The following is a 57,349-nucleotide window of genomic DNA, read 5'->3' as shown; positions in this document are numbered from 1 at the left end:
GTCGTGGAGCGCCTCGGGTCGGAGGTCGCTGGCCTGGAAGCGGGCGACCGGGTCGTCCTCTCGTTCGCGCACTGCGGCCGCTGCGGGCAGTGCCGGTCCGGCCACCCGGCCTACTGCGCGCTGGCGACCACCCTCAACAACTCGGGCCGCCGCGCGGACGGCACACCGACGATCCACGTCGACGGTGTGCCGGTGTTCGGCTCCTTCTTCGGCCAGTCGTCCTTCGCCACGGCCGCGCTCGTCGACGCCCGTTCCTGTGTGCCGGTCGGCGACGTACCGCCGTGGGGCGCCGCCCCGCTGGGCTGCGGATTCCTGACCGGGGCGGGCGCGGTGCTCAACGTCCTGCGACCGGGGCCAGGTGACCGGCTCCTGGTGGTCGGTGCGGGCGCGGTCGGCAGCGCGGCCGTGCTGACCGCGCTGTCCGACGGGGTGGAGGTCGTGGTGGCGGAGCCGGTCGCCGCGCGCCGCGACCTGGCGACCCGCCTCGGGGCCTCGGCAGTCGCCTCCCTGGACGACCCGCTCCCTTCGGTGACCCACGCGCTCGACACCACCGGGCGCCCGGAGCTGCTGACCCGCGCTCTCGCCCTGCTCCAGCCGCGCGGCACGCTGGCCGTCGTCGGCCTCGGTCCCGCCAGGGCCGAGATCGACGTACGGGACCTGATGCTGCGGGGGCTCCAACTCCGGGGCTGCGTCGAGGGGGACGCGCAACCGTCGCAGCTCGTGCCGGAGCTGATCGGGCGTTACGAGAAGGGGCGGCTGCCGCTGGACGAGCTGGTGACGACGTACGGGCTCGGGGAGTTCGACCGGGCGGTGGCGGAGCAGAGGGCGGGGAGGACGCTGAAGGCGGTGCTGCTGCCCGGCAGTTGATGGGCCGTCAGGTTACTCGGAGTTGGTGGGTCGTCAGGGTGGTTCAGGCGCGGTGGTCCACCGGGACGTGTCCCCGGGCGCGCCCGTCGTCGTCCAGCAGGCGCCCCATCCGCTTGGCGGTCAGCAGGGTGACGTCACGGCGCAGGATTCGGGCACCGGGAAGCCGGGAGCCGAGCCGGACCTCGAAGGCGGCGGCGTCACTCAGTGAGCGCGCCCAGGTCGACACCAGCAGATTGGCCTCGCCGGTCACCGCCATGCACAGCCGGACACCGGGCAGCGCGGCCACCAGATGCCCCGCCGCGTCCAGTTCGGCGGAGGGCACGGCGACCCGGTACGTGCTGATGACCGGCCGGCCCGCCGCCAGGTGGGACACGTCGCAGCGGATCCTGACCTGGCCCGAAGCCAGCATCCGGGCCAGCCGGCGGCGGACCGTCGCCTCGCTCGTGCCGGTGTCCCGGGCGAGATCGCTGTAGGGGCGGCGGGCGTCGCAGGACAGGGCGCGGAGCAGCGCACGGTCGGCGTCGCCGTGCTGCGGCGCCGCCGCTTGACCCGCCACGGCGGACGTCAGACGGGAGCGCTGGCCCCGGTCGAGCGCGTGCACCTTCCAGTCCGCGCCTTCCCGGTAACTGTGCAGCACCACGGAGAGTTGGACGTCGCGCACGCCCGGCAGCCCGGCGAGCGGGCCGTCGGCGAAGCGTGTCAGGGCGGCCGTACCGGAGCAGGACACGGTGAGGAAGAGGGCGCCGTCGCTGCCGGTGGCGCCGCCGCCGGTGGTGCGTTCGACACTGGCCACACGCGGGTCGGCGCACGCCGCCTCCGTGGCGGCGGCCAGGCTGCCGGGGGCCACGGCCACGTCGGCGAAGGCCATGCACAGGCGCTGCCCCCGCCCGTGCCGCTCCCACGCCTCGTACGCGGTGCTCCAGGCGAGCCCGGAGGCGCGCAGCCGGTCCCACCGGCGGGCGGCGGTGGTGGCGTCGATCCCGAGGACCCCGCCGATCCGCGACCAGGGGGCACGGGGGCTGGTCTGCAAGGCGTCGACGAGCGCCATGTCCGTCTCGTCGAGGTCATGTGCGTCAGCGGTGGCCGAGTCGCACATGTCGGGAGTCGGGGAGACGGAATCCTGCGTCTCAGGGACGGTGGATTCCGGCATCGGTGCGGGAGCGGGCGGCATGGCGACCATTGTGGGGCCACTCGCACCCGCCCGTGCGGCGGCCCCCACACAGGGGCGGACGCCCGCCGTACGGATGTGCGCGTCTGCCCGGACGTGGACCCGTCCGCGGATACAGGCGTGCGCGCCCACCCCTGGGGCCCGTTGCTCGGATCAGGCCGGGCCCGCAGGGTGACCCCAGTCGCGACACACACCGTGGAGCCGCCGTGAGCGCCACCGATACACCCACTGACGCGCCCGACACGCAGTCCCCGCCCGCCGAGGGCAAGGTGCGGCTCGACCGGGCCGCGAAGATGACCGTCGGCCTGCTGTTCCTGGCCTGGATCGTCGACTACATCGACCGGCTCGTGATCAACCTCGCGCTGCCGCACATCGGCGCCGAGTTCGGCATCGACCGCACCCAGCAGGGCATGGTCCTCTCCGCGTTCTTCCTGGCCTACGCCGCCTGCCAGATCCCCGGCGGACTGCTCGCCGACCGGTTCGGATCCAAGCGGGTCCTGCTGTGGGCGATGCTCATCTGGTCGGTGTTCACGGCGCTGACCGGCACCGCCTGGTCGTTCGCCGCGCTCGTCGTGATCCGCGTGCTGTTCGGTGCGGGCCAGGGCATCTTCCCCGCCGCCGCGATGAAGGCCGTCGCCGAACGCACCGGATCCCGCGAGCGGATGACGGCGAGCGGCTGGATCTCCTCGTCCAACTCCTTCGGTGCGGTCGTCGCGCCACTCATCGCGGGACCCGTCATCGCCCTGTGGGGCTGGCGCATGTCGTTCTACGCCGTCGCGGGACTCGGCGTCGCGACCTTCGTCCTCGTCCAACTCCTGCTGCCCCCGGCGCGGCCGACCGCACAGGGGGAGTCCGCCGGGGGCGGCGGCGGAACGCGTGCGCTGCTCGCCACCCCGGCGATGTGGCTGTACGTGGGGATGCTGTTCGGCTACGGCATGCTCGCCTGGGGCCTCAACTCCTGGGTGCCGTCGTATCTCCAGACCGAACGCGGGCTCTCGCTGGAGAGCTCGGGCCTGCTCACCGCGCTGCCCGCGCTGTTCGGCGGCGTCGCGATGATCCTCAGCGGCTGGTGCGCGGACAAGCTGAAGGGCCGCCCCGCGCTGCTCGTCGCGCCCTCCATGACCGTCGCCGGGGTGTCGGTGCTCGCGATGACGCAGGCCGAGAGCCTGGTCGCGTTCGAGACCCTGCTGTGTCTCGCCTTCGCCGCCTGCACGTTCTGCTTCACCCCGATCTTCGCCGTGCCGATGCGGACGCTGTCGACCCGGCTCAGCGGCGCCGCCTCCGGAATGATCAACTTCGGCGGCCAGTCCGCGGGCATCCTGGTCCCGATGCTGATGGGCTATCTCGCGGACACCTACTCGTTCACCGTCGCCTTCGCCGTCCTCGCCCTCGGGGCGGCGCTCACCGCGGGCCTCGCCCTGATCACCCCGCAGACCTCCGAGGCACTGCGCTCCCGGCTCGGCCCCGCCGTCCGGAACTGACCACCCGCCCCCGTTCAGCGAAGGAGCTTCGCCGCATGACCACCTCCACGCCCGCCGCCTGCCCCGTCGACCCCGCCCGGCTCACCCTGCCCGCCGGCACCCCCGCCGACGAGGGGCTGCCGCAACTGCTGCCCGCCCTGGGCGAGCTCTACCGGGACCTGCACGCCCACCCCGAGCTGTCGATGCACGAGACCCGCACCGCCGCGATCATCGCGGCCGTGCTGCGCGCCCAGGGCTGGGAGGTCACCGAGCACGTCGGTGTCACCGGCGTCGTCGGCACACTCACCAACGGCGAGGGCCCCACGGTCCTGCTCCGCGCCGACACCGACGGGCTGCCGCTGGCCGAGGACACGGGCCTGCCCTACGCCTCGGTCGACACCGCGACAGGCCCCGACGGCCACGAGGTACCGGTGATGCACGGCTGCGGCCACGACCACCACGTCACCGCGCTGCTCGGCGCGACCGCCCTGTACGCGGCGGACCGCACGTCCTGGCGCGGCACACTGCTCGCGGTCTTCCAGCCCGGCGAGGAGATCGCGGCGGGTGCGCAGGCCATGGTCGACGACGGCTTCGCCGACCGCTTCCCGCGCCCCGACGTCTGCCTAGGCCAGCACGTCAGCCCGCTGCCCACCGGCACGGTCGCGCTGCGCCCCGGCACGACCATGGCGGCCGCGGACAGCTTCCGCGTCCGCCTGTTCGGTTCCGGGGGACACGGCTCCCAGCCCGAGCTGACCGTCGACCCGATCGTGCTCGGCGCGCACGTGGTGACCAGGCTGCAGACGGTGGTCTCCCGGGAGATCGCCGCCCAGGACGCGGCGGTGGTGACGGTCGGCTCGTTCCGGGCGGGCCACAAGGAGAACATCATCCCGGACAGCGCCGAACTCAAGGTCAACGTCCGGACCTTCGACCCCGACGTACGGGAGCGGGTCCTCGCCGCGATCGAGCGGATCGTCCGCGGCGAGGCGCAGACCGCGGGAGCCCCGCGCGAGCCGGAGTTCGAGCCGCTCAACGCCTTCCCGCTCACCGTCAACGACGACGACGCCACCGAGCGCGCCCGCGCCGCCCTGCTGTCCGTATACGGAGACGAAGGCGTCCAGCACATGGCGCGCCCGCTCTCCGGCAGCGAGGACTTCGGCCTCTTCGGTACGGCTCTCGACTGCCCGTCGGTGTTCTGGATGTGGGGCGGCTTCGATCCCAAGCTCTACGAGGGCGAGGACCCGACGCAGCCGCGTCCTGGCATCCCCGGCAACCACTCGCCGCGCTTCGCCCCGCAGGCGGAGCCGGTCATCGAGTACGGGGTACGCGGGCTGCTCGCGGTGGCCGCCGAGTTCAACGGCCCGCGGGCCTGACCACGACCGGCCGGGCGCGTCACGGCTGGATCTTCTCCAGGTCGTCGAGCAGCCCCGGGTGGGTCGGCTGCCAGCCGAGAGCGGCGCGGGTGTGCGCGCTGCTCGACGGCTGGTCGGTCGCGAAGACCGGCCCGAGCGGACCGAAGTTCTCCTCCGGCACCGACTCCGCCGGGACCCCGAGCCGCCGTCCGATGACCGCGGCGATGTCACCCACGGCGTCACCCTCGTCGGCGACGGCGTGCCACGCGCTTCCGGCCGGACCCTTCTCCAGGGCGAGCCGGAACAGGACGGCGGCGTCGAGCGCGTGGACGGCGGGCCAGCGCTGCGTGCCGTCTCCCGGATAGCCGGCGACGCCGGTTCGGCGGGCGATCTGGGTGAGCAGCCCGGCGAACCCGCCGTCGCCCTCGTTGTGGACGGTGCGCGGCAGCCGGATCGCCGAGCTGCGCACACCGCGCGAGGCGAGGCCGAGGGCGCGCTGCACCGACACGCCGCGCCCGCCGACGGGCCCGTCCGTGGGCAGCGGGTCCTCCTCGGTCGAGGCCCGCCCCGCCACCCACGGCGTACCCGACACGGTGACGAGCGGCCGGTCGCTGTCGACGAGGGCGTCACCCAGCGTCTTGAGTGCGGCGCCCTCCTCGGCCACCGCACGGGCGAGCGCTTCCGGTGAGCTGAAGTCGTTGCTGAAGGCGAGGTGGACGACGCCGTCCGCCTGCTCCGCGCCGGTGCGCAGCACGTCGAGATCGGTGAGGCCACCGCGGAGCACGTCCGCGCCGGCCGCCGTGGCCTTCTCGGCTGAGGCGTCGGAGCGGGCGAGGGCGGTGACTGTATGACCCGCGGCGAGCAGTTCGGCGACGACGGCCGAGCCGATCAGGCCCGTACCGCCGGTGATGAAGACGCGCATGGTCGACTCCAAGGGTGCGAAAAGTGCGAGGAAAGTGATGCGACACATGTCGCATCACCGGCCACGGTACACCCGCTGATGCGACATGTGTCGCATCACCTAGGATGACCGTATGCCGAGATGGAAGCCGGATGCCCGGCAGCGCCTGGTCGTGGCGGCGCTGAACCTGTTCGCCGAGCAGGGCTACGACGACACGACCGTCGCCCAGATCGCCGAGCGCGCGGGCCTCACACGCAGCACGTTCCACCGGCACTTCGCCGACAAGCGGGAGATCCTCACCGCGGGCCAGAAGACCCTCAGCCGCCTGCTCGTCGAGGGCATCGCCGACGCCCCCGACGACACGCCCCCGGTCGCGGCCGTCGCGGCAGGCCTTGAGCGCGCATCGGGCGAGATGACCTCGTTCAACCGCGAGCTGGGCCCGATGCTGCACGCGGCGATCGAGGCCAACGCGGAGCTGCAGGAACGCAACGCGCTGAAGAGCATCGGCATGGCCGCCGCCATGGTCGAGGCGCTACGCCTGCGCGATGTCCCGGAACCCACGGCGCAGGTCGCCGCGGAACTCGGCGTACTCGCCTTCAAGCTCGGCTTCGCCCAATGGGTCGACCCGGCCCGCGACGAATCCCCCGGCGAGCTGGCACCCCTCGTACTGGCCGCCCTCGAAGAGCTGCGCACTGCGGCTGTGGAACTGCGCTGACGGCTCCACGGTTTCCCCGTTCACGGCTAGTAAAGTTCCTGGCCGTACGCCCAGTTGACCGGACGTCACAGCTGAGAGGGAGCCCGTGAGGATCGAACTTCCGCCGGAGCCGGTGCACTTCGTCAACCGACACACCGAGCGGGAGCGGGCCCTGCGCGCGGTGGAGGACTGGCGGGGCCGGTCCCGGCCGCTGGTCATGTCGTTGAGCGGCCCCGCCGGACTCGGCAAGTCGGAACTCGCGTACGTCATCGCCCGCACGGTGCGCGACCGGTACCCCGACGGCGTCCTCTCGGTGGACCTCGACGACCTCCGGCTCGACGGTGTGCTCGACCCCGGTGACGTGCTCGCGCAGCTGCTGCGGTCCCTGAACGTCGAAGCGGACCTGGTCGCCCGCCCGTTCAAGGCGCGCTGCAAGCAGTACTGGAGCATGACGGCGGACCTGAAGCTGGTGCTGATCGTCGACAACGTCCGGTACGCCTCCGAACTCGTCCCCCTGCTCCCGGCATCCGGCGCGAGCCTCGTGATCGTCGCGAGTCATGGGCCCCTGTACGACCTGGAGGACGGCGCCGCGATCGGTATGCCGTTGCAGCCGCTCACGGAACAGGCGGCGACCGAACTCCTCGACCTGATCGTGAGCGACGACCGCCTCGCCACCGACCCGGAGGCCGTACGCGCGCTCATCGGCCTGTGCGAAGGACTCCCGACCGCCCTGCACGTCGCCGGGCGCTGGATCCGCTCGCGCCGGCTGCGGCCGCTGCCCCGGCTGATCGACGAACTGCGCGGCGAGTGGGGCGAGAAGGGAGTGCCCGGCGTCGAGCGGGTCTGGGACACGGCGTACAGCGCGCTGCCCGACGCGGCCGCGCGCCTCTACCGGCTGCTGCCGCACCACCCCGGTGCCACCTTCACACCGGAGTCGGCCACGGCCCTGCTCGGCCTCGGCCCCGACGCCTGCGAGGAAGCCCTCGAAGAGCTCGACCGGGCCGGAGTCCTCGACCTGCGCGCGGGCGACGGACACATGCGGCTCCCCGGCCCCCTGCACGCGCACGCCCTGCGCAGATCGCGCCACGACGCGGCGGCGGTCGAGGCGGAGGAGGCCCGGATCCGGGTGCTGCGCTGGTACGTACGCCAGGCCCAGCGGGCCGACCTGCTCGCGGCGGGCACCCGCCTGGTGGTGACGGACCGCATCGCACCCCTGCCCGACGCGCCGGACGTACCCCTGCCGGACGCCGCCGCGCAGGGCGCCAAGTGGCTCTTCGCCGAACGGCACACCTTGTTCGCCTGCGTACGCCTCGCCCACGCACTCGGCATGGACGCCGAAACCGTCGCCCTGTCGGAGCCCCTGTGGACGTACGCCCTCGACCACCCGGGACGCCCCGAGGTCATCGACGCGCTGAGACTCACGCGTGACGCGGCGGTCCGGCATGGTGGGAGCGCCGCGTGGCTGGTGCGTACGCGATGCCAACTCGCCCGGCAGCTGTGGGAATCGGGCGAGAACGAGACGGCCGCGGACGAGCTCGACGCCGCGGCGTCGGCGGCACGCCTGCTCGGCGGAACGGAGACGGAGCGCAAACTCGCCGCCTCGGTCGTGGAGTTCCAGGGCATGCTGAAGAGCGCGCAAGGCAACTGGGCTGCATCGGTACCGCACTTCGAGGCATCCCGCGACATCCATCGCGCGATCCCCAACCCGTACGGCGTCATGCTCCAGACCTACCGCATGGGCGAGGCGCAGGCGCGACTGGGCGACACGGATGCCGCGCGGCGCCTGCTCACCGAAGCACACGACGCCGCACGCGAGCAGCGCCGCGAACGCATGACGCGCCGCACGGGCTTCGCGCTGGCCGGTGTGCTGGCCGGGCTCGGCCGCCGGTCCGAGGCACGGCGCCTGTACGAGGAGTCCCTGGAGGGTGCGCGATCCCGGGGTTCCGGCTTCGACGAGGCCCGTGTGCGTGACGCCCTCGCGGACCTGGCGGAGGCGGACGGCCGCACCGTGGACGCGGCCGACCACCGGCAGGCCGCACACGAGATCCGGCGACGCAACGGCCTGACCTAGACCTCCTGTTGGGCCTCTTCGGGCGTGGCGGGGCGCAGGTGAACGGGGAACGCGCGCTCACCGATCACGCACGACGTCAGCGACGTGCCGGTCGCGGTACTGGTCAGCCACGCGTGCGCGGCCGACACCGCGGCCGCCGGGTCCACGCGGGCGACGCGACCGTTCCCGGCGACGGTCCCGACGTCGAGGACGTACGGCCGGTCGTGCCCGCGGAAGCGCAGCAGGCAGCGTCCCGCGGGCAGGACGACGGCGGCCGTCCGGCACCCCAAATAGTCGTCCAGTGTCCGCCGCGCCCACCCTTCGAAGGTCCAGCCGAGGCTGGCCGTGTGGGCGGAGTCGACCAGCGGTCGCCGGTACAAGAGCCCTGCGGAGCGGGCGAGTTGCTCACTCGCCGCCCCGTGCTCCACGGCGAGGTGATGGCCCGGTGTGACCGTCCCGGCGGGGTGACGCGCGACGCTGATGGAGTCCTCGGTGAACTCGACGTGCACATCGAAGGCGGAGGGCGTACGGCGTGGCGCGGCCGGGAGCGGCAGTGGTGTCGCTGCGGGGGAGGGGAGGTCCGGAGGGGCGAGGCCGAGCAGGGCGTAGAGCTCGTCGCGCAGCCGCCGCAGGGCGTCGTGCCGGTGGGCGAAGGCGGACCGGGCGGCTTCGGCGGCGCGGCCCGGCTGATACGCACGCAGGGCCTTCTGCAGGTCTTGCGACGGGCCCAACTCCGGTACAGCGCCCAGGAGTACGTCCATGGGGCTGCCGGGGAGCAGTTCGTCGCCGCCCCGGCAGGCGGCGACGACGGGCCGGTCGCCGGCGGCGGCGTAGTACAAGGCGGCGGAACCGTGGTCGGTGACCAGGGCGTCGGCCGCGACCAGGACCGAAGCCCACTCGTCGCGGGGATGCGGCAGCAGCATCCCGGCCGCGAGCGCGGGTGCGAGCCGCTGCCCGAGCTCGAAGGCGCCGAGCCGGCTCCAGTCGTTGGGGTGCACGACGAGCGCCAACTGGTACTCGTCGTAAGGGAGTCGGGCGGCGAGTCGCGCCGGAAGGTCCGGTCGACGCCGGAGCAGTGACTCGGGCCCCCAGGTGGACGCGAGCGCGACGAGTGTGCGCGGACCCGTGCCCAGCGCGGCCCGGAAACGGTCGCGGTGTGCGCGCGAGGCGAGCACGCGCTCCAGCGTGGGATCGCCGACGACCTTCGCGCGGCGTGCCGCCTGTGGGGCCACGGTCGTGAGGCGGGTGAGCTGAGAGGGGTGGGCCAGGGCGTGCAGGGCTATGGGCGCGGCACTCTCGGCACGGCTCAGATACATCGGGTCGAGGCCGGAAGCGGAGTCGGCCGACCCCTCGTACGGGATGGTCTTGTTGAACCCGGCTCCGTGCGGCAGCAGGACGTGCGGGCCCCGCAGCTGCCCCAGTTCGCCCTTGGGACTCGCGGCGATGACCAGGTCGTACGTCCGGGACACCGCCTCGCTCCACGGCACGGTGCGGGCGCCCATGTCCTCGATGGCTGCCAGCGCGTCGGCGCCGAAGTCCGAGCCGGGAACGAGGGTGAAGCAGCGGGTGACGCGGTCGTCACCGGCGAGCGCGGGAAGCACGTCGAGGAGCCGGTAGAGCGCTACGGCCGACCGCGCGGCGAGAAGAACGGTCCGCGGTCTGTCGCCTGTCGCCTGTCGCCCGTCGCCCGTCGCCCGTCGCCCGTCGCCCGGAAATTGTCCAGTCTAGTGGGGGCGGGGTGTCCGCGGTGTCGTTTCCGCAGATGGGGGCGGGTTCTTGTGCGTCGTCCGGCGACATGATCCGATCCTACCGTCGGGTGTTCGAGGGGAACCGCGCGCGGCGTGGGAGACGGGGAAGGTGTGGCGGGGGATGAGTGACTGGGGAGTGGCGTTGATCGCCGCGGGCTCCGCGATCGCGGGCAGTGTCGTCACGGGCTGGTACGGCCGCTCCGCCGGCATCCGCCAGGCCGAGGCGGCCCGGCACTCCGGTGACCGTCAGGCGGACGCGCTGCTCACATCGGTCCGCATGACACTTGGCGCCGACGAGCAGCGCGCCGCCCGCGAGGCGCGGCGCGGCACGTACGCGGAGTTCCTGGCGGCCGCGGAGAGCGCCATCGTCGCCGAACGCACGGGCCTCGGCACCGCCGAGGACGAACCGCGCCTGTACCGGGCGCTGAGCGCGCTGACCCTGGAGGCACCGCCGGCGGTCGCGGACGCGGCGAGCCATGTCGTCGACTCGTTGCGCCGACACGCCCCGCAGGACGACCTGCGGGGCGCGAAGGAGACGTTCGTCGCGACGGCGCGCGAGGACCTGAACCGGACGGACGGCTGAGACCGGGGGGCGTGGGGCGGTCAGCCCGGCACGTCTTCCTCGCCCTCCACCCACACCCGCAGCGCGGACGGCCGCACGGCGTCCATGTGCACCCGGTTGACGGCGATCGTGCTGCGCCGCGCGGCCGCCTCGGATTCGCCCGTGTTGGTGTTGACGTCGAAGCGGGGGAAGTTGCTGGAGGAGACGTCCAGCCGGATGCGGTGGCCTGCGGCGAAGCGGTTCGCCGTGTCGGGTGCCGTCACCTCGATCTCGTACACCTCACCGGGGGCCAGCGGCTCGGGCCGTTCGAAGGAGCGGTGGAAGCGGCAGCGGAAGATTCCGTCGGTGAGGTTCATGGCGAAGCCGTGCGGATGGTCGGGGTTGGGCGGGTACTGGTCGATGAGCTTGACGGTGAAGTCGGTGTCGGGCGCGGAGGACGACACGTACAGCTTCACCGAGACCGGACCCGCGACCACCACGTCCCGGTCCAGCGGTGGTGTGAGGACGCTGATGACATCGGGGCGGGCATCAAGCGGCAGATAGGGCTCGGCGGCCCCGAATGTCCGGGCGTCCGGCGCGTTTTGGTCGTACGCGCCGCCCGTCATGACCGGTTCGCCCGAAGTCACCTGCCCGCCCATGGTCGGCACCGGGTTCCGCGGGTCGAAGTCGTACGCCACCGATGCCTCGGAGGCGGTGGGCGGGGCGGGGGAGAGGGCGCCGTCGGTGTGCAGGTACAGGGACACCGGGCGGGTTCCGGACGGCGGCCAGGTCGTGTCCTTGCGCCACTCGCCGCCGTGACGCATTCGCCCCGCCGCGTCCCGGCGGCCGTCCCCGCCACCCATCAGGAAGTACTGCACGGCCGGGAAGGTGTCGGGGTGTGACACCTCGGAGACCTCGGATACTTCGGACACCTCGGGCACCGCTCGCCCGAGCGCCTGGTCGAACCACCGGCTGCGGAACGCGAGATACGACTCGGCCAGGTTCCCCGAGAGTGTCGCCGCCGGTCCGAAGTCGACGTCTCCGGAGAACGTCTCGCAGCGGTGGCCGTGGGTCCACGGACCCATCACCAGGTACGCGGGCGCCTTCTTGCGCGCCTGCAGCTCCGTGAAGTTCTCGATGGTCGACCGGACATAAGGGTCGTACCAACTGCCCATGTGGAGGCTCGGGACGTCGGGGAAGCGGTCGTAGGAACCGCGGCCGTAGAGCGCGGGGTTGCGGTAGTAGTCGCCGAAGGTGTCCTGGTGCCACTGCTCCAGCAGGAACGCTTCGTACGCCGGAAGATGCCGCAGCGGTGACGAACCCGGCCGCCACGGCAGCGCGGTGAACCAGCCCGCCACGTCCAGGCGGCGCATCTCCTCCGCCAGGACCGGATCGGCTGCCGCCTCGGGGCTGTTCGCCCCGTGCCGCAACGCCCACGTGGCCTGCTTCAGCTCGAAGGCGCCGCCCATCCGCATGCCCGCCTCGTATGCCGAGGCGAAGCCGCCCGAGTCCTGGAACATCGCCGCGAGACCGGCCGGAGCCTCCGCCGCAGCGGCTGCCTGGACGTGCGCGGAGTAGGACACCCCGGTCATCACCACCCGGCCGTCGCACCACGGCTGCGCCCGTATCCACTCCACGGTGTCGGCACCGTCCGGGCCCTCCCCGAGGTACTTCACGAACGTCCCCTCCGACTCCCCGCGCCCACGGCAGTCCTGCCGTACGACGTGGTACCCGGCGTCCGTGAAGTGCCGTGCGATGTCCTCGGGCCGTGGCACCGGGGCGTCGTGCCGGTCCTGGTCCGAGCCGCGCTGCTCGCGCTTGCCATACGGGGTCCGCTCCAACAGCACCGGAAGCGGCGCGGGTTCGGGCTCGGAGCCGGCGGTGTAGAGGTCCGCGGCGAGGCGGGCCCCGTCGCGCATGGGGACGGTCAGGGGCCTGCGCCACGGTGTGCCGTCGGCGTGCAGCGGACGGGGGGTGCGGGCGGCTTTGAGGGTGTCTTGCGAGGTCACGGCCGCAACCGTAGGTCGCGGTCGACGCGCGGTGGATCACTTGCCGCAATCACGTCAACTGTTCCGTCAGGCCGTGACGCCGTGCGTATCCGCTTCGTACTGTGTGCCCGCCGCCCTGCCGCTTTCAGCGATCAGCGACGGGCGATCAGCGCAGCCGTGACCTGTGCGCCCGCCCGGCGTGGCCCCCTTCGATCCCAGGAGAATCCATGAGCGCGACCGCTCGCCGTGAGGTGCGACCCGAACGCCCGCCCACCGGGGGCGGCGGCTCGCGGCTGCTCGATTTCATCGAGCGGGCGGGCAACGCGCTGCCGCATCCGTTCTGGCTCTTCTGGATCATGGCGGGTGTCGTCGCGGTCGTCAGCTGGGTACTCGCGGCGGCCGGGGTGCAGGTCGCCGACCCGTCCAAGGACGGCACCATCGCCGTGCGCAGCGCGATATCGGGCGATGCCGTCCGCGACCTCGTCAACGGCGCGGTGGACAACTTCGTCACCTTCGGCCCGCTCGGCACGGTGCTCGTCGTGATGCTGGGCGTCGCCGTCGCCGAACGGGCCGGCCTGTTCGAGGCGTTGGCGCGGCGGATGCTGTCCAATGTCTCCCCGCGCTGGGTCACGCTCGGTGTCGCCCTGTGCGGTGTGCTGTGCAAGTTCCTGTCTGACTCCGCGTACGTCGTGCTGATTCCGCTCGGCGCCATGGCGTTCCGAGCGGTCGGCCGCTCGCCCATGCTCGGCATGATCGTGGCCTTCGTGTCGATCAACGCCGCGGGCGACGCCAACCCGCTGATCACCTCTAGCGACGTGCTCTACGCCTCTGTCGCCACCGAGGCCGCACACCTGGTGGACGCCGACTTCGTCGTCCGGGCCACCGACAACGTGTACTTCTCCACGACGTCGGCGTTCATCCTGGCCTGCACCGTCGCCTTCGTCACCGAGAAGGTGCTCACCAAGCGCGAGCATCTGCTCGTGCCGGACGCGGATCTGGAGGAGAAGGCCCGGCAGACCGTCATCACCGCCGGAATCGACGACGCCACCGAACTCCGCGCCCTCAAGCGCACCGGCCTGGCCGCTCTCGGCTACGCCGTCCTCCTCATCGCCGCGATGCTTCCGGTCGACTCACCGCTGCGCGGCAAGGGCGGCTCCATCGTCGAGTCGACGCTCCTCAACAGCGTGTCCGTCTTCGTCGCCGTGTTCTTCGTCCTCATCGGCTACGTGTTCGGCAGGGCGACCGGCCGTATCGAGAGCAGTCGCGACGCGCCCGCCCTCATGGCCGAGGGGGTCCGGGGCATCGCCCCGCTGCTCGTCCTCTTCCTGGCCGTCTCGCAGTTCCTCGCGCTGTTCCAATGGACGAACATCGCCACCGTGCTCGCCGTGAAGGGTGCCGATTTCATCGAGCACCTGGGCGTGCCCACGCTCGTCCTCTTCCTCCTGCTGCTGATCGCGATCTCCCTGATCAACCTGCTGATCACCAGCGGTTCCGCCCTCTGGTCACTGGTCGCCCCGGCCCTCATCCCGATGATGATGCTGCTCGGTACCAGCCCCGCCACCACCATGGCGCTGTACCGGATCGCCGACTCGTGCACCAACTCCATCAGCCCGATGGGCACCACCTTCGCCCTCGCCGTCGGCTATCTGCAGACGCTGCGGCGCAAGGCGGGCATCGGCACGCTGGTCTCCTTCACGCTGCCCGTCGCGATGGCGATGCTCGTGGTGTGGGTCGTCCTCTTCTTCGCCTGGTACCTGCTCGGTATCCCGCTGGGGCCGGGGGCAGCGGTCCGATGACACGGGAGTGCCTTCGTACCCTGGTGCGGTGAGCATCATCATCGACGTCGGAGGGCTCGGCCCCGCGGACATCGCGGCCGGGCCCTCCGCGCTGTCCGAACTCATGGCGAGCCTGCACATCCTCGCCGAACCCGAGCACCACCCGGAGGCCGCCGACTGGACCGCCCGCGCCGCCGCGGTGGACCCGGTGCTCCGTGACGAACTCGCGGTCTTCGCCCCGTTGTGGGCCCGCTTCCGATGCCGCCTCTTCTACCCTCGTACGCTCCCCGTCGCGGCGGGACTACCGGAGGAGCTCGCGGCCGTCGAGGACCTCCCCCGCACGGAATTCCTCGGCCTCGTCGCACCCGGCGTGCTCGGTGCCACCTCCCGACCCGCGCCGGCCGCCCACGAACTGCGCCCCGGCACCGAGGCCGCCGAGGAGTACGTACGCCAGTGCCGTCGGCGCTCGCACTCCAGAGGCGACCTGGCCGCCGAACTGGTCGCGGACCCGGCGGCGTTCCGCGCCCGGCTTCTCGCGGTGCTGCGCGCCGCCGACTCCGCGTTCTTCGCGGACGACTGGCACACCCTGCGCCCCGCGCTCGACGAGCACACCCGCGAGGTCCGGCGCCGGCTCGCCAGGTCCCGCCCACCCGTCGACGTGCTCACCGAACTGCTCCCCACCGCGTCGCGCGTCGGGCCGGGAGCCCGGATCCGCCTAGACAAACTGCAGATCGACGAGGTGGTCGTCGGCCGGCGTCCGCTCGTCCTTGTCCCCTCGGTCCGCGTCTGGCCGCACCTCGTCGTCAAGGACGAGGACCCGTCCTGTGTCGTCGTCCAGTACGCGGTCGTCGCCGCGGCGCCCTCCGGGCCCGGCCAACTCTCCCTGCGCGCCCTGCATGACCGGCTCACGGCACTCGCCTCACCCGGCCGCATGGAACTGTGCCGGCACCTCCTCGGCGAACCGATCACCACCTCCGAACTGGCTGCCCGCCTGGGCTCCACCGAGCCTCAGGTCTCCCGCACCCTGCGCCAACTCCGCGAGGCGGGCCTGGTCCGCTCGACCCGCGACGGCAAACTCGTGCGCCACCGACTGGCGACGGACGTCGTACGAGCCTTGGGGGACGACGTACTGGCGACGGTGATGCGCTGAGGCCACAGCGCCCCGAGGCCGCCCTTCACGATGCGGCGATCTCCTGCCGGAGCCGCTGGGTGAAGCGGCGCAGGAGGGCCACCGTCTCGTGGTACTCGGCCCTGCGGACGTCCGAGCCGGCAGTGGGCCTGATGCCCCAGACCCGGCGGACGAGAGTGTCGGCGAGCTCGACGGTGTCGTCGGCGCACAGCAGGTAGAGCGTCGACCGGGCCTCCTGCAGCTGGTTCGCCAACTCGTTGGCGCCCGGGCCGTCGTCGCCCAGCCGTGATTCCTTGAGGTGGTCGATCAGCTGCACCACGGCCGTGTTGAAACCGGCTCCGGCCTTGAGTTAGCCCACCGAGAGCATGCTCTCCACGGTCAACTCCCCCCCGATGCGCAACCGGCGTTCAGGCTACAGAGATCGGGGGAGGGCGACTCGCTGATGGAGCACGGTCACCGGTCCGTGACGGCCCCGAGCACGAGCTGCGTGAACTCCTTCGTCGACGCCGTCCCGCCCAGGTCGGCGGTCCGCGCGTCCGTCGTCGCGAGGACGGACGCGAACGCGTCGAAGACCTCGGTCGCCGCCTCCGGGTGGCCCAGGTGGTCGAGCATCATCGAGGCGCACCAGATCGCGCCGAGCGGGTTGGCGATGCCACGGCCGGCGATGTCGGGGGCCGATCCGTGGACGGGCTCGAACATCGAGGGGTACTCGCGCTCGGGGTTGAGGTTGGCCGCGGGCGCGATGCCGATGCTGCCCGCGACGGCGGCCGCGAGGTCGGAGAGGATGTCGCCGAAGAGGTTGGAGCCGACGATCACGTCGTAGTGGGACGGATCGAGGACGATCTTCGCGACGAGCGCGTCGATGTGTTCCTGCCGCCACTCCACGTCAGGGAACCGCTCACCGGCCTCGCGTACCAGCTCGTCCCAGAACGGCATGGTGTGCACGATGCCGTTGGACTTCGTCGCCGACACCAGGTGCCCGTCGCGGCGCTGTGCGGTGGTGAACGCGTAGTCGAGGATGCGTTCCACGCCGGGGCGGGTGAACACCGCTTCCTGGACGGCCATTTCGTTGGGGAACCCGCGGTTGAGACGCCCGCCGATCTCCGAGTACTCGCCCTCGACGTTCTCGCGTACGACGACGAAGTCCACGTCCGCGCCCGCCTTCGCCACCGGGCTCGGGACGCCCTCCAGCACCTTGATGGGGCGCAGGTTCACGTACTGGCGGAACTGGCGCCGGATGGGGATGAGTAGTCCCCAGAGGGACACGTGGTCGGGCACCCCCGGCCAGCCGACCGCGCCGAGGAGGACCGCGTCGTGGTGCCGGATCCGGTCCAGACCGTCCGCCGGCATCATCGCGCCCTCGGCGAGGTAGCGCTCGCAGGACCAGTCGAACGAGTCGTAGGAGAAGGTGAGTCCGTGGCGCTTGCCGACGGCGTCGAGGACGGCGCAGGCGGGCGGCAGCACCTCGGTGCCGATGCCGTCACCAGGGACGAGAGCGATGCGGTGGCGAGTGGTCGTCATGGTGACCATGGAATGCCGTGGTGTCCCGGACTGTCCAAGACGCGTTTGCAGCCTGTTCGATAACACTCGCCTATCGGTCGACGGCTGCCGTCTTCTACGCCTCGGTACGGAACTTCTCGATCACGTCGATGAACGCCGCGGCCGCCGGGCTCAGCCGGTGTCTGCGCCACACAAGCCCTACGTCGAGGGTGTCCTCGATGGCGAGCCTGCGCACCCGCAGCCCGACCGTGTCCGCGAGCGGACGCCACGAGTCGGCGACGACGGCCACCCCCACGCCGGCCATGACCAGCGGGAGCAGCCCCTCGCGATGCTCGATCTCGACCGCGATACGGGAGTCGGTCGCGGCGACGATGGCGTCGGCGACGCGCCGCATGCCCGTCCCCGGCTGGCCCGCGATGAGCCGCAACCCCGGCAACTCCTCGACGGGGAGCGGGTGTTCACCCTCGGGCAGGTCGGCGTCGTCGCGCGCCACGAGCACGAACGACTGCGTCTCGATGGGAACCCGGTCCAGATCCGCGTACGCCTCGTGCGCCCCGGCGGCGGCCAGCACACCCACCTCCGCGACACCCCTGCCGAGCGCGTCGCGCACATCGTCCGGCCGCGCCGCGGCCACCACCGCCACCTGCACCCGCGGATACGCCTCGGCGTACGCGGCGATCAGCCCCGTCAGCGGACTGACGACCTGGGACGGCATGGACGCGATCCGCAACTGCCCGCCCCGCAGCCCGTCCACGGCCATGACCGTCTCCCGGGCCACGTCGAGCGAGCGCACCACTTCCCGGGCGGGAGCGACCAGCGCCGCGCCCGAGGGACTCAGCACCAGGCCGCGCCCCTGACGCAGAAACAGGCTGGTCCCGAGCGCGGCCTCCAGTCGGCGGATGGTCTGGGTCACCGACGGCTGCGCCACGAAGAGGTGCTCGGCGGCCCGGTGCACGCTGCCGTGGTCCACGACGGCCAGGAAGTGGCGCAACTGCCGTACGTCCATGGTCTTCCTGTTCTGCTCCGGTGGAAGTTCTGCGGTGACAGTCCTTCGATAGGCCGACGTTATCGGTCGGGCTGCAAATGAGTCTTGGACGCGAGGGGTGACCGTCGTCACGATGTACGGCAGTTCGCAACGGCGCGAGAACGAGAGCGGAGCCTGCCCGTGTCCCACGAAGCCCTGTTGTTCCTGAGTACGGCGGTCGCCATCGGCGGCATCGTCGTCGCGATCACGTGGCTGAAGCTCCCGCCGGTGCTCGCGCTGCTCTTCGGCACCCTCTTCCTCGGCCTGACCACCTCCGTAGGGGCGAAGGGCACACCGGACGCGGTGGCGGACGGCTTCGCCGATGTCATGGGGGAGATCGGCATCCTCGTGTCGCTTGGTGTCATGCTCGGCGCGCTGCTCACGGCGGCCGACACGATGCAGAGGCTCGTCGAGACGACCCTCAAGGCGTTCGGCCGGCGCAGTATTCCGTACGTCTTCGCCGCGACGCTGAGTTCGCTGTTCACGGCGATCTACTCCGATGTGCTGCTCGTGCTCTCGGCGCCTCTCGCGCGCCGCCTCGCGCCGAAGCTCGGCGAGCGGGGCCGCGCCCTGATGGGTGGCGCGCTCACCGCGGGTATCGAGGTGGGCCTGGTGTTCGTGGCGCCGGGCGTCGCGGCCGTGGCCATCGCGGGCATCCTGGACGTCCCGCTGGGGCAGATGTTCCTGCTCGGCCTCGTCGTCGCGCTGCCGACGGCGTTGCTGACCGTGCTCGTCTTCTCGGTCGCCCTGCGCTGGATGACGTGGGACCCGGCGACCGACGAGATCGCGGACGGCGAGATGGTTGACGCAGGTGACGAGCCGGACGCGCCCGCGTCCGTCCCCGCCGCACGGGCCGCCGACCCCGCCCCGCCCGTGACCCCAACGCCCGCCGGACAAGCGGCCGTTGGAACCGTCACGGACGCCCCGGCCGAGCCGTCGCAGCCGCCGACGCCGGAGCGTCACCCGCTGCCCCTCGCCCTGGCCGTCTCCCCGGTCCTGCTCGTCCTCGCCCTCATCGCGGGCGGCGCCCTCGCCGACGGCCTCTCCCTGGACGCGGCGCCGGTCGGATTCCTCACCGACCCGGTGGTGGCACTGCTCCTCGGCACCACCGTGGCCTACGTGCTGGCGCGCCGGGTCCGGTCCAGGGAGGAGATCGGTGACGTCATCGGGAAGTCGCTGGCGCAGTGCGGTTCCATCCTGGTGCTCAGCGGGATCAGCGGTTCGCTCGGAGCCATCATCGAGCGCTCGGGCATGGGCAGGACGCTCGGCGACCTCTTCTCCTCCGGCGTCCTCCCGCCGCTGCTGCTGGTCTGGATCATGGCCGCGGTGCTGCACATCGCGCTCGGCTCCATCTCCGTGGCGGGCATCACCGCCGCGGGCATCCTCGCCCCCATCGCGGGCCACTTGGACACCCCGCTGGTCCTGGTGGCGCTGGCGGCCGGCTCGGGCGCCCTCTTCGTGCCCCACGTGTCCAGCAACTTCTTCTGGATGTTCCAGTCGCTGCTCGGCTTCTCCACGCGGGGCACCATCAAGACCCACACCGTCCCGATGACACTGGCCTCGCTGATCTCGCTGCCGATCATCCTGACGGTGGCGGTGTTCGTCTGACCAGGTCCTGATCAAAACGATGGGCACTAGATCCGCAACCCGTCGAACTCCGCGATCCCCCGCGCTCCGCTCCCACCGTTCGCCGCGCTCATGAACGCCCCCACGTCCTGTCCACCGGCCGCCGCCCCCGCCGGGGTCGCCGTGCCGACCGTCGTCCAGGTGGTGCCGTCCGTGCTGAACTCGCCCTTGTACGAGGCGCCTTGGCGGGTCAGGCGCAAGTGCACGGGGGCCGTCACCGAGCCGCCCGCCGTCTTGACGGAGTCGAGGCGACCGTTGCCGTCGGTGTCCCAGGACAGGGCGCACCCGTTGGACGGGGTGATCGCGAGGTTGACGTATCCCGAACTGCCCTTCCTCGTCAGGTCGTTGCGTACGATCAGACCCGCGCGAGCCCAGCCGCCCGTGCGGTCCTGGGCGGCCACGCGGACCGAAGCCGAGTTGCCGTCGGCGAAAGCCCCCGGGTGGTAGATCGCGCCGAACTCGTCCGTGCCGCCCCACAGATCGGCGCCGCCGCCCTCGATGGCGAAGGCTTCGCCGGACTGGCCGAACACCGCGTCGTTGAACGACACCGTGCGGTACGGGTCCTGGACCCCGGTGCCGGCCAGGAGCCGGACCGTGTCGACCGCCGCGCCGCTCGCGGTGCCCATCCGGTACGCGGCGTCGGCGCGCACCCGGAGCACGAGCCCGTCCGCCGCGCCCGTCAGTGACACCGTGAAGCGTCCCGTGAAGGTCTCGCCGGGAGCCACCTCGGCCGCGACCGCCGGCCCCTCCGCGCGGGCGGTCAGGCCCTTGGGCAGGTCGAGCGAGAGGGTCACGCCGCGCGCTGTCGCGAGGCCGTTGCGGTTGGTGAACGTGACCTCGACCGTGACGGGCTCGTCCGCGGAGACGGCGGTGTGCGCGGCGGAGGCGGTCAGCGTGGCCTGGTGTGCGGCGCCCGCGAGGGTGTCGTGGATCCGGCGCGCGAGCCGCTCGATCGACCCCGACGGGCGCGCCGGATACGTGTCGTGCCCGTGCGCCCACGCGTCGTCCATCGCGAACCAGTCGATCTCGGCGGGCTCCCGCTCCTCGGCGAGCGCGTCCGACAGTTCGGCGAAGTACCTGCGCCAGCGAGGGAGATAGAGGCCCGAGACGAGACCCGACCACTCCCGGTTGGCGTAGTCGCGCAGCCCTTCCTCGCTGCCGGCCCGGCCGCCCCAGGTCGTGAGGATCGACCGGGCGTCGTACTCCAGCCGGTCCTGTTCCGCGCGGTCGGCTCCCCAGGCGCGGGCGTCCGCGAGCCACCGGCCCAGCAGATGCTGCTCCGAGGTGGCCAGCGCGTCGTCGAGGAGTTTCATCCAGTCGAGCCAGGTCCGGGTCAGTTGCCCGAACAGTGCCGTGTCACGCACCTCGTACGCCGCCCTGATCTGCGGCAGCAGTACTCGGCTGCGGTTGGCGAGCACCTGCCGGGCGACGTCGAGCAGATCGTGCCGATAGGCCGAGCTGTCCCGCAACTTCGCTCCAACAGCCAGGAGTTCGGTGAGAGCCCGGTCGAAGGCGGCGGTGTCGTAGCGCTCCGACTTCGGGCTCCACGAGGCGGTCGACCGCGCGTTCAGCGCGGGGCGGGCCCCGAACAGGCCGTCGGGTGCCTCGCTCCAGGAGTCGGTGCGGCGCATCCCGTACGCCGTCCCGCGCAGCACCCGCCAGGCCGCTGCCGCGTGCCGGTCGGTGCCGCCGTACCGGGAGGCCGCCCACCGCCCGAACCAGTCGTCCAGGTCGACGCTGCCCGCCGTCCACGCGAGGTCGCCGAGGAGCGCGAGCGCCGCGGGGTTGTTGTCGGCGCCCTCGGGCATCGCGGCGATCCCGGACAGCCTGCTGCCGTCCTTGTCGCGCCAGCGCGGGTAACTCTCCACCCAGTCAGGGGTGTTGGCGCCGAGCGCGGTGTGCCCGCCGAAGTTCCAGATGCTGCCGTACGTGTACGGGGTGTCGTTCCAGTCGCCCTCCCGGTCGGTCACCGTGGCGTACCGGTCGGAGAGCCCGTCGACGATGAGCATCCGGTCGCGGTCGACGGCGTCGAGGATCTCGCGGCGCGGATTGGTCTGCCAGCCGAGGATCGCCCACACGGCCTCGGGGTGGGCCGTGCGCAGGGCCGTCTCGACGGCGCGCGCGGCCTCGCCGACCGGTACGTCGCCGGGCCGGCCGCCCTCGTGCAGCAGGTCCATCTTGTACATGGAGGTGCCGCCGAGCCGTGCGTCGAGCCGGGCGTAGAACTCGGCGCCCACGTCGGCGAAGGCGCCGGTGCGGGGGTCGAGCCAGTCGGGGCGCTGGAACCCGCTCCAGGTGCCTTGCGGGACGACCTCCGCCCCTTCGACCCGTTCGGGGAAGCCGTCGGGCACGGTGCCGAACCAGCCCGGCAGCACCGGCGTCATGCCCAACTCCCGCACTCGGTCGGCGATTTTGCGCCCGAGATCGGCGCGCCGCTCCAGCAGGCGCCGGCTGACAGGGCCGCCGAACCCGGACATGTTCTGCAACAGCCACCACGGCTGGTGCGCCGGAGCCGGGATCCACGCCAGCAACTCGGCCTCGGAGTACCCGAACCGGCCGAACGTGTCGAAGTACGCGGCCTCCACGCCGGTCGTCACCAGCACCTCGTTGAAGCCGTGCAGCGCGAGCACGTCCAACTCCCGCTGCCAGGCGTCCCAGTCGCGGTAGGGGCCGGTGTAGCCGTCGTTGGTGTCGTTGAGGGCGAACCGGTGGGACACGTTCGCCGAGGCGGTCAACTCCGCCTTTGGAGCTGGTAGTTGCTTCGGGAGGTTCAGCTGCTCGCCGTTCCAGGTGACGGAGGCGTGCGCGACGTCGCGCAGGTAGCGGTGCAGGCCGGCGAGGAGGACCGCCGGGGTCGACCCCTCGACGACGATGTGTCCGCGGGAGCCGGAGACCCGGAACTGGTCGGCCGCGCCTCTGCCGCTCGTCTGGCGGAAGGTGACCTGGCCGTGATGGCGGGGCAGTAGCCGGCGCAGCGCCGCCTCGGCGGGCCCGGTGTCGAAGCCTCCGGTGCCCGCGCTGGCGGCGAAGGCGGCCGCGCCCGGTGTGGGCAGGGCGGTGGCACCCAGCACGATCGCCGTACTCGAAAGCAGCCGCCTGCGGCTCAGGCGGGGCCGGTTCGGCTGCTTCGGTGAGGGTCGGGTCACGAGGTCAACTCCCGAATGACGGCCGCGTGGGCCTGCTCGATATCGGTGACGTTCGTGCAAGAGCATGCTTGATCCGCCCCATGTTTGAGCGCGAAACGTCAATATGTCAACGAGAATGCACTCGACTGTCGCCCCGATCGGGCGCACCCGACGCCCGCGTCACGCCAGATCGTCGGCGCCGGCCCACGACATTCGCCGGACCACGACATTCGCTGGACCGATCGCAGGGCGGGGCCGCACGCTGATCTTGTGAGCGAGAATCCTGACGCCCCCCGTGACCCGCTGCCCTGGACCGCACGGCCCGGCGCCCGAGCCTGGCGCTGCGCGCCCGCACCCGCCGACGTGCGCGACTTCCACACCGCGCTGCCCGACTACGCACCGACTCCGCTGACGGAACTCCCGGAACTGGCGCATGAGTTGGGGGTCGGCCGGATCTTCGTCAAGGACGAGTCGAGCCGTCTCGGGCTGCCCGCCTTCAAGGCGCTGGGCGCGTCCTGGGCCGTCCACCGCGCGCTCGCCGGGGTGCGGGGCACCCTCACCCTCGTGACCGCCACCGACGGCAACCACGGCCGGGCCGTCGCCCGCACGGCCCGGCTGCTCGGGCACCGCGCCCACGTGCTCGTTCCGCGGGGCGTGCACCCGGAGGCCGTGGCGGCCATCGCCGCGGAAGGCGCGGAGGTGACCGAGGTGCAGGGGACGTTCGACGCGTCGGTGCGCCGCGCCGCCGAGGTGGCCGAGGCGCCGGACGCGGTCCTGGTGCAGGACACCGCGTGGCCCGGCTACGAGCGGATTCCGGGGTGGATCGTCGAGGGCTACTCCACGCTCTGCGCCGAGGTGGACGAACAGCTGGCGGACCGGGCGGGCGTCGAGGGACCGGACCTCGTCGTCGTGCCCGCGGGCGTCGGATCGCTGACCCAGGCCGTCGTGACCTACTACCGCAGCCGCCCCACGGGCCACGCCCCCGCGCTGCTCACCGTGGAGCCGGAGTCCGCGGCCTGCGTCCTCGAAAGCCTCACCCGCGGCGAACCCGTCAGCGTCACCACCGGCGACACCATCATGGCCGGCCTGAACTGCGGCACACCCTCCACGCTCGCCTGGCCGTACCTGTCCGCGGGCCTGGACGCGGCGGTCGCCGTCCGCGACACCGACAGCGCCCGCGCGGCCACCCGCCTCACGGACCTCGGTGTGTCCTCCGGCCCCTGCGGCGCCGCACCCCTCGCCGGCCTGCGCGCGGCACTCACCGGCACGGGCGCCGACGGACGGCGCGCGGCACTGGGCCTCGGCCCGGCATCGGTCGTCGTACTGCTGAGCACGGAGGGCAGTGCCGCGAACCCGCAGACGGGACGTACGTTGTAGGGGGCGGGCGTGCGCCTCCAGTGACGTACGCCCGTCGTGCGAGACACCGGACTTGAGTCACCACGTAAGGACACACGAGTCATGAGCACCACTCCCGAGGTCACCCTCAACAACGGCGTGACCATGCCGCAGCTCGGCTTCGGCGTTTTCCAGGTCCCCGACGACGAGGCGCACGCCGCGGTCACGAGCGCGCTGGAGGCCGGCTACCGCAGCATCGACACGGCGGCCCTGTACGGGAACGAGAAGGGCACCGGCAGCGCCATCGCCGACTCCGGCCTGGCCCGCGAGGACGTCTTCGTCACCACGAAGCTGTGGAACACCGAGCAGGGCCGGGACACGGCACTGCGCGCCTTCGACACCTCGCTGGACCTGCTCGGCATGGACTACGTCGACCTGTACCTGATCCACTGGCCGGTGCCGTCGCGCGACAAGTACGTCGAGACGTGGCAGGCGTTCGAGGAGATCCTCGCCAGTGGCCGGGCCCGCGCCATCGGTGTGTCCAACTTCCTGCCCGAGCACCTGGACCGGCTCGCCGCCGAGACCTCCGTCGTCCCGGCCCTCAACCAGATCGAGCTGCACCCGCGCCTCCAGCAGAGCGAGCTGCGCGCGTACGACGCGGATCACGGCATCGCGACGGAGGCCTGGTCCCCGCTGGGCCGCGGCAACGGCGTCCTGGACGACGAGATCGTCATCGCGCTCGCCCGCAAGTACGACCGCAGCCCCGCGCAGATCGTGCTGCGCTGGCACCTCCAGCTCGGCAACGTCGTCATCCCGAAGTCGGTGACCCCGTCCCGCATCCGGGAGAACATCGCTGTCTTCGACTTCGAGCTGGCCGCTGACGACATGGCCGCGCTCGCGGGCCTGGAGACCGGCGAGCGCGTGGGTCCCGACCCGGCCGTCCTCGGCTCCTGAGAGAGCGGGGCCCGGCGGGGCTCACCGGCCGAGCGGCCGGCCCTCCCACAACTGGAGCTCCCAGCCCTCCTCCGGCGAACCGGTGAGGGTGACGATGCCGGTGTTGGGCAGCGGGTGGGCGGCGACGAAGGCGACGTCCACGTTGCCCGCCCGCGCGGCCGTCCACGTCCGGATCACGGCGCCGTGGCTGACCATGGCCACGGTGTCCGCGCCCGCCCGGGCCGCCTCGGCGACCACATCGTCGAAGCGGCCGAGCGTCTCCTCGCCGGACTCGCCGCCGGGCATCCGGAGCGCGGTGTCGCCGGAGGACCAGGAGAACGCGGTGTTGAGGTACTTCTGGGCGGACTCGTCGTCGCCGCGCATCTCCAGGTCGCCGGCCGCGATCTCACGGATCCCGTCCCGGATCACGACGTCGAGGCCGGTCGCCCGGGACAGCGGCTCGGCGGTGAGCTGCGTACGGACGAGGGTGGAGGCGTACAGGGCGTCGATCCGCTCATCGGCCAGCGTCCCGGGCAGCGCCGCCGCCTGCTCAAGGCCGAGCGGCGTCAGGCCGGGGCCGGGCGCCGCGGAGTCCAGGAGCCGCTTGAGGTTGGACGGGGTCTGGCCGTGACGTATGAGCAGCAGACGCATGCGGGGGGAACCTCCACGAGACGAACGGAACACTTGTGTCCACTGTGACATCCGTGGGGGACATCGGTGGTCAGGCCAGCTTTTCCAGCAGCTCGGCCGCGAGCGGGGCGGCTGAGGCCGGGTTCTGCCCAGTGACCAGGTTGCGGTCGACGACCACGTGCGGTGCCCACGGCTCGCCGACCCGGACGTTCACACCGGCCTCGGTCAGCCGGTCCTGGAGCAGCCACTTCGCCTTGTCGGCGAAGCCGGCCTGGGCCTCCTCGACGTTGGTGAACGCGGCGACGTCGTAGCCTGCGAACGTGTTCCCGCCGTCGGCCTTCGTGGCCGCCAGCATCGCCGCGGGCGCGTGACAGACGACGCCGAGCGGCTTGCCGGACTCCAGGGCGCGGGTGAGGAGGCTGCCGGAGTCCGCGTTCACGGACAGGTCCTCCATCGGGCCGTGGCCGCCGGGGTAGAACACGGCGGCGTAGTCGTCCAGGTCCACCTCCTCCAGCTTGACGGGCGAGCGCAGCTCGGCGTTCGAGGACACGGCGGCGGCCATGCGGGCCGCGTTCTCCTGGCCGTCGTTGAACTCGGGCGCGAGGCTGCCCGCGTCGACGGTCGGGACGACGCCGCCCGGCGTCGCCACGACGATCTCGTGCCCCGCCGCCTTGAACGCGTCGTACGGGGCGATGGCCTCCTCGGCCCAGAAGCCGGTGGGGTGGTGGGTGCCGTCGGCCAGGGTCCAGTGGTCGGCGCCGGTCAGCACGAAAAGGATCTTCGACATGGGGTGCTCATCTCCGCGGGAATCGTCGGGAAACGTCGGGAAACGTCGGTCCGGTGATGTCTTGACGTCTACGAAGGTAGGCCCGCGGGCCGCGCCCGACCAACGGTGGGCTACCGTGCCCCGCGTGGCAGAGCGGATCCAGTCGGTGGAGCGGGCGGCGCTGGTCCTGCGGCTGCTCGCGTCCGGGCCCCGGCCGTTCGGGGTGACCGAGCTGGCCCGCGCGATGGGCCTGCCCCAGGAGTCCCTGCACGGAATCCTCGGCACCTTGGTCGCGGCGGGCCTGGTGGAACGGGACCCGGCCACCGGCAAGTACCGGATCGGGGCCTCGCTGCTCCACCTGAGCAACGGCGACCTCGACACGAACGAACTGCGCGCCCGCTCCCTCCACAGCGCCGACACCCTCGCCGCGCGCAGCGGCGAATCGGTCTGGATCGCCACCCCGCACGAGGGCGGAGCCCTCGTCGTCCACCACGTCTTCCGCCCCGACGACAGCGCCCAAGTCCTGCGCATGGGCACGTACTTGCCGCTGCACGCCTCGGCCGTCGGCAAGACACTGCTCGCCTTCGACCACGACCTGGACGTACCCGGGAAACTCCCCGCCTTCACCGACCGCAGCCTCACCGAACGCGCCGCCCTGGCCGCCGAGTTGTACGAGATACGCCGCCGGGGATGGGCCGCGTCCGTCGACGAACACGCGGACGGCAAGGCCGCCATCGGCGCCCCGCTCCGCGACGCGTCGGGCCGAACGGTCGGAGCCATCAGCATCGCGGGCCCCACCCACCGCCTGACCGAAGCCGGCCGCGCGCGGGCGGACCTCGCGGCGCAGGTCACGGATGCGGCCGGGGAGATCGGCAGAGCGCTGGCGCGCTGACCCGGCCAGCATCCCCACATCCCCACATCCCCACATCCCCACATCCCCACAGCCCTACGGCACGAGTACGATCCGGCCGAAGGCCTCACCGGAGTCCATCAACTGGTGCGCCCGCACGGCCTCGTCCAGGGGAAGCACCGCGTGCACCACCGGGTCCAGGGCGACCTCTCCCGCGAACAGCGCGGTGCGAACGGCGCGTTGGTCGGCCTCGGGCACGATGTCGGCGCTGAAGGTGGCGAACGACATCGACTTCCGGAACGCCGCCGTCATGTGTGCGGCGAGATCCGCGGGCGGCGGGCCCGCGACCATGCCGATCGCCACCAGGCGGCCGCCCGGGTTGAGCCGGTCGAGGAACGTGGGCATGTCGGGGCCGGCGATGATGTCGATGATGACGTCGTAGCCCTCGGGGGCGCCGTCGTCGGTGGAGGCGCCGGCGCGGTCCAGTACGTGGGTCGCGCCCAGCTCGCGCAGGCGTTCGCCGCGCTCGGCCGACGATGTCGTGACCGCCACCGCGTTCGCTCCGCCGCGTGCCGCGAGCTGCACCGTCGGGATCCCGAGACTGCCGGCCGCGCCGCGCACCAGCACGGACTCGCCGGGGGCGAAGTGGGCGTGGCGCAGGGCGAAGTGTGCGACCACGCCGGAGGTGCCGAGCGTCACCGCGTCGGCGGCGGACACGTCCGCGGGCAGGGGGAGGACCGCGTCCGCAGGGGCGGCGGCCTGCTCGACGTAGCCACCGCCCGTGCCGGTGAACGCCCATACGCGCCGGCCGACCCACGAGGCGTCCACGCCGGCGCCGACCGCGGTCACGGTGCCCGCCACCTCGCTGCCGGGCACATGGCCCTCCTGGAACAAGCCGTACGCGGCGAGCGCGCCGCTGCGGATCAGGGCGTCGACCCCGCCGACGCCGATCGCCTCGGTGGCGATCAGTACCTGCCCGGCGGCGGGGGCCGGGGCAGGGAGGTCGACGACCGCCATGCCCTCGGGGCGTCCGAATTCCTGGATCGCGATGGCCTTCACGGTGACTCCTCGGATGTCTCGGGGGTGAGGCTTCCGGACGTTAACGGACGCCCCCGTCCGTTTGAGTAAAGTGAGAGAGGTGACCGAACGTTTGCCTCAGACACTGCGCTCCGACGCCTTCGACAACCGCGAGCGCGTCCTCGACGCGGCCCGCGCCGTGTTCGCCTCCGACGGCCTGAACGCACCGATGCGGGAGATCGCCCGCCGCGCAGGAGTCGGCCCCGCCACCCTCTACCGCCGCTTCCCGACCAAGCAGGATCTCGTCACGGAGGCCTTCGCGGAGGAGATGCGGGTGTGCCGCAGGCTCGTGGACGAAGGGCTCGCCGACCCGGATCCATGGCACGGGTTCTGCCACGTGATCGAGGAGACCTGTGAGATGCACGCCGGTGACCGCGGCTTCACCGAGGCGTTCATGTCGGCCTTCCCCGAGGCCCTGGACTTCGCCGAGAACCGTGCGTACGCGCTGCGGGCCATCGCCGAGATCGCCCGCCGCGCCAAGGACGCAGGACACCTGCGCCCGGACTTTGTCCTGGACGACCTGATCCTGATGCTCATGGCCAACAGAGGCATCCAGGCCGATTCGAAGGCCGCCCGCGTCGCGGCTTCCCGTCGCTTCGCCGCCTTCGTGATCCAGGCCTTCTCGGCGTCCCCGGAGCGCGGCGAGCTGCCGCCGGTGGCGCGGTTGTCACCGCTGCTGTCGGTGTAGGCGGCCGACGGTCCGGTCAGCCCGCGGGCCGCGCGAACTCGGGCTGGTCGAGGAAGCGCAGCCAACTGCCGTCCGGCTGGCGGCGGACGACCTGGGCGCGGGCCCCGGTGCCGTCCTTCGGTGGCGTCGACGTCAGGGCGATGTCACCGCTGACGAGCGTCGGCAGCGGCTGTTCCGGTTCGAAGCGGGGGCGGTTCGCCAGCACCTTCTCCCACAGCTCGCGGATCGCCTCCCGCCCCACCGTCTCCTGGCCGGGCGGGTAGGCCATCACGGCGTCCTCTTCGTAGAGCGCGGCGACGCCCGCCGCGTCGCCCGCGTTGGAGCGCTCGACGAACAGGCGGGTGATGTCCTCGGGGCGCATGGCCTTCTCGTACTCGGGCTCCGGCATGGGTTCCTCCTGGGTCGCTGTCGTGATTCCAGCGTCGCCGTCCGCCGGGCAGAAGTCCAACAGATGGTTTCGCTAGAAACTAGAATCAGGGCTCATGGAAGGAGGTGTCATGGACCTGAGGCAGCTCGCATACTTCGTCGCGGTCGCCGAGGAGCAGAACTTCACGCGCGCCGCCGAGCGGGTGCACATCAGCCAGTCCGGCGTCAGCGCGCAGATCCGGCAGCTGGAGCGTGAGCTCGGCGCGGAGCTGTTCGACCGCACGTCCCGCACGGTCACGCTCACCGTCGCGGGCAAGGCCGCGCTCGAACACGCCCGCGCCACCCTCGCCGCGGCCGGGACGATCGGCCGGGCGGTGGCCGAGGTGTCCGAACTGATCAGGGGGCGGCTCACCGTCGGCATGGTCATCGGCTGCACCGTCACCCCGCTGTTCGACGCCCTCGCCGCGTTCCACGACGTACACCCGGGCGTCGAGCTCTCACTGCTTGAGGACGGCTCCGACCGGCTCGTCGACGGGGTGCGTTCGGGAGACATCGACCTGGCGCTCATCGGTGCCGCGCACGCCACCCCCGACGGCCTCGACGCCCTGACCATCGTCGACGAGCGGCTCGTCGTGGCGGTCCCGGCCGGGCACCCGTTGGCGACACGGCGGCGCGTCGAGCTCAGTGACCTGATGGCCCACCCGATCGTCTGCATGCCGCCCGGCACCGGCCTGCGCACGGTCTTCGACCGGGCCTGCGCCGCGCAGGGGCTGCACCCCACGATCGCGCTGCAGGCCAGCGCCGCGGACTCCATCGCGGCGCTGGCCGACCGCGGCCTCGGCGTCGCCGTCCTGAGCGAGTCGATGGCCGCGAGCTACCGGGACAGGCTCACCGCCCGCACCATCGATGACGTCGACACACCGGCACTGCTCGCCCTGGTCTGGAAGCGGGCGCACAACCCGGCGCTGCGCGAGCTGCTTGAGCACGCTCGGCGGGCGTTCGCACGACCGTGACGCCCCGCCCGCCCGCGCGTCACAGCTCGCCGTACTCGCCGACCCGCTTCCCCGCGACCCACGTCTGGAGCACCTTCGTCTGCCACACCGCCCGGCCGGACGGCAGGTCGAACGGGTCGGTGTCGGTGAGGATGAAGTCGCCCCACTTGCCCGGCTCCAGCGTGCCGAGGACGTGTTCCTGGTGCGCGGCGTGCGCGGGTTCGAGCGTGAACGAGCGCAGCGCCTCCACCGGCGTCATCGCCTGCTCCGGGTGCCAGCCCCCGCCCGGCTTCCCGTCCCGGTCGGTGCGGGTGACGGCGGCGTGCAGCCCGTCGAAGGGGTTCTCGAACGACACGGGGAAGTCCGAACCGGACGGCAGGTGTGTGCCCTGGTCCATCAACGTGCGCCAGGCGTACGCGCCCTTGATGCGCTCGGACCCGATCCGGTCCTCGGCCATGTTCATGTCGTCGGTGGCGTGCACCGGCTGCATCGACGCGATGATCCCGAGCTTGCGCAGCCGCGGGATGTCCTCGGGCGAGAGCACCTGTACGTGCTCGATACGGTGCCGCATCCCGGCGTCACCCACGCGCCGGAACGTCTGCTCGTACGCGTCCAGGACGACGCGGTTGCCGCGGTCGCCGATGGCGTGCACCGCCGACTGGTAGCCGCCGCGCACCACTTGCTCGACGCGGCGCCGCAACTCCTCCGGCTCCACCTGGAGCAGCCCGCTGGTGTCCGGATCGTCGGCGTACGGCTCCAGGAGCGCGGCGCCGTGGCTGCCGAGCGCGCCGTCGATGTACTGCTTGACGGTGCGGATGCGGACCATGTCATCGGCGTAGGAGTCGGTGCGGGCGTCCGCGCCGATGTCGGTGAACGCCTTGTAGGACAGGAAGGCGTTCACGCGGATCGTCAGTGCGCCCTCGTCGGCGAGTTGACGCAGCACGACGACGCCGCTCGCGTCCGTTCCGGCCTCCGACACGGACGTCATGCCGACGCTGCCGAGCTGCTTCTGCGCGGCGAGCGCACGGGCCCGCACATCCTCCAGGGTGGGCTCGGGCAGCTTGTCCTCCACCAGCGACTGCGCGGCGTCGATGAGGACTCCGGTCGGGTTGCCCGCGCCGTCGCGCACGATGCGGCCGCCGTCGGGGTCCGGGGTGTCCGCGGTGATGCCGACGGCCTTCAGCGCCGCCGAGTTGGCGACACCGGCATGCCCGTCCACCCGCCCGAGCCACACCGGCCGGTCATCGACGACCGCGTCGACATCGGCGGCGTTGGGCAGCCGGCCGAGCCCCCACACGACCTCGTTCCAGCCGCGGCCGAGGATCCACGCGTCGTCGGGGTGCGCGGTGTCGTACGCGGCGAGCCGGTCCATCGCCTCCTTCAGGGAACGGGTCCCGACGAGGTTCAGCTCGACGGCGAGGGCGCCCAGCCCCCACAAGTGCCCGTGCGCGTCGTGCAGTCCGGGCAGCAGCACACGGCCCCGGCCGTCGAGGCGGCGTATGCCCTTGGGGGCCGCGCCGATGTCGAGCGCGGCGACACGCCCCTCGGGGGTGAGCAGCATCCGGGAGAATCTGCGCAGCTTGCCGCGCGAGAGCGTGTAGCCGCGCACGTTGTCGACGAGCAGAGGACCCGGCCTTGCGTCCTTCGCAGGCCGGGAAGCGGCGGCGGCGGTCCCGGTGAACGCGCCGGACACGGCCACCGCGGCGGCCCCGGCGCCGGCCAGCTGGAGGAACTGCGCGCGGCTCATACGCGGCGTGCGCGGCGTGGGACAGCAGGACTCACACATTCGATGTCTCCCTACAAAAAGGTTTGCGGCCGGGGGAGTTGGCCACAAGATGATCGAATCGGATCACTGACCGAAGCTAAGCAGTCACCGCCTGCCGGTCAAGATCCCCTACGCTCCCGATCGGGACCCGGTTCACCAGGGCCGGATCGGGCGCACCCCGACACGGCTGCCGTCCTCGGCCAGCAGATGGCCCATGCGCTTGACCGTGTGCAGGCCGACGATGCGGTCGGTGACCTCCAGCGTCGGCAGGCGAGCGCACAGGGCGGTCTCGCGGCGTTGGATGTCGCCGAGGTCGCGGACCCACAAGGTGGCGAAGATGTTCGTCCGGCCGGTGACCGCTGCGACGAGGCGGCACTCCGGCAGCGCGGCGAACGCGCGGTGGACGGCGGCGATGTCACGGGCCGGGACACTGCCGAGCAGTGACACCGGGAGCGGGCGTCCCGCGAGCGCGTCCGCCATGTCGCAGCGGAAGGTGAGGACCCCCGAGTAGGTGAGCCGGTGCAGGCGGCGGCGGACGGTGGCGGGACTGGTGCCGGTGTGTGCGGCGAGCTCCGCGAGACCGAGGCGCCCTTCGCCGACCAGGGCGTCGAGCAACCCCCGGTCCACCGCGTCGAGTTCGACCGTCGCGGCCGCGGGCTCGGACGAGCGCGCACCCGCCCGGCCCAGCGCGCTGAGCTGCGCCGGGTCCAGGGAACGGAGCCGCCAGCGGCTGCCCTCCACGTAGAGGGACGTGGCGAAGAGGCAGTCGACGGCGATGACACCGGGCAGCGGTTCGAGGTGTGTCGTCACGAACCGGGTGAGCGCGGGCAGGTCCGGGGCGAGGACGTCGATGAGCAGGTCGGCACTGCCGGGTCCCGTGAGTTCGATGGTCACCGCCTCGGCCCGCTCGCACAGCTCTTGAGCGAGACGTGCGCGGGTGCCGGGCCGGCAGCGCACCAGGACGAACGCCGTGCACCGCGTGCGGGAGAACTCCCGTCCCGGCGCCGCGTACACCCAGGCGAGTCCCTTTTCGGTCAGCCGCTCCCAGCGGCGGGCGAGGGTGCTCGCGGTGACGCCCAGCGGCGGCGCGAGTTCGGTCCAGGAGGCGCGAGGGCGCAGCTGGAGAGCGTTGACGAGTGCGAGGTCCAGCTCGCTCACCGTGACCGTTTCTCGCATATGGCATCCACTCATTGCTCGTTTCCGACGAATCCGCGGACCGCCACGACCGCAGCCAGCACAGTAGCCACCGCATTCGATTCCGGCCAGAAGGGACGTCCCCGGTGGGCGCAGACATGGGCACAGGTGGATCGGCGGTGGGCACAGGCCGCGGCATGCTCGGCGCGATGGCGGTCGTCGTCGTGTTCAGCGGCGTCGTACAGGGCTATCTCACCCCGCTGCTCCCGGAGTTGGGCCAGCGGCTCGGCATCGACGGAGTGGCCCAGAACAATCTCTATCTGCTGTCGCAGTGCGCGTTCGCCGTGCTCACACCACTGCTCTCGCGCCTCGGCGATCTGTACGGTCACCGTCGGCTGCTGCGGGTGACGCTCACGATGGTCGCCGCCGGCTCGCTGCTGATGGCGGTGTGGCCGACCGTGGTGACACTCGCCGTCGGGATGGTCCTGCAAGGCGCGGTCGTCGGGTTCTTCCCGCTGCTCGCCGGAATTCTGCGCTCCCGCGCCCCCGAACGCGGCCGCACCGGGATGTCACTCCTGGTCGGCGCCCTGCTCATCGCCGTCGGTGTGGGCGGCCTCGTGGCGGGTGTCCTCAGCGAGCGGCACGCCGAGGCCGGGCTCTGGGCGGCGGTGCCGGTGGCGGTGCTCGCCCTGGCCGCGGGCCTGGTACTGCCGGACAGCGAAGGCGAGTTCGGCGGCCGGTTCCACTACGGCGCCGCGGCGCTGCTGACCATCGGCCTCGTCGCGCTGGTCCTGGTGCTCGCGCAGGGCGGTACGTGGGGGTGGACCTCGGCGCGCTCCCTGGGCACGGGCGCCCTCGCGGTGGTGGTGTTCTTCGCCTGGGTGACCGTGGAGCGCCGCGCGGCGCAACCCTTGGTCAGTGTCCGCATGCTCCGGGACAGGCGGCTCGCGGCGGTCAGCGCGCACACCTTCTGCGCCGCCTTCGGCACGATCGGGTTCCTCGGCGCCAACGCCCTGTTCCTCGGGGCCGAACCGGCCGCCGTCGGCTACGGAATGGGGCTCGGCCCGCAGTCCATCGCGACGGTGTCCCTGGCCATGGTGGTGTGCGGCTTCGCCGGCTCCACGGCCACACCGCGCCTGGCCCGCCGCATCGGCGACCGCGCCGTCCTGGTCACCGGCGGAGCCCTCATCGCGCTCGGCTTCCTCGGCATGATCCTCTTCCACGCCACACTCCCGCAGTACGTCGCGTCGGCGCTGGTCGTCGGCCTGGCCACCGGTGTCTTCGAGTCGATCACGCGGACCCTGTCGGCGGAGATCGTGCCCGAGCGGCAGACCGCGCTGGCCGTGGGAATCAACGAACTCGCGCTGTCGCTGGGCTCGGCGATCGGCGCCGCCGTGATCGGCGGCCTCTTCTCCGCACACCGACTCGGCGGCCACATCGCGCTCACCGGCTACCTGTGGAGCTGGGGCGCCTGCGCCGCGGTCGCGCTCATCGGCGGGGCCCTCGCGCTGCTGTACGCGGGCGGGACCACGGCCGATCCCGCCGCACACACCACCGCGAAGGAGGCCCTCGCGTGATGTCATCGGATGCCCTGCGCGACGAGGTGACCCGGGCGGTCCAGGCCTGGCGCGAGCAGCTCATCGTGCTCAGCCACAGCCTGCACGCCGAACCCGAGACCGCCCTTGAGGAACACCGCTCGGCCACGAAGATCGCGGAGCTGCTCGACGCCGCCGGTTTCACGGTCACCCGCCCCCTCGACTCGCTGCCCACCGCGCTCGACGCGACCTACGGCAGCGGCGAGCTGGTGCTCGCCTTCTGCGCCGAGTACGACGCGCTGCCCGGCGTCGGCCACGCCTGCGGGCACAACGTGAACGGCGCGGCGGCGGTCGGCGCGGCGCTCGGCCTCGCCGCCGTCGCGGACCGGATCGGCGTCACCGTACGGCTCATCGGCACGCCGGCCGAGGAGGACATCGGCGGCAAGGTGCTGCTCATCGAGGCAGGCGTCTTCGACGACGTGGCCGCGGCACTGATGGCGCACGCCGCACCGGAGGACACCGTCGGGGCCTCCTCCCTCGCGATCGGCGCCTGGGACATCACCTACCGGGGCCGGCCGGCACACGCCGCCCTCGCACCGTGGGAGGGCGTGAACGCGCTCGACGCGCTGACCGTCGCCCAGACCGCGATCGGCGTACTGCGCCAGCAACTGCCACCGGGCTCCCTGGTCCACGGCATCGTCACCGACGGGGGCCGGGCGCCGAACGTCATCCCCGACACCGCCGCCGCCCGCTACGAGGTACGGGCTCCCACCGTCGAACAGCTCACGGCGGTCCAACGCCGGGTCCGCGCCTGCTTCGAGGCGGGCGCCCTCGCGACCGGAGCCCACCTCGAACTCGTCCCGCACGGACGGGACTTCGCGGATCTGCGCCAGGACCCGTTCCTGACCGAGGCCTACGTGGCCGCCGCCCGCTCCCTCGGCCGCACCCCGCTGCCCCGGCACGGCGCCACCACCGCCTCCACCGACATGGGCAACGTGTCCCGCCTCCTTCCCGCGATCCACCCCACCATCGGCTACGACACCGCGGGCGCGAGCCAGCACACCGTCGAGTTCGCGGCGCACGGCACCACGCCCGGCGCGGACCGCGCGGTGGCCGACGGGGCGTCGGCGCTCGCCCTCGCCGCGGCGGCCGCGGCGACGGACACGGAGCAGCGCGGCCGGCTGCTGAGCGGCGTCGAGGGCCGTCGTGCCCAGCGGCAGGAGGCCGCCGGCTCCGCCTGAGCGGGCCGACGACCGCCCACAAGCCGCGCTCGAATGCCGTCCGGCATTCGAGCGCGGCTTGACGAAACGGCCCCATGGACGGCTCAATTGGTCCATGACTGCCCTGCGCTTGGTCTCGCGTGACTACATCGACTTCGGTCGGGTGTGCTCCGCGGCGTGTTGCGCCTAAAGCGGCAGCGGGCCCTCTGACCGGCCCTTTTTCCTCTCGGTGACTTCGGTTGCTTCGGCTGCCTTGGTGACTTCCCCGGCGGTTCCTTCCGCGACCCGCCCGGCCCGAGATCTGACGCTTCCCGCGCGCTGCCACTACCCCGCATCCCACGACGCCCCGCGTCGTCACGCCCGTAACGACCCGTCCCTGTGACGCGTCGTCAACTCCGCCTGCGCGCAAGGCTGTTCCGGCATGCCCGCGGGCGGATCTCGCCGCCTCCGAAAGGCCCACCCCATGCCCGTGGAATTCCTCGGCATCGCCGCCACCAACGACGGCTCCGAAACCACTCCCCGCTCCGGCGCCGCCTTCGACAAGGAGTACACACTCCGTCTCGCCCGCGCCCATGAGGACCACGACTGGGACCGGGTGCTGTTCGCGTACGGCTCCGGATCGCCGGACCCGGCGCCGGCCGCCGCCTACATCGCGAGCCACCTCGACCGCCTGCGGATCCTGCTCGCCCACCGGCCCAACGTCTCGTACCCCACCTTCGCCGCCAAGACCTTCGCCACCCTCGACCAGATCAGCGACGGCCGGCTCACCGTCCACTTCATCACTGGCGGCAACGACCACGAACAGGGCCGCGAGGGCGACACACTCACCAAGGACGAGCGCTACAGCCGCACCCGCGAGTACATCCAGCTCGTCAAGAAGATCTGGACCACCCACGAACCCTTCGACCACGAGGGCGAGCACTACCGCTTCCACGACTTCGTCAGCGATGTCTTCCCCGTCCAACAGCCGCGCCCCGGCGTCTCGTTCGGAGGTTCATCGGCCGCCGCGTACGCGGCCGGGGGCGCGGAAGCCGACATCTACTGCCTGTGGGGCGAGCCGCTGGCGAAGACCGCCGAGCAGATCGAGACGGTGAAGGCCGCCGCGAAGGCCGCGGGACGCACCGACACCCCGCGCATCCAGGTCGCCTTCCGCCCGATCATCGCGCCGACCGAGGAACTGGCCTGGGAGAAGGCGCACCGCACGGTCGGCGCGATCAAGGCCCGCAAGGAGCGGGGCGAGCGCATCGGCAAGCGCCACCACGGACAGTCCGAGCCCCAGGCTGCAACTCCTCAAAACGTCGGCTCCCAGCGGCTCATCGCCATCGCCGAGGCGGGGGAGCGCTACGACCGCGCCCTGTGGACCCCGACCGCCGCCGCGACCGGCGGCGCGGGCAACTCCAACGCCCTCGTCGGCACCCCGGAGACCGTGGCCCAGGCGCTCCTCGACTATTACGACCTCGGCGTCGACGTCCTCTCCGCGCGCGGCTACGACCTGCTGGACGACGCGATCGACTTCGGCCGGTACGTGATCCCGATCGTGCGCGAGGAGGTCGCCAAGCGCGACGCCGAGCGCGCGGCCCGCGGGACCGAGGCGCCGGCGGCGGTGGGCGCATGACCTCCCTGGCCCAACCACCGGCCCCATCAGAAGACTTGACGGTCATTCATGTCCCCGTGTCCGACCCTCGGGTCCAGCCCCTGCTGCGCGAGCTCGGCGACGAGTACTCGACCCGGTACGGCAAGGACGCCCACGCCGAGATCGCCCGCTACCCCGACGAGGAGTTCACGCCCGCCCGCGGCGGGCTGCTGCTCCTCATCCTGGAGAACGGTGAACCCGTCGCGGGCGGCGCCTTCCGCCGCTACGACGCCGACACCGCCGAACTGAAGCGGATCTGGACCCACTCCGCCCACCGGCGGCGCGGGCTCGCCCGCCGCGTGGTCGACGAGCTGGAGCGCGAGGCGGGCGAGCACGGCTACCGCCGGGTCTACCTCACCACGGGCCCGCGCCAGCCCGAGGCCCGCGGCCTCTACCTGGCCACCGGATACACACCGCTCTTCGACAGCGAGGCCGACCCCGAGTCTATCGGCCCGCTGCCGTTCGAGAAGCACCTCCCCGGCGCAGCGCCCCCCGCGCAGCCGGACGACCCGGCCTCGCTCACAGTCGTCCCCATCCGCCACTACGCCCGCTGGGTGGCGGCCGCCGCCGTGCTCGTCATCGTCGCCCAGTTCGCACACGGCCTGCTGACCAACCCCGTTTGGGAATGGAACGTCTTCCGCGACTACGTCCTGTCCGAGACGATCGTGCAGGCCGTCTGGGTGACACTCCAACTCACCGCCTACGCGACGGTATTGGGTTTTCTCCTCGGTACCGTCCTGGCCTTCATGCGGCTCTCGCAGAGCCCGGTGCTACAGACCGTGGCCTGGACGTACATCTGGATATTCCGGTCCATCCCGATGATCGTCCAGCTCGTCTTCTGGTTCAATCTCAGCGCGCTCTACAAGGAGTTGGGACTCGGCATCCCCTTCGGCCCGGTGTTCTGGTCCGTCGACAGCAACAGCCTCATCGGCACCATCGGCGCCGCCATCATCGGACTCACCCTGCACCAGGCCGCGTACGCCGCGGAGATCGTCCGCGGTGGTGTCATCTCCGTCGACCGGGGCCAGCTGGAGGCCGCCGCCGCCCTCGGCATCCCCCGCCTGCGGCAGGTGCGCCGGATCGTACTGCCGCAGGCCATGCGCGCCATCCTCCCCACGGCGGGCAACGAAGTCATCGGCCTGCTCAAGGGCACCTCTGTGGTGTACGTGATGTCCATCGGCGAGCTCTTCTACCAGGCCCAGGTCATCTACGGCCGCAACGGCCGGGTGATCCCGCTGCTCCTCGTCGCCACCGCCTGGTACGTGGTCCTGACCTCGCTCCTCTCCATCGCCCAGCACTACGTGGAACGCCGGTACGCCCGGGGCGCCGCCCCGAAGCCCCTGCGAGTGCGAACCCTCCGAGTCCGAGCCCTGGGAGGCCGACGATGAGCAAGCCCATGGTGGACATCCAGGCCGTCCACAAGAGTTTCGGCGCGCTGGAGGTGCTGCGCGGCGTCGACCTGCGCGTGCACGCCGGAGAGGTCACCGTGATCCTCGGCCCGTCAGGATCGGGGAAGTCCACGCTGCTGCGCACCATCAACCACCTGGAGAAGGTGAACAGCGGCTGGATCAGCATCGACGGTGAACTCATCGGCTACCGCCGCGCCGGAAACAAGCTGCACGAGCTGCGGGAGAAGGACGTCCTGAAGCAGCGCACCCACATCGGCTTCGTCTTCCAGGACTTCAACCTCTTCCCGCACCTGACCGTGCTCGACAACCTGATCGAGGCCCCCGTCTCCGCCCTGCGCCGTCCGCGCAAGGCGGCGGAGGACGCCGCACGGGCTCTCCTTGAGCGCGTGGGGCTCGGCGACCGGGCCGACTCCTACCCGCGCCAGCTCTCCGGGGGCCAGCAGCAGCGCGTCGCCATCGCCCGCGCGCTCGCCCTCGAACCCAAGGTGCTGCTCTTCGACGAGCCCACCTCCGCGCTCGACCCGGAACTGGTGGGTGAAGTCCTCGATGTCATCAAGGACTTGGCGAGCACCGGCACCACCATGATCGTCGTCACCCACGAGATCGGCTTCGCCCGCGAGGTCGCCGACACCGTGGTGTTCATGGACGGCGGCGTCGTCGTGGAGCAGGGGACACCCGCGGCCGTCCTCGACGCGCCGAGCCACGAACGCACCCGCGCCTTCCTCTCCAAGGTCCTGTGACCCACCCCGCCGCCGTTCCGCACACAAGGAGAACCACCACCGTGACCACCAGCCTCGTCCGGCGCCGCACCACCACCACGGCCGCGCTCTCGGTCGCCGCCTCCTTCCTCCTCGCCGCCTGCAGCAACCCCTCCGACGGCGGCACGACCGAGGTGGCAGGCAAGTCCGGGACCAAGACGAAGATCAACATCAGCCCCGAGCGGCACCGCGTCACCACCGGCAAGGTCGACTCGATAGCCGACGAGGTGCCCGCGAAGATCCGTAAGAGAGGCACCCTGGAGGTCATCGGCTCCTCCAGCTCCGCCGCGCCGCTCGGCTTCCACGCCACCGACAACAAGACCGTCATCGGCGTCGAGCCCGACCTCGCCCACCTCGTCGCCGACGTCCTCGGTCTCAAGGTGCACCGCACCACGGCCTCCTGGGAGAACATCTTCGTCGGCCTCGACAGCGGCAAGTACGACGTGGGCCTGAGCAACATCACCGTCACCGAGGAGCGCAAGGAGAAGTACGACTTCGCCACCTACCGAAAGGACAACCTGGGCTTCGAGGCGAAGAAGGGCAGCGGTCTGAAGGTCGCCGGGCCGAAGGACGTGGCGGGGAAGACGGTCGCCGTGGGCAGCGGCACCAATCAGGAGAAGCTGCTCATCGAGTGGAGCAAGGCGAACGTGAAGGCCGGCCGGAAGCCGGTCGACATCAAGTACTACCAGAACGACAGCGACACCTATCTCGCCCTCCAGTCCGGCCGCATCGACATCTACCTCGGCCCCAACCCGACCGCCGCGTACCACGCGGCCAGCACCGGGAAGACCGAGGTCATCGGCACGTACTCCGGTGCGGGCGCCGAACTCCAGGGCCTCATCGCCGCCACCACCAAGAAGGACAGCGGGCTCGTGAAGCCGCTCGCCGACGCGCTCGACCATGTCATCGACGACGGCAGCTACGCGAAGGTCCTGAAGCGCTGGGGGCTGTCCGACGAGGCCGTGACCACGTCGAGGATCAACCCGCCCGGACTGCCCAAGACCGCCAAGTAGTCACTCCCGTAGGCCCCTCTGTCGGCTGTTCCAGAAAGGCACCTCCGTGTCTCCCTCTCCCTCCCTGCACCTCGCCGTCGCCCTCGACGGCACCGGATGGCACCCCGCCTCCTGGCGCGAGCACGTGTCCCGCCCCCGCGATGTGTTCACCGCCGCCTACTGGGCGGAACTCGTCGCCGAGGCCGAGCGCGGCCTGCTCGACTTCGTCACCATCGAGGACGGGCTCGGCCCGCAGTCCGCCCACTTCCTCGAACCGGACGAGCGCACCGACCAGGTCCGCGGCCGCCTCGACGCCGTACTGATCGCCTCGCGCATCGCCCCGCTGACCCGGCACATCGGCCTCGTCCCGACCGCCGTGGTCACGCACACCGAACCGTTCCACCTCTCCAAGGCCATCGCCACCCTCGACTACGTCAGCGAGGGCCGCGCGGGAATCCGCGTGCAGGTCACCGCCCGACCGAACGAGGCCGCCCACTTCGGCCGCCGCACCATCGACCGCATCGAGGCCTACGACAGCCCGGAAGCAAGGGAGTTGGTGACCGAACTCTTCGACGAGGCCGCCGACTACGTCGAGGTCGTGCGACGACTCTGGGACAGCTGGGAGGACGGCGCCGAGATCCGGGACGCCGCGACGGGCCGCTTCATCGACCGGGACAAGCTGCACTACATCGACTTCCAGGGCAGCCACTTCAGCGTCCGCGGCCCCTCCATCACACCCCGCCCGCCACAGGGCCAGCCGCTCGTCACCGCCCTCGCCCATGACACCGTCCCGTACCGCCTGGTGGGCCGAGCCACCGACGTCGGCTACGTCACCCCGCACGACGCCGAGCAGGCCCGCGCCATCGTGGGCCGGATCCGCGCCGAGCAGGAGGCGGCCGGGAGGTCCGGGGAGCCCCTGCATGTCTTCGGGGACCTGATGGTGTTCCTCGACGACGACCCCGCCGCCGCGACGGCCCGCCGGGACCGGCTCGACGCGCTCGCCGGATCGCCGTACGAGAGCGACGCCCGGATCTTCGCCGGCACCCCCGCCCAACTCGCCGACCTCCTTCAGGAGTTGCAGGGCGCCGGACTCACGGGATTCCGGCTGCGGCCCGCCGTCGTCGGACACGACCTCCCGGCGATCACCCAGGCCCTCGTCCCCGAACTCCAGCGCCGTGGCGTCTTCCGCCGCGCGTACGAGGCCGACACCTTGCGCGGGCTCCTCGGCCTCGACCGCCCCGCCAACCGCTACGCCGCCGCCTGAGCCGGAGGGAACAGTCATGACCAAGCCACTGAAGCAGATCCACCTGGCCGCCCATTTCCCCGGCGTCAACAACACCACCGTGTGGAGCGACCCGCGGGCCGGAAGCCACATCGAGTTCAGCTCCTTCGCCCACTTCGCGCAGACCGCCGAACGCGCCAAGTTCGACTTCCTGTTCCTCGCCGAGGGACTGCGACTGCGTGAACAGGGCGGCGAGATCTACGACTTGGACGTCGTCGGCCGCCCCGACACCTTCACCGTCCTCGCCGCGCTCGCCGCCGTCACCGAACGCATCGGACTCACCGGCACCATCAACTCCACCTTCAACGAGCCCTACGAAGTGGCCCGCCAGTTCGCGAGCCTCGACCACCTCTCCGGCGGCCGCTCCGCCTGGAACGTCGTCACCTCCTGGGACGCCTTCACCGGCGAGAACTTCCGCCGCGGCGGCTTCCTCCCGCAACGCGAACGCTACTCACGCGCAAGGGAGTTCCTCGCCACCGCCAACGAACTCTTCGACTCCTGGCACCACGACGAAATCCTCGCCGACCAGGACACCGGAGCCTTCCTGCACGACGCGAAGGCCGGCTCCTTCGCGCACACCGGAGCACACTTCGACATCCACGGCCGGTTCAACGTCCCGCGCTCCCCGCAGGGCCGCCCGGTCGTCTTCCAGGCCGGTGACTCCGACGAGGGCCGCGAGTTCGCCGCCGCCGAGTCCGACGCCATCTTCAGCCGGCACGGCACCCTCGACGCGGGCCGGGAGTTCTACGCGGACGTGAAGTCCGGCGCGGCCAAGCACGGCCGCCGCGCCGACCAGCTGCTCATCCTGCCCGCCGCCACCTTCGCCCTCGCCGACACCGACGCGGACGCCGAGGAACTCGCCCGCGAGGTGCGCCGCCACCAGGTCAGCGGGGCCACCGCCCTGAAGCACCTGGAATTCGTCTGGAACCGGGACCTGTCCTCGTACGACCCGGAGGGCCCGCTGCCCGACATCGACCCGGACGTCGGCGACACCCACATCGCCGAGGGCCGCGCCCAGGTCCGCATGTACCGGGACCCGCTGGCCACCGCCCGCGAGTGGCGCGAACTCGCCGCCGCCAACAAGTGGTCCATCCGCGACCTCGTCATCCACACCGGCAACCGGCAGAACTTCGTCGGCTCCCCGGCCACCATCGCCAAGGCCATCAACGAGTACGTCCAGGCCGACGCCGCCGACGGCTTCATCCTCGTCCCGCACCTCACCCCGGGCGGCCTGGACGAGTTCGCCGACAAGGTGGTCCCACTCCTCCAGGAACAGGGCGTCTTCCGTACGGAGTACGAGGGCACGACCCTGCGCGACCACCTCGGCCTCGCCCACCCCGACGACGTCCCCGCGACCACCGAGGAGTTCTCCCGTGTCTGACATCCCCCTCGCCGTCCTCGACCTGGTCCCGGTCCCGTCCGGCTCGACCGCGGGCGACGCCCTGCGCAACTCCATCGACCTCGCCCAGCACGCGGAGCGGCTCGGCTACGCCCGCTACTGGTTCGCCGAACACCACCTCAACCCTGGTGTCGCCGGCACCTCACCCGCCGTCGTCCTCGCCCTGACCGCGTCCGCCACCGAGAGCATCAGGCTCGGCTCCGGCGCCGTACAGCTCGGACACCGCACCGCGCTGTCCACCGTGGAGGAGTTCGGGCTGCTCGACGCCCTGCACCCCGGACGCATCGACCTGGGGCTCGGCCGCTCGGGCGGCCGCCCGCCCGCGCAGCCCGCGTCACCGCGGCCGACCGCGACTCCCGTCGTCGACGGCGCCGCCCCCAACGGCCTCGTCATCCCGCCCCGCTTCTCCTTCGAGCATCTCCTCGGCTCGCCCCGCGTCGCGTTGCAGCGCAAGCTGCTCCAGCAGCCGGGCGCACAGGCCCAGGACTACGCCGAGCAGATCGACGACATCCTCGCCCTGTTCGCCGGCGCCTACATGTCCCCGGACGGCGTCGAGGCACACGTCGTACCGGGGGAGGGCGCCGATGTCGACGTGTGGATCCTGGGCAGCAGCGGCGGCGAGAGCGCCGAGGTGGCGGGCGCGCGCGGACTGCCGTTCGCCGCGAACTACCACGTCAGCCCGGCCACGGTCCTTGAGGCGGTGGAGGGCTACCGGTCGTTCTTCAAGCCGTCCGACACCCTCGACAAGCCGTACGTCAGTGTCTCCGCCGACGCCGTCGTCGCCGAGGACGACGCGACCGCCCGCGAACTCGCCACCGGCTACGGCCTGTGGGTGCGCAGCATCCGCAACGCCGAGGGCGCCATCGACTTCCCGACGCCGGAGGAAGCCCGCAAGTACGCGTGGAGCGACGCGGACCGGGCGCTCGTGCAGGACCGACTCGACACCCAGTTCGTCGGCTCGCCGAGCACCGTGGCCCACCGCCTCGCCCAGCTCCAGGAGGCCACCGGCGCCGACGAGCTGCTCATCACGACCATCACCCACGACCACGCCGACCGGGTCCGCTCCTACGAGCTGCTGGCCGAGGAGTGGAAGCGCTCTTGACGCGAAGTCCCCACGGCCACACACTCCTCTAAGGGAATCCTAGTGAAACGGTAGGAAATGATGGGCGGTGCGGCGCGGGACACCGGCAGCCCGGCTGTCCGCGCCGCCGTCGGGGCGCTGCCCCGGCTCACGTCCCGCCGTCACATCGACCTCGCACGGGTCTGCAGCGCGGCGAGTTCTCCCCACGGCGGCAACCAACTCGCCGCCCACGCCTGACACTTCCGTACGGCGCCCCGTACGCCCGTGATCGAGCACCCCCGAGGGAGACGCATGTCCGCACCGGCCCCGTCCGCCGTGCCCACCTTCCGGAGCAGGATCGGCTGCGACGCGCGCAGCGGCTACTACGCCGCCCCGCACCGCTACCGCCTCCACCTGTCACCCGCCTGCCCGCACTGTCTGCAGATCTCCGTCACCCACAGCCTGCTCGACCTCGACGACACCCTCCCGGTGACCCTGCTGACCGCCGTGCCCGACGCACCCGGCGGCGGGCACCGGGACCTGACTTCCCTGTACGAGGCCACGTCGCACCAGTACCCCGGCCCCGCCCTGGCACCGGTGCTCAGTGACGACTGGACCGGGCGGATCGTCAGCACCCACCCCGGGGACATCCTGCACGACCTCGCCCGGCACTTCGGCAGTTACGGCCCCGACCTCCTCCCGCGCGGCGCCGAGGACGCGATCGACGCGGTGGGCCGGCTCTGTGAGCGGGGCATCACCGCGTCCGCCCGGCGCGGCGACGACACCGGGCTCGCCACCCTGCTGCGCGCGCTGAACGTCCTCGAACGGCGCCTCGCGGGCAGGGAGTACGTACTGGGCGGCCAACTCACCCTCGCCGACGTGCGGTTGTGGTCTGCGCTCGTGCACCCCGACACCGCACGCCGGACGACCGGCCATCCCCGGCTCTCCGCGTACCTGCGACGCCTCTCCGAGCACCCCGCGTTCGCGCCCCACCTCGCGCGTTACTCCTTCGCGCTCGCCTGACGCGAGTTGAACTCCTCGACGTTCCGCTTCTGCTCCTCGTAGCTGTCGGTGAACCGGGTGTCCCCGGGCGCGACCGTCACGAAGTACAGCCAGTCACCCTTGGGCGGGGCGATCGCCGCGCCGACGGCGTCCTCGCCCGGGTTGCCGATGGGCGTGGGCGGCAGGCCCTTGTGCTCGTACGTGTTGTACGGGCTGTCCGTCCGGGTGTCGGCATGGCTGGTGTCGAGGGTCGAGCGGTTCAGGGCGTAATTGATGGTGGAGTCCATCTGGAGCGGCATGTCCTGGTCGAGCCGGTTGTAGATGACCCGGGCGACCTTTCCCATGTCCTCGTGGGTGTCTGCCTCGGCCTGCACGATGCTGGCGATGATCACCGTCTCGTAGACGGAGACGCCGTTGGTGTCCGCGCCCTTGGTGACATGGTCGGCCTTCAGCCGCTGGTTCGCGGTGTTGGTCATGTAGGAGAGGAGGGACGTCGGGGTGGTGTTCTCGTCCACGGGATACGTGGCCGGGAACAGGTAGCCCTCAGGGTTGCCGTCCGCGTCGCCCGGCAAGGTGAGGCGCGCCTTCGAGGCGGCCTTCTTCGTGGTCCCGTCGTCGACCACGAGCGCCTTGTCCACGGCCTCGTACACCTGGCTCGCGCGGTACCCCTCGGGGATCAGGACCTTCTCGGACCGGGTGGGCTCCTTCTCGCCGAAGACCACCACCAGCGGCACGACGACGGCGGCGACAACCGCAAGAACCACGACGGCCAACACGATCAGCTTGCCGCGACGGCCGAGCCGGCGCTTCTTCTCTGGCCCCTGGTGGGCGGGGTTCATCTCGTCCTCTGGCACACCGGAACGCTAACCAATTCACGCTCACCGTACGCGCAACGCCACCGCCAGCAACGCCGCATCCGCGGGCCTGCGCAGATCCCGCCCCGTCAGCTCAAGGAACCGGTTGAACCGATGCTGCACCGTATTGCGGTGACAGTAGAGCGCGTCGGCCGTGTCCGCGATGGAGCCGGAACCCGACAAATGGACGCGGACGGTGTGCAGCAGACGCTCCGCCTCGGTGCGCGTGACACCCGGTCCGCGCAACGCGCCCAGCACATCCGCGGCCAGATCGCGGCCGAAGTCACCGGCACGGTGAGCGAGGACGTCCAGCCAGCTGTCCTCCAGGAGCCGCGGCGAGCGCGTGTCGGCGGGCAGCACCTGCGCCGTCGCCACCGCGAGCACCGTGGCCCGCGGCACGGCGGCGAGCCCGGCCGCCTGCGGTGCCACCCCGCACGGCGAGTCCTGCAACTGGTCCAGGACGTACGGGCGGGTGACGCGGCCGCTGAGCTGCACCACCAGGACCGCGTCCCCGCCGACCATCTGCTGCTGCATCGCCGCCCCCGCCCCGCGCAGCGCGAGCCCCGCACGGTGCAGTCCTGGCCCCGCCGCAGCGGACGACGCCGCGCACAGGAACCGGCCGTCGTCCGCGAGACCCAGGGCGCGGCCCGCGTCGCGTACGACGGTCGGGTTGCGGCCCTCGGTCTCCAGGAGCCGGGCGAACCACATGCGGCGCTCGTGCTCCTCGCGGCGCCCCATCTCCAGGACCGTGCGCTGGTACGCCGTCATGATTCCGGTGACATGCCGCTCGACCGCCTCCCACACGTGGTACGCCGAGCCCGCCAGGTCGGCCATGTCCTCCGGCCCCGCCCGGTTCACGAGCGCCTGCCACACCACCCGGAAGTCGAGGCGTGCCGCCTCCAGGAGCGCGTCGAGCGGGACGCCCTGCCGGGCCCGCTCCTCGCCCACCCGCCGTGAGACGTCCGTGACGTGCGGCGGCACCGGCAGCCGCGCCACCGTGCGCAGCAGCAACTCGAAGGCCTGCCAGGCCGAATCGCGGAACTGGATGTCCGGCACCTGGGTCGCGTACGCGGTGCGTACCGGGTCGACCATCTCCAGCCAGTCGCCGATCAGGTCGTCCACATTGTCCAGGCACTGCCCGGCGAGTTCCGCGATGCGCGGCGAGGTCGGGGGCAGGCCGGGGCGGCCCGGGCCTTCGGAATTGTGCATGTGACCAATTCTCGGTGGTGCGAGGGCGATGTTTCAACGTTGGTTCTGTGCCCGGTGCCGGGGATCCTGGTGCGATCCCTGGGCGGAGCGTCCGGGGCCCACCGACCAGGAGGGCCATCCGACCGTGCACCTGACCCCTCGTGAACAGGAACGGCTCCAGCTGTTCACCGTCGCCGAACTCGCGCGCAGACGCCGCGCGCGCGGCCGCCGGCTCAACGCCCCCGAGGCGATCGCCCTGATCTGCGACGAGATCCTGGAGGCCGCCTGGGACGGGCTGAGCCTCGACGAGGTGATCGAGACGGCCGAGCGGGTGCTCACCGTCGACGACGTGCTGGACGGAGTCGCCGACATCGTGACGACCGTGCAGGTGGAGGCGCTGTTCCCGAGCGGCACGTCCCTGGTCGCCGTCGACCGGCCGATCGGGCCCGCCAGCGTGGAGGGGCCGGGTGCCGTCCGTACCGCCGAGACGCCCATCGAGATCAACGTCGGCCGCCCGCGCACCACCCTCACCATCCGCAACACCGGCGACCGCGTCGTCTACCTCTCCTCGCACTACCCGCTGCACGAGGTCAACCAGGCGCTCGAACTCGACCGGGAGGCCGCCCGCGGACTGCGGCTCGACATCGCCGCCGGAACCGCGCTCGCCTTCGAACCCGGCGAGCGGCGCGAAGTCGTCGTCATCCCCGCGAGCCACAAGGCCCGCACGACCCAGGAGCGCGCATGACCAGCGTCGACCGCCGCACGTACCACGCCCTGTACGGGCCCACGACCGGCGACCGCATCCGGCTCGGCGACACCTGCCTGTGGGTGGAGGTCGAGGCCGACGACGGCACCCCCGGCGACGAACTCCTCGGCGGCTGCGGCAAGACGGTCCGCGACGGACTCCTCGCCTCGCCGCGCTCGGACCGCGACTCCGCCCTCGACATGGTGGTCGCCGGAGTCGTCCTCATGGACCCCGTGCTCGGTGTACGCAAGACCGACATCGGCATCAAGGACGGCCGGATCGTCTCCGTCGGCGGCGTCGGCAACCCGGACGTGATGGACGTCGAGTACGCCATCGACTCGCACACCTCCGTGGTGCCGGGGGAGGGGCTCATCGCCACACCCGGTGTCGTCGACAGCCACGTCCACCTGTCCTCGCCCGAGGTCGCGCCCGCCGCGCTGTCCGCCGGAGTCACCACGCTCGTCGGTATGGGGCTCGGCGGCGTGTGGGAGATCGGCTGCAACCCGACCCACAACCTCCATACGCTGATGAGCGCCTGGCAGGGCACCCCGCTCAACATCGCGTTCCTGGCCCGCGGTTCGTCCAGTTCGCGGGCGCTGCTCGACGAGATCACCCTCGCCGGGGCCGGCGGCTTCAAGATCCACGAGGACTTCGGGGCGACCCCGCGCATCATCGACACCTGCCTCGACACCGCGGAACAGGCCGACCTCCCGGTCGCGCTGCACACCGACTCCATGAACGAGTCGGGGTACTTGAGGGACACCCTCGGCGCCACCCGCGGCCGTACCGTGCACGCCTACCACGTGGAGGGCGGCGGCGGTCACCCCGACCTCCTGGAGATCCTCTCCGAGCCGAACATCCTGCCGTCGTCGACGACACCCACGGTTCCGTACACGCCCAACACGGTCGGCGAGCTGTTCCCGATGACGATGACCGTGCACCGGCAGAACCACGCCTCCGCGAGCGATGTCGCCATCTCCAAGGGCCGGATCCGCGAGCACGCCATCGCCGCCGAGAACGCCCTGCACGACCTGGGAGCCATCTCCATCGTCAACTCCGACTCCATGGGCATGGGCCGGATCGCCGAAACGGTGCGCAGGACCTGGCAGCTCGCCCACGTCCAGGCGCTCGCGAACGGCGGCGGGGGAGTGGAACACCCGGACAACACAAGGGTGTTGCGCTACCTTGCGAAGATCACCCTCAACCCGGCGCTCGCGCACGGCCTCGCGCACGAGGTGGGCACCGTGCAGGCAGGGCGGATGGCCGACCTCGTGCTGTGGGACCCCAAGTGGTTCGGCAGCAAGCCCGAGATGGTCATCAAGTCCGGGTTCGTGGCGTGGGGCAACACCGGCTCCGGGTCGGGGTCGACCCGGCTCACCCAACCGCGTGCCTACAAGCCCTACTTCGGGGCGCTCGGCGCCGCGCCCGCCCGTCTCGCCAAGGTCTTCGTCGCCGAGGCCGCGCTCACCGACCGCGCCGCGCGAGCCGCGCTGCCGAGCGGACTCACGTACGCCCCGATCCGCGACAGCCGCGGCCTGACCCGTGCCGACATGTTGCACAACACGGCGACACCACGAGTCGTGGTGCCGCGCGAACCCGCGCCGGTCCTCGTCGACGGGGTCGAGACCGGGACTCCGGCCGCCTCCGAGCTGCCGCTCGCGCAGCTGCACCACTTCGCCTGAGACCCGAGGGGGCTTCTGTCTCATGCAGCTCGATCTGCTCGTCCGCAACGCCCACATCCGCACCCTCGACCCCGAACGCCCCACCGCCACGGCGCTCGGCGTCCTGAACGGCGTCGTCGTCGGGCTCGACGACGACGTGGCCGGACTGCGCGCGCGCAAGGTTCTCGACGCGGGCGGCGCCACCGTCGTCCCCGGCTTCAACGACGCGCACTGCCACACCGCCTGGTTCGGCCTCACCCTCACCCAGCTCGACGTCTCCACCGCCCGCTCCGTCGACGACGTGTACGCCGCCGTGGCCGCGCACGCAGCCGAACTCGCCCCCGATGCATGGGTGTTGGGAGCCGGGCTCGACCACAACAACCTCGGCGGCCACTGGCCGCACCGCGACGCCCTCGACCGCGCGGCGGGCGGCCGGCCCGTCTGGATCAAACACACCTCCGGGCACGCCTGCGTCGTCAACACCCCCGTGCTGCACGCCGCCGGAGCGCTGGAGCGCGGATTCCGGGACCCGGACGGCGGCGTCGTCTCCCGCGACGAACAGGGCCGCCCCGACGGCCTGTTGGAGGAGACCGCCCAGAGCCTCGCGCAGCGCCAGGTGCTGCCGTACCCGGTGGAGACCGTCGCCGACGCCGTCGACGCGGCGACCCGGCACTACCTCACCGAAGGTGTCACCAGCTTCACCGAGGCCGGGATCGGCGGCGGCTGGATCGGACAGACCCCGGTCGAGCTGGCCGCCTATCAACTCGCCCGCGAGAGCGGACGGTTGCACACCCGTGCCCAGCTCATGGCTGCCTCCGACGTGCTGCACCCGCTCACCGCGCACACCGACGACGACATCACGCTCGGGCTCGACCTCGGCATGCGCACCGGCTTCGGCGACGACACGCTCTCCCTCGGCCCGGTCAAGATCTTCCTCGACGGGTCGCTGCTCGGGAAGACCGCGGCCGTCACCGAGCCCTTCTGCGGCTGCCCGCACAACGAAGAGAGGCCCACCGGCTACTTCCAGGGCGACGCCGACTCCATGACCGACCTCGTCGTCGCCGCGCACCGCTCCGGCTGGACGGTCGCCGCGCACGCCATCGGCGACCGCGCCGTCGACCTCGCGCTCGACGCCTTCGCCCGCGCCCACAAGGAACGGGCACGCCCCGGCGTCCGGCACCGCATCGAGCACGCCGGAATCGTCCGCCCCGAGCAGCTCGCCCGCTTCGCCGAACTCGATGTCGTCCCCGTCCCGCAGCACAACTTCCTGCACACCTTCGGCGACGCCATGGCCGCCGCGCTCGGCCCCGAGCGCACCCCGTGGTCGTACCGCATGCGCTCCTTCCTCGATCTCGGGCTCCCCGTCCCCGGCAGCTCCGACCGGCCCGTGGCACCGGGAGCGCCGCTGCCCGCGATCCAGTCGATGGTCGTGCGGCTCACCGAAACAAAGATCCCGTACGGTCCCGACGAAGGCGTTCCGGCCCTTGCCGCGCTGCGCGCCTGGACCGAGAACTCGGCCCTCGCCACCGGCTTCGGCGGGCGCAAGGGGCGGCTCGCCCCCGGGTACCTGGCCGACCTCACCGTCCTGGACGGCGACCCCGTCCGCACGGACCCCGACCGCATCGGCGCGATCGGCGTCCTCGCCACCGTCGTGGGCGGCGACCCCGCCCACGACCCGCACCACCTGGGAGCCGGTCTTTGAACCCCCGCCTGCGGAGCGGCGCCCGGCACGCACGCTCGCCGCACGGCGCCCCAGGACAGGTGGCTCCGCCACATGACCTGGGGCGCCGCACGCCGATCGCACGCACCGACCGCCGCTCCGCCCGCCCTGCGCGCGGACGACGGGGGTTCAAAGACCGGCTCCCCCCGCACACCCGCACGCCACGGTCCCCCTTCCGCTCCGGCCCCCCAGGCCGCCCCTCCCCAGGAGACCCCGTGAGCACCACCGAGAAGCCCCCGATCAAGGACATCAGAAGGCTGTTGTTCGGCGCTTTCAGCGGCACCGCCCTGGAGTGGTACGACTACTTCCTCTACGGCACCGCCGCCGCGCTCGTCTTCAACAAGCTGTTCTTCACCGACCTGAACGCCGCCGCGGGCACCCTCGCCTCCTTCGGCACGTTCGCCGTCGGCTTCGTGGCGCGCCCCATCGGCGCGGCGATCTTCGGCCACGTCGGAGACCGCTACGGGCGCAAGGTGTCCCTCATCATCACCGTCGTCATGATGGGCGCCACCACCGGCTGTATCGGCCTGCTGCCCTCGTACGACACCATCGGCATCTGGGCGCCGGTCCTGCTCACCGTCCTCCGCTTCGTCCAGGGCATCTCCGTCGGAGGTGAGTGGTCGGGCGCGATGCTGCTCACGCTGGAGCACACCCCGAAGGAGAAGCACGGCAGCTACTCCTCCGTTCCCCAACTCGGCTCGCCCGTCGGCACGTTGATGTCCAGCGGCGCCTTCGCCCTCGTCGGCATGCTGCCCGACGACGCGTTCTACTCCTGGGGCTGGCGCCTGCCGTTCCTCGCCGCGTTCCCGCTGCTCGGCTTCGCGCTCTACCTGCGCGTACGCATCGAGGAGTCCCCGGTCTTCCGCGCCATGCAGGACGACGCGGAGCGCAACGGCCCGCCGCCCGCGCCGCTGATCGAGGCGTTCCGCCGCACCTGGGGCCGCATGATCGTCGGCATCGGGGCCGCGCTCCTCGGCGTCGGCGGCTTCTTCCTCATGACCACGTTCATCATCAGCTACGGCACCGGCGAACTCGGCATCGACAAACAGACGATGCTCAACGCCACCGTCGTCGGCGCCGTCGTCGAGGTCGTGGTCATCATCATCGGCGGCCGCCTCGCCGACCGCATCGGCTCGTGGAAGGTGTGCGCCATCGGCGCCGCCGCCACCATGGCCGCCGCGTTCCCCGCCTTCTGGCTCGTCGACACCGGGCAGACCCCGCTGGTGTACCTCGGTGTCGCGCTCGGTATCGGCGCGCTCTCCATCCCGTACGGCCCGATCGGCGCGGTCGTCGCCTCGCTCTTCCCCGAGGAGTTCCGCTACAGCGCGGTGGCCATGTCGTACAACCTCGCCGGCGTCCTCGGGGGCTTCATCCCGCTCATCGCGACCTCGGTCACCGGCGCGGCGGGCGGCGCCTCGTGGGGCGCCGCGCTGCTCCTCGTCGGCGTGGCCGCCTGCACCGTCGCCGGGTCCGTCGCGGCCGGCACAGTGCTGCGCAGGCACGGCTCCCTTCCCTCCAGTGACACCCTGAACGCAAAGGTTCCCGCATGACCGCGCACCCTTCCGCCCGCACCGGCGGCCAGGTCCTCGTCGACCAACTCCGGGCACACGACGTCGACACCGTCTACGGTGTGCCCGGCGAGAGCTACCTCGCCGTCCTCGACGCCCTGTACGACGCGCCGGTCCGCATGGTGGTGTGCCGCCACGAAGGCGGCGCCGGGTACATGGCCGAGGCCTCCGGCAAGCTCACCGGGCGCCCCGGCGTGTGCTTCACGACGCGGGGGCCCGGCGCCACCAACGCGCTGGTCGCCCTCCACACCGCCCACCAGGACGCCACCCCGCTGGTCCTCTTCGTCGGCCTCGTGCCGCGCGACCACACCGACCGGCATTCGTTCCAGGAGCTGGACCTGCGGGGCACGTTCGGCACGAACGCCAAGCTCGTCGAGACGATCGACGACGCGGCCCGCATCCCCGAGTACGTGGCCCGCGCCTTCGCCGTCGCGAGCAGCGGACGCCCGGGGCCCGTGGTCCTCGGGCTGCCGGAGGACATGCTGACGGACGTCGTCGAGGTGGCCGACGCCAGGCCGCTGCCGGTGCCGCAGGGCGGTGTGTCGGCCGAGGAACTCGCTGTACTGGAAGGCCTGTTGGCTGCCGCTGAACGCCCCGTGGTGCTGCTCGGCGGCAGCCGCTGGACGGACCGTGCACGCGCCGACGTGCGCGCCTGGGCCGAGGCCTGGTCGCTGCCCGTCGCCGTGGACTTCCGCTGCCAGGACCTGATGGACAACGAGGCCGATGTCTACGTCGGCAACCTCGGCTACGGGCGCGCCAAGGCGCTCGCTGAACGGGTGCGCGAGGCGGACCTCCTGGTGAGTGTCGGCGCGGCGCCCGGGGACGTGACGACGGACGGGTACCGGGCGCTGCCCACGGTCGGCGGCGACGAGACGGGTCCGCGCCTGGTGCAGGTGCTTCCCGAGGCGCAGCCGCCCGGCGTCGTGCACCGCGCCGAACTCTCCCTGCTCGCCGCCCCCGAGGCCTTCGGCGCCGCGATACGTACCTTGCGCCCCGCCGCGCCCGTGTCCTGGGGGGGGCGCACCAAGCAGGCCAGGGCCGAGCACCTCGCCGCCCGCGCCCCGGAGTCGGACGGTGACCCGCTCGACCTCGGCGAGGTCTTCGCCCACCTCGACTCCCGGCTCCCGGAAGACACCATCGTCACGTTCGGCGCGGGCAACCACGCCATCTGGGCGCAGCGCTTCCTGACGTACCGCGACGGCATGCGCCAACTCGGCCCGCGCAACGGCTCGATGGGCTACGGCGTCCCCGCCGCCGTGTCGGCCGCCATCGCGCACCCGGAGCGCCGCGTCGTCTCCGTCGCGGGCGACGGCTGCTTCCTGATGAACGGTCAGGAACTCGCCACCGCCGTGGCCGAGGGCGCGGCCCCGCTGATCCTCGTCCTGGACAACGCCCAGTACGGCACGATCCGCGTGCACCAGGAGCGCGAGTATCCCGGCCGGGTGAGCGGCACGGCCCTCGGCAACCCGGACTTCGCCGCGTACGCCCTCGCCTTCGGCGCGCACGGTGAAACGGTCACCACGACCGAGGAGTTCGCCCCGGCCCTGGACCGCGCGTTGACGTGCGGCCGCGCCGCGATCATCCAACTCAAGGTGACGGAGGGGCGGTTGTCTCCCGGTGTCACCGTCGACTCGCTGCGCGAGAGGGGACGCGCCAAGGGCTGAGGCCGCTGAGCCTCACGGGCGCAGATGGACGAGGCCCGCATCCGTGGGCCGGAATCCGCACGCCTCGAAGTAGAAGTCGCGGAGTTCGGGCGCGAAGTCGACATGGAGCCACTCGCAGCCCGACTCCCGCGCACCGGACGCCGCGAGACGCACGACCGCCGCGCCGATGCCACGACGCTGGTGTGTGCCCCGGGTCTTGGTGTCGATCAGGAAGGCGTGGTCGCCGCCGTCCCACGCCACGTTCACGAACCCGACGAGGAGCCCGTCGTCGCGGGCCGTCACCCAACCGAGGCTGTACTTCTGGACCTTTGTCCACCAGCCGGCGACGTCATTGCCGCCGTGGGACCGGACCAGGTCGACCATCTCCTCGTCCGCGACCGGGTCGCGCCATGTGTACGTGATCGCTTCGCTCATGGGGCCTCACCCTGGCACAGCGCGTGATCCGTGCCACGTACGAAACGGTTTCGTTTCATCTCGGCGGCGGGATAGTCTGCCGACGTACGAAACCGTTTCGTTCGGCGCGCCAGTGGCGCCTGAGAGATGTGGACGTGATGCTGCGTGCCCGAGACCGGCACCGTGCGGCGCAGACGCATGACGGCGGAGCGCGAGGCAGAGTTGTACGACGCCGTGCTCGGGCTGCTGCGTGAAGTCGGTTACGACGCGCTGACCATGGACGCCGTCGCGGCCCGCACCCGGTCCAGCAAGGCCACGCTCTACCGCCAGTGGGGCAGCAAGGCCGCGCTCGTCGTCAAGGCGATGAGGCACCACAAGCCGGTCGACATCGCCGAGATCGACACCGGCACCCTGCGCGGGGATCTCCACACGCTCGCCGGCCGGCACGACGACTGCTCGGTCGAGGAGTCGGCGGCGCTGATGCGCGGGCTCGCCATGGCGATGCACAGTGACCCGGGTCTGCTGCGCGCGTTCCGGGAGTTGCTGATCGAACCGGAGCTGGAGGAGCTGGACCAGGTCCTCCAGAGAGCCGTCGCCCGGGGCGAGATCCGCCAGGACAACCCGGCGATGGACTACACGCTGCACATGATGGTCGGCGTCATGGCGACCCGCGGCGTGATCGACGAACTGCCGCCCACCCAGGAGTACCTCATCTCATACATCGACGCAGTGGTCCTCCCCGCCCTCTGCGCCTGATCCCCCCCCACCCGCACACCACAGAGTCCCCCCTCTGCACCTGACGCCACCGCTCACCGTCGTCGGGCCCAAGCACCTTGCCCAGCACCACATACGACCTGACCGGGAGTACGCCCTCGTGGCTCGATTCCTCTACAAAATGGGCCGATTCGCTTATCGGCGACGGTACTTCGTCGCCCTCTTCTGGGTGGTGGTCCTCGCCGCCGTCGGCGTAGGAGCCTCCCAGGCCCCCACGGCCGCATCCTCCTCCTTCTCCATCCCGGGCACCGAGGCCCAGAAGGCCTTCGACCTGCTGGAACACCGGTTCCCCGGCGCCAGCGCCGACGGCGCCACCGCGCGCGTCGTGTTCAAGGCGCCGGACGGGGAGAAGATCACCTCCGCCGCCAACCAGAGCGTGGTGCACGACACCGTCAAGGAACTCGGCGCCGGCTCCGAGGTCCAGAGCGCGACCGACCCGTTCAAGGCCAAGGCCGTCAGCCGCGACGGCACCATCGCGTACGCGCAGGTGTCCTACAAGGTCTCCGGCATGGAGCTGGAGGAGTCCTCGCGCGACGCACTGAAGGACACGGCGCAGGACGCCCGTGACTCCGGGCTGACCGTCGAGGTCGGCGGCGACGCGCTGCAGGCCGTGCCCGAGACCGGCTCGACCGAGATCATCGGCGTCGTGGTCGCCGCCGTCGTCCTCGTCATCACCCTGGGCTCGCTGATCGCGGCCGGACTGCCGCTGGTCTCCGCGCTGTTCGGCGTCGGCATCGGTGTCTCCGCCATCACCGCGCTCGCCAAGCCGCTCGACCTGGACTCGACGACCTCGACCCTCGCGATGATGATCGGCCTCGCGGTCGGCATCGACTACGCGCTGTTCATCGTCTCCCGGTATCGAGCCGAACTCGCCGAGGGACGCGAGCGCGAGGAAGCCGCCGGGCGGGCAGCCGGTACCGCGGGGTCCGCCGTCGTCTTCGCCGGCCTCACCGTCGTCATCGCCCTCGTCGGCCTCGCGGTCGTGAACATCCCGATGCTCACCAAGATGGG

At 71.9% G+C, this 57,349-nt stretch carries 47 protein-coding genes and 2 pseudogenes (2 of these 49 running past the window's edge); 32 read left to right on the top strand and 17 right to left on the bottom strand.

Annotated features, from left to right (window positions below):
* Positions 1 to 867, top strand: partial view of an NAD(P)-dependent alcohol dehydrogenase gene (locus ACFYWS_RS02470; RefSeq protein ID WP_389268646.1) — the 3' portion only. Its footprint begins 186 nt before the window's first position; only the last 867 of its 1,053 coding nucleotides appear in the window; the start codon falls outside the window, past its left edge; it ends in the stop codon at positions 865 to 867.
* A gap of 43 nt (positions 868 to 910) precedes the next feature.
* Here the strand turns inward: ACFYWS_RS02470 and ACFYWS_RS02465 are convergent, their stop codons facing one another.
* A complete protein-coding gene (locus ACFYWS_RS02465; protein WP_389268644.1) occupies positions 911 to 2,038 on the bottom strand; it encodes an Lrp/AsnC family transcriptional regulator in 1,128 nt (375 codons plus the stop codon).
* Positions 2,039 to 2,241: 203 nt separating this feature from the next.
* Here ACFYWS_RS02465 and ACFYWS_RS02460 point away from each other — a divergent pair, with 203 nt between their 5' ends.
* Together ACFYWS_RS02460 and ACFYWS_RS02455 are read left to right on the top strand one after the other, a co-directional pair.
* Positions 2,242 to 3,516 (top strand): MFS transporter, encoded by a 1,275-nt coding sequence (locus ACFYWS_RS02460; RefSeq protein ID WP_389268642.1) that lies wholly within the window; start codon positions 2,242 to 2,244, stop codon positions 3,514 to 3,516.
* A gap of 35 nt (positions 3,517 to 3,551) precedes the next feature.
* Positions 3,552 to 4,865 (top strand): amidohydrolase, encoded by a 1,314-nt coding sequence (locus tag ACFYWS_RS02455; protein ID WP_389268640.1) that lies wholly within the window; start codon positions 3,552 to 3,554, stop codon positions 4,863 to 4,865.
* A gap of 19 nt (positions 4,866 to 4,884) precedes the next feature.
* Here ACFYWS_RS02455 and ACFYWS_RS02450 read toward each other — a convergent pair whose 3' ends face one another.
* Positions 4,885 to 5,766: an SDR family oxidoreductase gene (locus tag ACFYWS_RS02450; RefSeq protein ID WP_389268638.1), complete on the bottom strand. Its 882-nt coding sequence runs from the start codon at positions 5,764 to 5,766 to the stop codon at positions 4,885 to 4,887.
* Positions 5,767 to 5,878: 112 nt separating this feature from the next.
* Between ACFYWS_RS02450 and ACFYWS_RS02445 the strand changes: the two genes are divergently transcribed.
* Together ACFYWS_RS02445 and ACFYWS_RS02440 are read left to right on the top strand one after the other, a co-directional pair.
* Positions 5,879 to 6,460, top strand: coding sequence for a TetR/AcrR family transcriptional regulator (locus tag ACFYWS_RS02445; protein WP_389268636.1), 582 nt, complete (start codon positions 5,879 to 5,881; stop codon positions 6,458 to 6,460).
* Positions 6,461 to 6,545: 85 nt separating this feature from the next.
* A complete protein-coding gene (locus ACFYWS_RS02440; RefSeq protein WP_389268634.1) occupies positions 6,546 to 8,510 on the top strand; it encodes a hypothetical protein in 1,965 nt (654 codons plus the stop codon).
* Here ACFYWS_RS02440 and ACFYWS_RS02435 read toward each other — a convergent pair.
* The gene (locus tag ACFYWS_RS02435) at positions 8,507 to 9,991 is read right to left on the bottom strand and encodes a translation initiation factor 2 (protein ID WP_389269461.1); all 1,485 of its coding nucleotides are present in this window, start codon (positions 9,989 to 9,991) and stop codon (positions 8,507 to 8,509) included. The genes ACFYWS_RS02440 and ACFYWS_RS02435 overlap by 4 nt on opposite strands.
* A gap of 367 nt (positions 9,992 to 10,358) precedes the next feature.
* On the opposite strand from ACFYWS_RS02435, the gene ACFYWS_RS02430 reads away from it, so the two are divergent.
* Positions 10,359 to 10,820, top strand: coding sequence for a hypothetical protein (locus ACFYWS_RS02430; protein WP_389268632.1), 462 nt, complete (start codon positions 10,359 to 10,361; stop codon positions 10,818 to 10,820).
* A gap of 20 nt (positions 10,821 to 10,840) precedes the next feature.
* Here the strand turns inward: ACFYWS_RS02430 and ACFYWS_RS02425 are convergent, their stop codons facing one another.
* Positions 10,841 to 12,787: a CocE/NonD family hydrolase gene (locus ACFYWS_RS02425; protein WP_389268630.1), complete on the bottom strand. Its 1,947-nt coding sequence runs from the start codon at positions 12,785 to 12,787 to the stop codon at positions 10,841 to 10,843.
* A 206-nt stretch (positions 12,788 to 12,993) separates the two neighbouring features.
* Here ACFYWS_RS02425 and ACFYWS_RS02420 point away from each other — a divergent pair, with 206 nt between their 5' ends.
* Positions 12,994 to 14,562 carry an AbgT family transporter gene (locus ACFYWS_RS02420; RefSeq protein WP_389268628.1) on the top strand — a complete coding sequence of 523 codons (1,569 nt, stop codon included), beginning with the start codon at positions 12,994 to 12,996 and terminating at the stop codon, positions 14,560 to 14,562.
* 28 nt (positions 14,563 to 14,590) lie between these two features.
* Positions 14,591 to 15,691, top strand: coding sequence for a DUF5937 family protein (locus ACFYWS_RS02415; RefSeq protein ID WP_389268626.1), 1,101 nt, complete (start codon positions 14,591 to 14,593; stop codon positions 15,689 to 15,691).
* A gap of 25 nt (positions 15,692 to 15,716) precedes the next feature.
* On the opposite strand, the gene ACFYWS_RS02410 is transcribed toward ACFYWS_RS02415, so the two are convergent.
* From ACFYWS_RS02410 to ACFYWS_RS02400, 3 genes are all read right to left on the bottom strand, one after another.
* Positions 15,717 to 15,989: a hypothetical protein gene (locus ACFYWS_RS02410; protein WP_389268624.1), complete on the bottom strand. Its 273-nt coding sequence runs from the start codon at positions 15,987 to 15,989 to the stop codon at positions 15,717 to 15,719.
* A gap of 134 nt (positions 15,990 to 16,123) precedes the next feature.
* Positions 16,124 to 17,191 carry a tartrate dehydrogenase gene (locus ACFYWS_RS02405; RefSeq protein ID WP_389268622.1) on the bottom strand — a complete coding sequence of 356 codons (1,068 nt, stop codon included), beginning with the start codon at positions 17,189 to 17,191 and terminating at the stop codon, positions 16,124 to 16,126.
* 94 nt (positions 17,192 to 17,285) lie between these two features.
* A complete protein-coding gene (locus ACFYWS_RS02400) occupies positions 17,286 to 18,176 on the bottom strand; it encodes a LysR family transcriptional regulator (RefSeq protein WP_389268620.1) in 891 nt (296 codons plus the stop codon).
* Between the two features lie 159 nt (positions 18,177 to 18,335).
* On the opposite strand from ACFYWS_RS02400, the gene ACFYWS_RS02395 reads away from it, so the two are divergent.
* Positions 18,336 to 19,802 carry a GntP family permease gene (locus ACFYWS_RS02395; protein WP_389268618.1) on the top strand — a complete coding sequence of 489 codons (1,467 nt, stop codon included), beginning with the start codon at positions 18,336 to 18,338 and terminating at the stop codon, positions 19,800 to 19,802.
* Positions 19,803 to 19,828: 26 nt separating this feature from the next.
* Here ACFYWS_RS02395 and ACFYWS_RS02390 read toward each other — a convergent pair whose 3' ends face one another.
* Positions 19,829 to 22,966 carry an alpha-N-acetylglucosaminidase TIM-barrel domain-containing protein gene (locus ACFYWS_RS02390; RefSeq protein ID WP_389268616.1) on the bottom strand — a complete coding sequence of 1,046 codons (3,138 nt, stop codon included), beginning with the start codon at positions 22,964 to 22,966 and terminating at the stop codon, positions 19,829 to 19,831.
* Positions 22,967 to 23,215: 249 nt separating this feature from the next.
* On the opposite strand from ACFYWS_RS02390, the gene ACFYWS_RS02385 reads away from it, so the two are divergent.
* Together ACFYWS_RS02385 and ACFYWS_RS02380 are read left to right on the top strand one after the other, a co-directional pair.
* The gene (locus tag ACFYWS_RS02385; RefSeq protein WP_389268614.1) at positions 23,216 to 24,322 is read left to right on the top strand and encodes a pyridoxal-phosphate dependent enzyme; all 1,107 of its coding nucleotides are present in this window, start codon (positions 23,216 to 23,218) and stop codon (positions 24,320 to 24,322) included.
* Between the two features lie 81 nt (positions 24,323 to 24,403).
* Positions 24,404 to 25,234, top strand: coding sequence for an aldo/keto reductase (locus ACFYWS_RS02380; RefSeq protein WP_389268612.1), 831 nt, complete (start codon positions 24,404 to 24,406; stop codon positions 25,232 to 25,234).
* Between the two features lie 21 nt (positions 25,235 to 25,255).
* Here the strand turns inward: ACFYWS_RS02380 and ACFYWS_RS02375 are convergent, their stop codons facing one another.
* Both ACFYWS_RS02375 and ACFYWS_RS02370 read right to left on the bottom strand, forming a co-directional pair.
* The gene (locus ACFYWS_RS02375; protein WP_389268610.1) at positions 25,256 to 25,864 is read right to left on the bottom strand and encodes a histidine phosphatase family protein; all 609 of its coding nucleotides are present in this window, start codon (positions 25,862 to 25,864) and stop codon (positions 25,256 to 25,258) included.
* 70 nt (positions 25,865 to 25,934) lie between these two features.
* Positions 25,935 to 26,630, bottom strand: a complete 696-nt coding sequence (locus ACFYWS_RS02370) for a type 1 glutamine amidotransferase domain-containing protein (protein WP_389268608.1) — start codon at positions 26,628 to 26,630, stop codon at positions 25,935 to 25,937.
* Positions 26,631 to 26,754: 124 nt separating this feature from the next.
* Between ACFYWS_RS02370 and ACFYWS_RS02365 the strand changes: the two genes are divergently transcribed.
* Positions 26,755 to 27,501, top strand: a complete 747-nt coding sequence (locus ACFYWS_RS02365) for an IclR family transcriptional regulator (protein WP_389268606.1) — start codon at positions 26,755 to 26,757, stop codon at positions 27,499 to 27,501.
* Positions 27,502 to 27,555: 54 nt separating this feature from the next.
* Here the strand turns inward: ACFYWS_RS02365 and ACFYWS_RS02360 are convergent, their stop codons facing one another.
* Positions 27,556 to 28,518, bottom strand: a complete 963-nt coding sequence (locus tag ACFYWS_RS02360; RefSeq protein WP_389268604.1) for a zinc-dependent alcohol dehydrogenase family protein — start codon at positions 28,516 to 28,518, stop codon at positions 27,556 to 27,558.
* A 79-nt stretch (positions 28,519 to 28,597) separates the two neighbouring features.
* Between ACFYWS_RS02360 and ACFYWS_RS02355 the strand changes: the two genes are divergently transcribed.
* Complete coding sequence (locus tag ACFYWS_RS02355) at positions 28,598 to 29,224, top strand: TetR/AcrR family transcriptional regulator (RefSeq protein ID WP_389268602.1); 627 nt, start codon at positions 28,598 to 28,600, stop codon at positions 29,222 to 29,224.
* A gap of 16 nt (positions 29,225 to 29,240) precedes the next feature.
* Here the strand turns inward: ACFYWS_RS02355 and ACFYWS_RS02350 are convergent, their stop codons facing one another.
* Positions 29,241 to 29,612 carry a YybH family protein gene (locus ACFYWS_RS02350; protein ID WP_389268600.1) on the bottom strand — a complete coding sequence of 124 codons (372 nt, stop codon included), beginning with the start codon at positions 29,610 to 29,612 and terminating at the stop codon, positions 29,241 to 29,243.
* Positions 29,613 to 29,721: 109 nt separating this feature from the next.
* Between ACFYWS_RS02350 and ACFYWS_RS02345 the strand changes: the two genes are divergently transcribed.
* A complete protein-coding gene (locus tag ACFYWS_RS02345) occupies positions 29,722 to 30,603 on the top strand; it encodes a LysR family transcriptional regulator (protein ID WP_389268598.1) in 882 nt (293 codons plus the stop codon).
* Positions 30,604 to 30,622: 19 nt separating this feature from the next.
* Here the strand turns inward: ACFYWS_RS02345 and ACFYWS_RS02340 are convergent, their stop codons facing one another.
* Both ACFYWS_RS02340 and ACFYWS_RS02335 read right to left on the bottom strand, forming a co-directional pair.
* The gene (locus tag ACFYWS_RS02340) at positions 30,623 to 32,329 is read right to left on the bottom strand and encodes an amidohydrolase (protein WP_389268596.1); all 1,707 of its coding nucleotides are present in this window, start codon (positions 32,327 to 32,329) and stop codon (positions 30,623 to 30,625) included.
* A gap of 171 nt (positions 32,330 to 32,500) precedes the next feature.
* On the bottom strand, positions 32,501 to 33,523 hold the full coding sequence (locus ACFYWS_RS02335; RefSeq protein WP_389268594.1) for an Lrp/AsnC family transcriptional regulator: 1,023 nt from the start codon (positions 33,521 to 33,523) through the stop codon (positions 32,501 to 32,503).
* Positions 33,524 to 33,660: 137 nt separating this feature from the next.
* Between ACFYWS_RS02335 and ACFYWS_RS02330 the strand changes: the two genes are divergently transcribed.
* The 11 genes and pseudogenes from ACFYWS_RS02330 to ACFYWS_RS02280 all read left to right on the top strand — a co-directional run bounded on the left by ACFYWS_RS02330 (position 33,661) and on the right by ACFYWS_RS02280 (position 45,792).
* Positions 33,661 to 35,058 (top strand): MFS transporter, encoded by a 1,398-nt coding sequence (locus ACFYWS_RS02330; RefSeq protein ID WP_389268592.1) that lies wholly within the window; start codon positions 33,661 to 33,663, stop codon positions 35,056 to 35,058.
* Entirely contained in the window at positions 35,058 to 36,257 is a 1,200-nt protein-coding gene (locus ACFYWS_RS02325; RefSeq protein WP_389268590.1) for an amidohydrolase, read from the top strand. Before ACFYWS_RS02330 ends, ACFYWS_RS02325 begins: the two co-directional genes overlap by 1 nt.
* A 442-nt stretch (positions 36,258 to 36,699) precedes the next feature.
* Complete coding sequence (locus ACFYWS_RS02320; protein ID WP_389268588.1) at positions 36,700 to 37,851, top strand: LLM class flavin-dependent oxidoreductase; 1,152 nt, start codon at positions 36,700 to 36,702, stop codon at positions 37,849 to 37,851.
* A pseudogene (locus ACFYWS_RS02315) lies at positions 37,848 to 38,297 on the top strand (GNAT family N-acetyltransferase); the annotation flags it as partial. The gene ACFYWS_RS02320 and the pseudogene ACFYWS_RS02315, both read left to right, overlap by 4 nt.
* 27 nt (positions 38,298 to 38,324) lie before the next feature.
* Complete coding sequence (locus ACFYWS_RS02310; RefSeq protein ID WP_389269459.1) at positions 38,325 to 39,257, top strand: amino acid ABC transporter permease; 933 nt, start codon at positions 38,325 to 38,327, stop codon at positions 39,255 to 39,257.
* Entirely contained in the window at positions 39,254 to 40,018 is a 765-nt protein-coding gene (locus ACFYWS_RS02305) for an amino acid ABC transporter ATP-binding protein (protein ID WP_389268586.1), read from the top strand. The genes ACFYWS_RS02310 and ACFYWS_RS02305 overlap by 4 nt, the downstream gene beginning before the upstream one ends.
* A 41-nt stretch (positions 40,019 to 40,059) precedes the next feature.
* Complete coding sequence (locus ACFYWS_RS02300; protein WP_389268584.1) at positions 40,060 to 41,049, top strand: ABC transporter substrate-binding protein; 990 nt, start codon at positions 40,060 to 40,062, stop codon at positions 41,047 to 41,049.
* Positions 41,050 to 41,095: 46 nt separating this feature from the next.
* The gene (locus tag ACFYWS_RS02295; RefSeq protein WP_389268582.1) at positions 41,096 to 42,292 is read left to right on the top strand and encodes an LLM class flavin-dependent oxidoreductase; all 1,197 of its coding nucleotides are present in this window, start codon (positions 41,096 to 41,098) and stop codon (positions 42,290 to 42,292) included.
* A 16-nt stretch (positions 42,293 to 42,308) separates the two neighbouring features.
* On the top strand, positions 42,309 to 43,691 hold the full coding sequence (locus ACFYWS_RS02290) for an NtaA/DmoA family FMN-dependent monooxygenase (protein WP_389268580.1): 1,383 nt from the start codon (positions 42,309 to 42,311) through the stop codon (positions 43,689 to 43,691).
* Positions 43,684 to 44,811, top strand: a complete 1,128-nt coding sequence (locus tag ACFYWS_RS02285) for an LLM class flavin-dependent oxidoreductase (protein WP_389268578.1) — start codon at positions 43,684 to 43,686, stop codon at positions 44,809 to 44,811. Before ACFYWS_RS02290 ends, ACFYWS_RS02285 begins: the two co-directional genes overlap by 8 nt.
* Positions 44,812 to 45,081: 270 nt before the next feature.
* Positions 45,082 to 45,792, top strand: coding sequence for a glutathione S-transferase C-terminal domain-containing protein (locus tag ACFYWS_RS02280; protein ID WP_389268576.1), 711 nt, complete (start codon positions 45,082 to 45,084; stop codon positions 45,790 to 45,792).
* On the opposite strand, the gene mltG is transcribed toward ACFYWS_RS02280, so the two are convergent.
* Positions 45,771 to 46,610, bottom strand: coding sequence for an endolytic transglycosylase MltG (mltG, locus tag ACFYWS_RS02275; RefSeq protein ID WP_389269457.1), 840 nt, complete (start codon positions 46,608 to 46,610; stop codon positions 45,771 to 45,773). The two genes, ACFYWS_RS02280 and mltG, sit on opposite strands and share 22 nt — an antisense overlap.
* Before the next feature lie 39 nt (positions 46,611 to 46,649).
* A complete protein-coding gene (locus ACFYWS_RS02270) occupies positions 46,650 to 47,834 on the bottom strand; it encodes a PucR family transcriptional regulator (RefSeq protein WP_389268574.1) in 1,185 nt (394 codons plus the stop codon).
* Between the two features lie 124 nt (positions 47,835 to 47,958).
* Here ACFYWS_RS02270 and ureA point away from each other — a divergent pair, with 124 nt between their 5' ends.
* From ureA to ACFYWS_RS02245, 5 genes are all read left to right on the top strand, one after another.
* The gene (ureA, locus tag ACFYWS_RS02265) at positions 47,959 to 48,558 is read left to right on the top strand and encodes an urease subunit gamma (RefSeq protein ID WP_389268572.1); all 600 of its coding nucleotides are present in this window, start codon (positions 47,959 to 47,961) and stop codon (positions 48,556 to 48,558) included.
* The gene (locus ACFYWS_RS02260; protein WP_389268570.1) at positions 48,555 to 50,240 is read left to right on the top strand and encodes an urease subunit alpha; all 1,686 of its coding nucleotides are present in this window, start codon (positions 48,555 to 48,557) and stop codon (positions 50,238 to 50,240) included. Before ureA ends, ACFYWS_RS02260 begins: the two co-directional genes overlap by 4 nt.
* 22 nt (positions 50,241 to 50,262) lie before the next feature.
* Positions 50,263 to 51,921: an amidohydrolase gene (locus ACFYWS_RS02255; protein WP_389268568.1), complete on the top strand. Its 1,659-nt coding sequence runs from the start codon at positions 50,263 to 50,265 to the stop codon at positions 51,919 to 51,921.
* 233 nt (positions 51,922 to 52,154) lie between these two features.
* Positions 52,155 to 53,489 (top strand): MFS transporter, encoded by a 1,335-nt coding sequence (locus ACFYWS_RS02250; RefSeq protein WP_389268566.1) that lies wholly within the window; start codon positions 52,155 to 52,157, stop codon positions 53,487 to 53,489.
* Positions 53,486 to 55,171, top strand: a complete 1,686-nt coding sequence (locus tag ACFYWS_RS02245) for a thiamine pyrophosphate-dependent enzyme (RefSeq protein WP_389268564.1) — start codon at positions 53,486 to 53,488, stop codon at positions 55,169 to 55,171. Before ACFYWS_RS02250 ends, ACFYWS_RS02245 begins: the two co-directional genes overlap by 4 nt.
* A 12-nt stretch (positions 55,172 to 55,183) precedes the next feature.
* On the opposite strand, the gene ACFYWS_RS02240 is transcribed toward ACFYWS_RS02245, so the two are convergent.
* Entirely contained in the window at positions 55,184 to 55,585 is a 402-nt protein-coding gene (locus ACFYWS_RS02240; protein ID WP_389268562.1) for a GNAT family N-acetyltransferase, read from the bottom strand.
* Between the two features lie 144 nt (positions 55,586 to 55,729).
* Between ACFYWS_RS02240 and ACFYWS_RS02235 the strand changes: the two genes are divergently transcribed.
* Together ACFYWS_RS02235 and ACFYWS_RS02230 are read left to right on the top strand one after the other, a co-directional pair.
* Positions 55,730 to 56,320, top strand: a complete 591-nt coding sequence (locus tag ACFYWS_RS02235) for a TetR/AcrR family transcriptional regulator (protein ID WP_389268560.1) — start codon at positions 55,730 to 55,732, stop codon at positions 56,318 to 56,320.
* 118 nt (positions 56,321 to 56,438) lie between these two features.
* Positions 56,439 to 57,349, top strand: a pseudogene (locus tag ACFYWS_RS02230) (MMPL family transporter); its annotated part runs 1,282 nt beyond the window's last position; the annotation flags it as partial.

Source organism: Streptomyces sp. NPDC002795, assembly GCF_042888725.1.
Classification (GTDB): Bacteria; Actinomycetota; Actinomycetes; order Streptomycetales; family Streptomycetaceae; genus Streptomyces.
This window is presented reverse-complemented; position numbering and strand designations above follow the sequence as displayed.

What these genes read in the sequence shown, in the direction of transcription:
- ACFYWS_RS02465 (WP_389268644.1), bottom strand. Translation starts at nt 2,038, where the DNA reads ATGCCGCCCGCTCCCGCACCGATGCCGGAATCCACCGTCCCTGAGACG.
- ACFYWS_RS02455 (WP_389268640.1), top strand. Translation starts at nt 3,552, where the DNA reads ATGACCACCTCCACGCCCGCCGCCTGCCCCGTCGACCCCGCCCGGCTC.
- ACFYWS_RS02450 (WP_389268638.1), bottom strand. Translation starts at nt 5,766, where the DNA reads ATGCGCGTCTTCATCACCGGCGGTACGGGCCTGATCGGCTCGGCCGTC.
- ACFYWS_RS02445 (WP_389268636.1), top strand. Translation starts at nt 5,879, where the DNA reads ATGCCGAGATGGAAGCCGGATGCCCGGCAGCGCCTGGTCGTGGCGGCG.
- ACFYWS_RS02435 (WP_389269461.1), bottom strand. Translation starts at nt 9,991, where the DNA reads ATGGGCGCCCGCACCGTGCCGTGGAGCGAGGCGGTGTCCCGGACGTAC.
- ACFYWS_RS02430 (WP_389268632.1), top strand. Translation starts at nt 10,359, where the DNA reads ATGAGTGACTGGGGAGTGGCGTTGATCGCCGCGGGCTCCGCGATCGCG.
- ACFYWS_RS02420 (WP_389268628.1), top strand. Translation starts at nt 12,994, where the DNA reads ATGAGCGCGACCGCTCGCCGTGAGGTGCGACCCGAACGCCCGCCCACC.
- ACFYWS_RS02405 (WP_389268622.1), bottom strand. Translation starts at nt 17,191, where the DNA reads ATGACGACCACTCGCCACCGCATCGCTCTCGTCCCTGGTGACGGCATC.
- ACFYWS_RS02400 (WP_389268620.1), bottom strand. Translation starts at nt 18,176, where the DNA reads ATGGACGTACGGCAGTTGCGCCACTTCCTGGCCGTCGTGGACCACGGC.
- ACFYWS_RS02380 (WP_389268612.1), top strand. Translation starts at nt 24,404, where the DNA reads ATGAGCACCACTCCCGAGGTCACCCTCAACAACGGCGTGACCATGCCG.
- ACFYWS_RS02375 (WP_389268610.1), bottom strand. Translation starts at nt 25,864, where the DNA reads ATGCGTCTGCTGCTCATACGTCACGGCCAGACCCCGTCCAACCTCAAG.
- ACFYWS_RS02370 (WP_389268608.1), bottom strand. Translation starts at nt 26,630, where the DNA reads ATGTCGAAGATCCTTTTCGTGCTGACCGGCGCCGACCACTGGACCCTG.
- ACFYWS_RS02350 (WP_389268600.1), bottom strand. Translation starts at nt 29,612, where the DNA reads ATGCCGGAGCCCGAGTACGAGAAGGCCATGCGCCCCGAGGACATCACC.
- ACFYWS_RS02345 (WP_389268598.1), top strand. Translation starts at nt 29,722, where the DNA reads ATGGACCTGAGGCAGCTCGCATACTTCGTCGCGGTCGCCGAGGAGCAG.
- ACFYWS_RS02340 (WP_389268596.1), bottom strand. Translation starts at nt 32,329, where the DNA reads ATGAGCCGCGCGCAGTTCCTCCAGCTGGCCGGCGCCGGGGCCGCCGCG.
- ACFYWS_RS02335 (WP_389268594.1), bottom strand. Translation starts at nt 33,523, where the DNA reads ATGCGAGAAACGGTCACGGTGAGCGAGCTGGACCTCGCACTCGTCAAC.
- ACFYWS_RS02325 (WP_389268590.1), top strand. Translation starts at nt 35,058, where the DNA reads ATGTCATCGGATGCCCTGCGCGACGAGGTGACCCGGGCGGTCCAGGCC.
- ACFYWS_RS02320 (WP_389268588.1), top strand. Translation starts at nt 36,700, where the DNA reads ATGCCCGTGGAATTCCTCGGCATCGCCGCCACCAACGACGGCTCCGAA.
- ACFYWS_RS02305 (WP_389268586.1), top strand. Translation starts at nt 39,254, where the DNA reads ATGAGCAAGCCCATGGTGGACATCCAGGCCGTCCACAAGAGTTTCGGC.
- ACFYWS_RS02290 (WP_389268580.1), top strand. Translation starts at nt 42,309, where the DNA reads ATGACCAAGCCACTGAAGCAGATCCACCTGGCCGCCCATTTCCCCGGC.
- ACFYWS_RS02280 (WP_389268576.1), top strand. Translation starts at nt 45,082, where the DNA reads ATGTCCGCACCGGCCCCGTCCGCCGTGCCCACCTTCCGGAGCAGGATC.
- mltG (WP_389269457.1), bottom strand. Translation starts at nt 46,610, where the DNA reads ATGAACCCCGCCCACCAGGGGCCAGAGAAGAAGCGCCGGCTCGGCCGT.
- ACFYWS_RS02270 (WP_389268574.1), bottom strand. Translation starts at nt 47,834, where the DNA reads ATGCACAATTCCGAAGGCCCGGGCCGCCCCGGCCTGCCCCCGACCTCG.
- ACFYWS_RS02260 (WP_389268570.1), top strand. Translation starts at nt 48,555, where the DNA reads ATGACCAGCGTCGACCGCCGCACGTACCACGCCCTGTACGGGCCCACG.
- ACFYWS_RS02255 (WP_389268568.1), top strand. Translation starts at nt 50,263, where the DNA reads ATGCAGCTCGATCTGCTCGTCCGCAACGCCCACATCCGCACCCTCGAC.
- ACFYWS_RS02245 (WP_389268564.1), top strand. Translation starts at nt 53,486, where the DNA reads ATGACCGCGCACCCTTCCGCCCGCACCGGCGGCCAGGTCCTCGTCGAC.
- ACFYWS_RS02240 (WP_389268562.1), bottom strand. Translation starts at nt 55,585, where the DNA reads ATGAGCGAAGCGATCACGTACACATGGCGCGACCCGGTCGCGGACGAG.